At 63.3% G+C, this 51,244-nt stretch carries 49 protein-coding genes; 31 read left to right on the plus strand and 18 right to left on the minus strand.

Annotation, left to right across the window (positions count from 1 at the left end):
• Positions 1–253 precede the first annotated feature (253 nt).
• Positions 254–1,030, minus strand: coding sequence for an enoyl-CoA hydratase (locus tag AB6804_RS26615; RefSeq protein ID WP_370888988.1), 777 nt, complete (start codon positions 1,028–1,030; stop codon positions 254–256).
• A gap of 133 nt (positions 1,031–1,163) precedes the next feature.
• Here AB6804_RS26615 and paaN point away from each other — a divergent pair, with 133 nt between their 5' ends.
• The 4 genes from paaN to paaK all read left to right on the plus strand — a co-directional run bounded on the left by paaN (position 1,164) and on the right by paaK (position 5,608).
• A complete protein-coding gene (gene paaN, locus AB6804_RS26620) occupies positions 1,164–2,873 on the plus strand; it encodes a phenylacetic acid degradation protein PaaN (protein ID WP_370888989.1) in 1,710 nt (569 codons plus the stop codon).
• Between the two features lie 127 nt (positions 2,874–3,000).
• Positions 3,001–3,792: a 2-(1,2-epoxy-1,2-dihydrophenyl)acetyl-CoA isomerase PaaG gene (gene paaG, locus AB6804_RS26625; protein ID WP_370888990.1), complete on the plus strand. Its 792-nt coding sequence runs from the start codon at positions 3,001–3,003 to the stop codon at positions 3,790–3,792.
• A 58-nt stretch (positions 3,793–3,850) separates the two neighbouring features.
• Positions 3,851–4,237 carry a hydroxyphenylacetyl-CoA thioesterase PaaI gene (paaI, locus tag AB6804_RS26630; protein WP_229754127.1) on the plus strand — a complete coding sequence of 129 codons (387 nt, stop codon included), beginning with the start codon at positions 3,851–3,853 and terminating at the stop codon, positions 4,235–4,237.
• 66 nt (positions 4,238–4,303) lie between these two features.
• Positions 4,304–5,608 carry a phenylacetate--CoA ligase PaaK gene (gene paaK, locus AB6804_RS26635; protein ID WP_370888991.1) on the plus strand — a complete coding sequence of 435 codons (1,305 nt, stop codon included), beginning with the start codon at positions 4,304–4,306 and terminating at the stop codon, positions 5,606–5,608.
• Between the two features lie 9 nt (positions 5,609–5,617).
• On the opposite strand, the gene AB6804_RS26640 is transcribed toward paaK, so the two are convergent.
• Entirely contained in the window at positions 5,618–6,868 is a 1,251-nt protein-coding gene (locus AB6804_RS26640) for a murein transglycosylase A (protein ID WP_370888992.1), read from the minus strand.
• A 111-nt stretch (positions 6,869–6,979) separates the two neighbouring features.
• Positions 6,980–7,354: a Co2+/Mg2+ efflux protein ApaG gene (gene apaG, locus AB6804_RS26645; protein ID WP_370889025.1), complete on the minus strand. Its 375-nt coding sequence runs from the start codon at positions 7,352–7,354 to the stop codon at positions 6,980–6,982.
• A gap of 286 nt (positions 7,355–7,640) precedes the next feature.
• On the opposite strand from apaG, the gene rpe reads away from it, so the two are divergent.
• From rpe to AB6804_RS26685, 8 genes are all read left to right on the plus strand, one after another.
• A complete protein-coding gene (gene rpe / locus AB6804_RS26650) occupies positions 7,641–8,330 on the plus strand; it encodes a ribulose-phosphate 3-epimerase (RefSeq protein ID WP_370888993.1) in 690 nt (229 codons plus the stop codon).
• Positions 8,327–9,067, plus strand: coding sequence for a phosphoglycolate phosphatase (gene gph / locus AB6804_RS26655; RefSeq protein ID WP_370888994.1), 741 nt, complete (start codon positions 8,327–8,329; stop codon positions 9,065–9,067). The genes rpe and gph overlap by 4 nt, the downstream gene beginning before the upstream one ends.
• 397 nt (positions 9,068–9,464) lie before the next feature.
• Positions 9,465–10,961 (plus strand): anthranilate synthase component I, encoded by a 1,497-nt coding sequence (gene trpE / locus AB6804_RS26660; protein WP_370888995.1) that lies wholly within the window; start codon positions 9,465–9,467, stop codon positions 10,959–10,961.
• Between the two features lie 12 nt (positions 10,962–10,973).
• The gene (locus AB6804_RS26665) at positions 10,974–11,564 is read left to right on the plus strand and encodes an aminodeoxychorismate/anthranilate synthase component II (RefSeq protein ID WP_370888996.1); all 591 of its coding nucleotides are present in this window, start codon (positions 10,974–10,976) and stop codon (positions 11,562–11,564) included.
• Complete coding sequence (trpD, locus tag AB6804_RS26670; protein ID WP_370888997.1) at positions 11,561–12,592, plus strand: anthranilate phosphoribosyltransferase; 1,032 nt, start codon at positions 11,561–11,563, stop codon at positions 12,590–12,592. Before AB6804_RS26665 ends, trpD begins: the two co-directional genes overlap by 4 nt.
• Positions 12,593–12,604: 12 nt before the next feature.
• Complete coding sequence (gene trpC / locus AB6804_RS26675) at positions 12,605–13,390, plus strand: indole-3-glycerol phosphate synthase TrpC (protein WP_244793947.1); 786 nt, start codon at positions 12,605–12,607, stop codon at positions 13,388–13,390.
• An 11-nt stretch (positions 13,391–13,401) separates the two neighbouring features.
• On the plus strand, positions 13,402–14,055 hold the full coding sequence (locus AB6804_RS26680; protein ID WP_370888998.1) for a CYTH domain-containing protein: 654 nt from the start codon (positions 13,402–13,404) through the stop codon (positions 14,053–14,055).
• Complete coding sequence (locus AB6804_RS26685) at positions 14,052–14,825, plus strand: uracil-DNA glycosylase (protein WP_370888999.1); 774 nt, start codon at positions 14,052–14,054, stop codon at positions 14,823–14,825. Before AB6804_RS26680 ends, AB6804_RS26685 begins: the two co-directional genes overlap by 4 nt.
• Positions 14,826–14,898: 73 nt before the next feature.
• On the opposite strand, the gene AB6804_RS26690 is transcribed toward AB6804_RS26685, so the two are convergent.
• The 4 genes from AB6804_RS26690 to AB6804_RS26705 all read right to left on the minus strand — a co-directional run bounded on the left by AB6804_RS26690 (position 14,899) and on the right by AB6804_RS26705 (position 19,522).
• The gene (locus tag AB6804_RS26690) at positions 14,899–15,495 is read right to left on the minus strand and encodes an FMN-dependent NADH-azoreductase (RefSeq protein ID WP_035970309.1); all 597 of its coding nucleotides are present in this window, start codon (positions 15,493–15,495) and stop codon (positions 14,899–14,901) included.
• 129 nt (positions 15,496–15,624) lie between these two features.
• Positions 15,625–17,424: a M61 family metallopeptidase gene (locus tag AB6804_RS26695; protein ID WP_370889026.1), complete on the minus strand. Its 1,800-nt coding sequence runs from the start codon at positions 17,422–17,424 to the stop codon at positions 15,625–15,627.
• Positions 17,425–17,554: 130 nt separating this feature from the next.
• On the minus strand, positions 17,555–18,286 hold the full coding sequence (locus tag AB6804_RS26700) for a DsbC family protein (protein ID WP_370889000.1): 732 nt from the start codon (positions 18,284–18,286) through the stop codon (positions 17,555–17,557).
• Positions 18,287–18,349: 63 nt separating this feature from the next.
• Positions 18,350–19,522, minus strand: a complete 1,173-nt coding sequence (locus AB6804_RS26705) for a UbiH/UbiF family hydroxylase (RefSeq protein ID WP_370889001.1) — start codon at positions 19,520–19,522, stop codon at positions 18,350–18,352.
• A gap of 200 nt (positions 19,523–19,722) precedes the next feature.
• Between AB6804_RS26705 and ychF the strand changes: the two genes are divergently transcribed.
• From ychF to ettA, 3 genes are all read left to right on the plus strand, one after another.
• Positions 19,723–20,817 (plus strand): redox-regulated ATPase YchF, encoded by a 1,095-nt coding sequence (ychF, locus tag AB6804_RS26710; protein ID WP_035970320.1) that lies wholly within the window; start codon positions 19,723–19,725, stop codon positions 20,815–20,817.
• Between the two features lie 271 nt (positions 20,818–21,088).
• A complete protein-coding gene (locus tag AB6804_RS26715; protein ID WP_370889027.1) occupies positions 21,089–21,391 on the plus strand; it encodes a DUF3761 domain-containing protein in 303 nt (100 codons plus the stop codon).
• Between the two features lie 170 nt (positions 21,392–21,561).
• On the plus strand, positions 21,562–23,229 hold the full coding sequence (gene ettA, locus AB6804_RS26720; RefSeq protein WP_244793943.1) for an energy-dependent translational throttle protein EttA: 1,668 nt from the start codon (positions 21,562–21,564) through the stop codon (positions 23,227–23,229).
• Here the strand turns inward: ettA and AB6804_RS26725 are convergent.
• Positions 23,208–23,423: a hypothetical protein gene (locus AB6804_RS26725; protein WP_370889028.1), complete on the minus strand. Its 216-nt coding sequence runs from the start codon at positions 23,421–23,423 to the stop codon at positions 23,208–23,210. The genes ettA and AB6804_RS26725 overlap by 22 nt on opposite strands.
• Between AB6804_RS26725 and AB6804_RS26730 the strand changes: the two genes are divergently transcribed.
• Positions 23,371–24,498, plus strand: a complete 1,128-nt coding sequence (locus AB6804_RS26730; protein WP_370889002.1) for a DUF748 domain-containing protein — start codon at positions 23,371–23,373, stop codon at positions 24,496–24,498. The two genes, AB6804_RS26725 and AB6804_RS26730, sit on opposite strands and share 53 nt — an antisense overlap.
• 22 nt (positions 24,499–24,520) lie before the next feature.
• On the opposite strand, the gene AB6804_RS26735 is transcribed toward AB6804_RS26730, so the two are convergent.
• From AB6804_RS26735 to AB6804_RS26745, 3 genes are read right to left on the minus strand one after another with little or no spacing between them, the layout of a single operon-like run.
• Positions 24,521–25,144 (minus strand): HAD family hydrolase, encoded by a 624-nt coding sequence (locus AB6804_RS26735; RefSeq protein ID WP_370889003.1) that lies wholly within the window; start codon positions 25,142–25,144, stop codon positions 24,521–24,523.
• A 25-nt stretch (positions 25,145–25,169) separates the two neighbouring features.
• The gene (locus AB6804_RS26740; RefSeq protein ID WP_370889004.1) at positions 25,170–26,999 is read right to left on the minus strand and encodes a M24 family metallopeptidase; all 1,830 of its coding nucleotides are present in this window, start codon (positions 26,997–26,999) and stop codon (positions 25,170–25,172) included.
• A gap of 47 nt (positions 27,000–27,046) precedes the next feature.
• Positions 27,047–27,319, minus strand: a complete 273-nt coding sequence (locus tag AB6804_RS26745; protein WP_370889005.1) for a hypothetical protein — start codon at positions 27,317–27,319, stop codon at positions 27,047–27,049.
• A 304-nt stretch (positions 27,320–27,623) separates the two neighbouring features.
• Between AB6804_RS26745 and AB6804_RS26750 the strand changes: the two genes are divergently transcribed.
• The 7 genes from AB6804_RS26750 to AB6804_RS26780 all read left to right on the plus strand — a co-directional run bounded on the left by AB6804_RS26750 (position 27,624) and on the right by AB6804_RS26780 (position 33,803).
• Positions 27,624–28,436, plus strand: coding sequence for a galactosyltransferase-related protein (locus tag AB6804_RS26750; RefSeq protein ID WP_370889006.1), 813 nt, complete (start codon positions 27,624–27,626; stop codon positions 28,434–28,436).
• Positions 28,437–28,606: 170 nt separating this feature from the next.
• Positions 28,607–29,902 carry a glutamyl-tRNA reductase gene (gene hemA, locus AB6804_RS26755; protein WP_370889007.1) on the plus strand — a complete coding sequence of 432 codons (1,296 nt, stop codon included), beginning with the start codon at positions 28,607–28,609 and terminating at the stop codon, positions 29,900–29,902.
• 96 nt (positions 29,903–29,998) lie between these two features.
• Complete coding sequence (gene prfA, locus AB6804_RS26760; RefSeq protein WP_370889008.1) at positions 29,999–31,081, plus strand: peptide chain release factor 1; 1,083 nt, start codon at positions 29,999–30,001, stop codon at positions 31,079–31,081.
• The gene (prmC, locus tag AB6804_RS26765) at positions 31,078–31,905 is read left to right on the plus strand and encodes a peptide chain release factor N(5)-glutamine methyltransferase (protein ID WP_370889009.1); all 828 of its coding nucleotides are present in this window, start codon (positions 31,078–31,080) and stop codon (positions 31,903–31,905) included. The genes prfA and prmC overlap by 4 nt, the downstream gene beginning before the upstream one ends.
• Positions 31,906–31,985: 80 nt before the next feature.
• Positions 31,986–32,297 (plus strand): Grx4 family monothiol glutaredoxin, encoded by a 312-nt coding sequence (gene grxD, locus AB6804_RS26770; RefSeq protein WP_035970186.1) that lies wholly within the window; start codon positions 31,986–31,988, stop codon positions 32,295–32,297.
• Positions 32,298–32,319: 22 nt separating this feature from the next.
• Positions 32,320–32,919 (plus strand): UbiX family flavin prenyltransferase, encoded by a 600-nt coding sequence (locus AB6804_RS26775; RefSeq protein WP_370889010.1) that lies wholly within the window; start codon positions 32,320–32,322, stop codon positions 32,917–32,919.
• A gap of 98 nt (positions 32,920–33,017) precedes the next feature.
• Entirely contained in the window at positions 33,018–33,803 is a 786-nt protein-coding gene (locus AB6804_RS26780; RefSeq protein ID WP_370889011.1) for a class III extradiol ring-cleavage dioxygenase, read from the plus strand.
• 67 nt (positions 33,804–33,870) lie between these two features.
• Here the strand turns inward: AB6804_RS26780 and AB6804_RS26785 are convergent, their stop codons facing one another.
• Entirely contained in the window at positions 33,871–35,463 is a 1,593-nt protein-coding gene (locus AB6804_RS26785) for an APC family permease (protein WP_370889012.1), read from the minus strand.
• Between the two features lie 451 nt (positions 35,464–35,914).
• Here AB6804_RS26785 and AB6804_RS26790 point away from each other — a divergent pair, with 451 nt between their 5' ends.
• Complete coding sequence (locus AB6804_RS26790; protein WP_016346375.1) at positions 35,915–36,118, plus strand: cold-shock protein; 204 nt, start codon at positions 35,915–35,917, stop codon at positions 36,116–36,118.
• A 78-nt stretch (positions 36,119–36,196) separates the two neighbouring features.
• On the opposite strand, the gene AB6804_RS26795 is transcribed toward AB6804_RS26790, so the two are convergent.
• Positions 36,197–37,447 (minus strand): Hsp70 family protein, encoded by a 1,251-nt coding sequence (locus AB6804_RS26795; protein ID WP_370889013.1) that lies wholly within the window; start codon positions 37,445–37,447, stop codon positions 36,197–36,199.
• A 185-nt stretch (positions 37,448–37,632) separates the two neighbouring features.
• Here AB6804_RS26795 and AB6804_RS26800 point away from each other — a divergent pair, with 185 nt between their 5' ends.
• On the plus strand, positions 37,633–39,120 hold the full coding sequence (locus tag AB6804_RS26800; protein WP_370889014.1) for an MFS transporter: 1,488 nt from the start codon (positions 37,633–37,635) through the stop codon (positions 39,118–39,120).
• A gap of 13 nt (positions 39,121–39,133) precedes the next feature.
• Here the strand turns inward: AB6804_RS26800 and AB6804_RS26805 are convergent, their stop codons facing one another.
• Together AB6804_RS26805 and AB6804_RS26810 are read right to left on the minus strand one after the other, a co-directional pair.
• Positions 39,134–39,730, minus strand: a complete 597-nt coding sequence (locus AB6804_RS26805) for a nitroreductase family protein (RefSeq protein WP_370889015.1) — start codon at positions 39,728–39,730, stop codon at positions 39,134–39,136.
• Between the two features lie 91 nt (positions 39,731–39,821).
• Positions 39,822–41,105: an MFS transporter gene (locus tag AB6804_RS26810; RefSeq protein WP_370889016.1), complete on the minus strand. Its 1,284-nt coding sequence runs from the start codon at positions 41,103–41,105 to the stop codon at positions 39,822–39,824.
• Between the two features lie 118 nt (positions 41,106–41,223).
• Between AB6804_RS26810 and AB6804_RS26815 the strand changes: the two genes are divergently transcribed.
• Both AB6804_RS26815 and AB6804_RS26820 read left to right on the plus strand, forming a co-directional pair.
• Entirely contained in the window at positions 41,224–41,883 is a 660-nt protein-coding gene (locus AB6804_RS26815; protein ID WP_370889017.1) for a TetR/AcrR family transcriptional regulator, read from the plus strand.
• Complete coding sequence (locus AB6804_RS26820; RefSeq protein WP_370889018.1) at positions 41,880–42,434, plus strand: DUF1415 domain-containing protein; 555 nt, start codon at positions 41,880–41,882, stop codon at positions 42,432–42,434. The genes AB6804_RS26815 and AB6804_RS26820 overlap by 4 nt, the downstream gene beginning before the upstream one ends.
• A gap of 4 nt (positions 42,435–42,438) precedes the next feature.
• Here the strand turns inward: AB6804_RS26820 and AB6804_RS26825 are convergent, their stop codons facing one another.
• On the minus strand, positions 42,439–43,305 hold the full coding sequence (locus AB6804_RS26825) for an SAM-dependent methyltransferase (RefSeq protein WP_370889019.1): 867 nt from the start codon (positions 43,303–43,305) through the stop codon (positions 42,439–42,441).
• A 384-nt stretch (positions 43,306–43,689) separates the two neighbouring features.
• On the opposite strand from AB6804_RS26825, the gene AB6804_RS26830 reads away from it, so the two are divergent.
• On the plus strand, positions 43,690–44,010 hold the full coding sequence (locus AB6804_RS26830) for a DNA-binding protein (RefSeq protein ID WP_370889020.1): 321 nt from the start codon (positions 43,690–43,692) through the stop codon (positions 44,008–44,010).
• Between the two features lie 48 nt (positions 44,011–44,058).
• Here the strand turns inward: AB6804_RS26830 and AB6804_RS26835 are convergent, their stop codons facing one another.
• Entirely contained in the window at positions 44,059–44,757 is a 699-nt protein-coding gene (locus AB6804_RS26835; protein ID WP_370889021.1) for a FadR/GntR family transcriptional regulator, read from the minus strand.
• Between the two features lie 263 nt (positions 44,758–45,020).
• Between AB6804_RS26835 and AB6804_RS26840 the strand changes: the two genes are divergently transcribed.
• The 3 genes from AB6804_RS26840 to AB6804_RS26850 all read left to right on the plus strand — a co-directional run bounded on the left by AB6804_RS26840 (position 45,021) and on the right by AB6804_RS26850 (position 49,113).
• Positions 45,021–46,151, plus strand: a complete 1,131-nt coding sequence (locus AB6804_RS26840) for a mannitol dehydrogenase family protein (RefSeq protein WP_370889022.1) — start codon at positions 45,021–45,023, stop codon at positions 46,149–46,151.
• Between the two features lie 130 nt (positions 46,152–46,281).
• Positions 46,282–47,562 carry an MFS transporter gene (locus AB6804_RS26845; protein ID WP_035970198.1) on the plus strand — a complete coding sequence of 427 codons (1,281 nt, stop codon included), beginning with the start codon at positions 46,282–46,284 and terminating at the stop codon, positions 47,560–47,562.
• A gap of 9 nt (positions 47,563–47,571) precedes the next feature.
• Positions 47,572–49,113, plus strand: coding sequence for a UxaA family hydrolase (locus AB6804_RS26850; RefSeq protein WP_370889023.1), 1,542 nt, complete (start codon positions 47,572–47,574; stop codon positions 49,111–49,113).
• 315 nt (positions 49,114–49,428) lie between these two features.
• On the opposite strand, the gene AB6804_RS26855 is transcribed toward AB6804_RS26850, so the two are convergent.
• Positions 49,429–51,063: an NAD(P)/FAD-dependent oxidoreductase gene (locus AB6804_RS26855; RefSeq protein ID WP_370889024.1), complete on the minus strand. Its 1,635-nt coding sequence runs from the start codon at positions 51,061–51,063 to the stop codon at positions 49,429–49,431.
• Positions 51,064–51,244 lie beyond the last annotated feature (181 nt).

A 51,244-nucleotide genomic window follows, 5' to 3' on the forward strand; every position in this document is an offset into this window, starting at 1 on the left:
GAACATTTCCGCTAAGACCGTCTTGCTTCGTCTTGCGTCGCTGCATCAGCAGCAGAGAAACGAGATTATGAACATCGCTTCGAAGTCTGTCAACAAGTTTTTGAACCGCTTTACTTGCTGACTGCGCTTGAGAGAATGTATTACCGCCCATCTCCAGCACCCCTCCGAACCGCTTACTCCTGCTTCCTTCGCGTTCAGTGAATCGCGAAGGAACGGAATTCTAGTTAGCCCGAACGCAATATGCAAGGGTTTTCTATCGGTGTTTGAAAACCGGCTTTCGCTTCTCCACAAACGCCGTCATGCCTTCTTTCTGATCTTCCGTTCCGAACAGCGAATGGAATAGACGCCGCTCAAAATGGACGCCTTCCGCCAGCGTCGTTTCGTATGCGCGATTGACTGCCTCTTTCGCCATCATGACTGCGGGCAGCGAGAAGCCGGCGATGATCGTCCCCGCCTCCACCGCCTCGTCGAGCAAACGATCGGCGGCAACGATACGCGACACCAGTCCGGCGCGCTCTGCTTCTGCCGCATCCATCATGCGGGCGGTCAGACACATGTCCATCGCCTTCGCCTTCGATACCGCGCGAGGCAAGCGTTGCGTGCCGCCCGCGCCCGGAATCACGCCGAGTTTGATTTCCGGCTGTCCGAACTTCGCGGTGTCGGCGGCAATGACGATGTCGCACATCATTGCCAGCTCGCAGCCGCCGCCAAGCGCGAAACCCGCCACCGCTGCGATGACCGGCTTGCGGATCGAGCGGATGGTCTCCCAGTTGCGCGTGATGTAGTCGTTCTTGTAGACGTCCATATAGGAGTAGCCGGCCATCATGCCGATGTCCGCGCCCGCAGCGAATGCCTTCTCACTGCCGGTCAGCACGATCGCGCCGATATTCTCGTCAGCGTCGAAGGCTTTCAGCGCCGATCCGAGCTCATCCATCAGCGCGTCGTTGAGCGCGTTCAGCGCCTTCGGGCGATTCAGCGTGATCAGTCCGACTCGTCCGCGTGTGTCTACCAGCACGTTCTCGTAAGTCATTCGCTTCTCCTGGCGATCCTCTGGTAAGTCCTAATGAAGGACCTTCTTGTACATCATCTCGATAATGCTACCATCACCAACCAACCGGTCGGTTAATTAATCGACCAGCCGCTCATCAATCCCTCTTCCGACCATGACACATTTCCTGTTCACGAAGCATGAAGCAATGCTAGACAAAGCGCTCTCCGCCATCGAAACGCGAGGCTACTGGAGCCCGTTTGCCGAAATGCCGAGTCCCAAAGTGTACGGGGAAACGGCCAGCGAGGACGGCGAAGCGGCATTCAAGGCGCATCTGGGCAAGACCTTCGATCTCGATCAACCATCGACGGGCGAAACAGTTGGCGCGGAGCGGTCGCCGTTCGCGGTTGCGCTCGACATCAAGTATCCGAAGGCCGATCCCGACACCCTCATCCAAGCGTCGCTTCAGGCTCAGAAGCAGTGGCGCGCCGCCGGTCCGCAAGCATGGGTGGGGGTCAGCCTCGAGATTCTTTCACGGCTGAATCGCGCCAGCTTCGAGATCGGCTACAGCGTGATGCACACGACCGGCCAGGCGTTCATGATGGCCTTTCAAGCTGGCGGTCCGCACGCGCAAGACCGCGCGCTGGAGGCAGTCGTCTACGCGTGGGACCAACTGCGCCGCATTCCGGCCGAAGCGCATTGGGAAAAGCCGCAAGGCAAGAACCCGCCGCTCGCGATGCAGAAGCGCTATAGCATCGTCCCGCGCGGCGCCGGTCTCGTGCTGGGCTGCTGCACGTTCCCGACGTGGAACGGTTATCCCGGCCTTTTCGCCGACCTCGCCACGGGCAACACCGTCATCGTAAAGCCGCATCCCGGCGCGATCTTGCCGCTGGCGATCACCGTACGCATCGCTCGCGACGTCCTGCGCGAAGCCGGCTTCGATCCGAACGTCGTCACGCTGCTCGCCACCGAGCCGAATGACGGCCCGCTCGTCCAGCAACTCGCCGTGCGTCCCGAAATCAAGCTCATCGATTTCACCGGCAGCACGCAGAACGGCACCTGGCTCGAGCGCAACGCGCACCAGGCGCAGGTCTTCACAGAGAAAGCGGGCGTGAATCAGATCGTCATCGATTCCGTCGACGACCTGAAAGCCGCCGCGCGCAACATCGCGTTCTCGCTCGCGCTGTACTCCGGCCAGATGTGTACCGCGCCGCAAAACATCTATGTGCCACGCGACGGCATCCGCACTGCCGACGCGCAACTCAGCTTCGACGAAGTCGCGAAGGCACTCGCCGGCGCCGTAGAAAAGCTGACTTCCGATGCCGCGCGCGCCGTCGAACTGACCGGCGCGATCCAGAATCAAGGCATCGTGGCGCGAATCGCTGAAGCACGCGCGCTCGGAGACGTGCTGCTCGATAGCCGGACGCTCACGCATCCCGCCTTCCCGGAAGCGCAAGTTCACACGCCACTGCTGCTCAAGCTCGACGCACGCGATCACGAAACCACGTTCACGAGAGAATGGTTCGGACCTATAGCGTTCGTGATTGCCACCGATTCCACCACGCAATCGCTCGACCTCGCCGGCTCCATCGCGCAGGAGCACGGCGCGCTCACACTGTCGGTCTACAGCACGGACGACGCCGTGATCGACGCTGCCCATGAAGCCGCGATACGCGGTGGCGTCGCGCTCTCGATCAATCTGACGGGCGGCGTCTTCGTCAATCAATCCGCAGCGTTCTCCGACTTCCACGGCACCGGCGCAAACCCGGCCGCAAATGCCGCTCTCGCCGATGCCGCCTTCGTCGCAAACCGCTTCCGGGTCGTTCAGAGTCGAGTGCATGTTGCGCCCAAGGCAGCGCCTGCGGAAGCCGGCCAAACGGCATAAGCAAAACGACGGAAAGGCGAAGTCGTGCAATCGGCTTATGCCTTTCGGCCGAATGGAAAGCATCGGGCCGCGCGCCTAGTATCCGCATGTGACGAACTCAAACGCGACCCGTGTCAGAGGAGATGCCATGTCCGAGCAGTCCGTTCTGTTTCAAATCGATAGCGATACGCGCGTCGCGACTATCACGCTGAATCGTCCTGACAAGCTGAACAGCTTTACACGCGAGATGCACGGCCAATTGAGCCAGGCGCTCGACCGGGCCGAGGCGGAGAACGCGCGCGCGATCGTCCTGACCGGCGCGGGGCGCGCGTTTTGCGCCGGGCAGGACCTTGCCGATCTCGAATTCACGCCGGGTTCGATGTCCGACCTCGGCGAACTGATCGACGCTCACTTCAATCCGCTCGTGCGCCGCCTTCAAGCGATGCCGCTGCCTGTCATCGCTGCGGTCAACGGCACGGCTGCAGGCGCGGGCGCGAACCTGGCGATGGCCTGCGATCTCGTCCTCGCGGCACGTTCGGCGAGCTTCATCCAGGCGTTCGTGAAGATCGGCCTCGTGCCGGATTCGGGCGGAACGTGGCTCTTGCCGCGCCGCGTCGGTGAAGCGCGTGCGCTGGGGCTTGCGCTGACCGGCGAAAAGCTCGGCGCGGAGAAGGCCGAAGCGTGGGGCATCGTGTGGCGCGTCGTGGACGATGCGGAACTGCAGCGCGCCGCCGCGCAACTGGCCGCACAACTCGCCCAGCAGCCCGCGCGCGCAATTGCCGCGATCAAGCAGGCCATGCGTGCGAGCGCGACCAACTCATTCGACGCGCAACTCGACCTCGAACGCGACGTGCAGCGCGAACTCGGCGCATCGCCCGACTACATCGAAGGCGTCGCCGCATTCAAGGAAAAGCGCGCCCCGCGCTTCGAAGGCCTTTGAATCCATCAGGGAGACTTGCGTGACGCCTCAACAACTCGCCGAAGCCACGGCAAAAGCCATGTATGAAGCGGATGCCTGCTCGCGCGCGCTGGGCATCGAGCTAGTCGAAGTGCGGCCCGGCTATGCGCGGCTTCAGATGAACGTGCGCCCGGACTTTCTCAATGGCCACGCAATTTGCCACGGCGGCCTGATGTTTACGCTTGCGGATTCGGCATTCGCTTTCGCGTGCAACTCCTATAACGTCAGCACGGTGGCGGCGGGATGTTCGATCGAATTCCTGCGCCCCGTGCACGGCGGCGATCGCCTGACCGCTGAGGCGGTGGAGCAGACATTGAGCGGGCGCACCGGCATCTACGATATCCGCGTCACGAATCGCGAAGGCGAAGCCGTCGCGATGTTTCGCGGCAAGTCGGCCCAGATCAAGGGCACCGTGATTCCCACTTGACCGAACCGATCGATCAGCCGGCCGCGGCAACGACCGCGCCGCATAGCGAGCATGAAGGAGACATCGATGACTACACCGTTGCCGCTCGAAGCGATCGAGAAGGCGAGCCGCGACGAACTCGTCGCGCTTCAGTTGCAGCGTCTGAAATGGACGCTCAGACACGCCTATGACAATTCGCCTGTGTATCGCCGCAAGTTCGATGAAGCGGGCGTGCATCCCGACGACGTGCAATCGCTTGCGGACCTCGCGCGCTTTCCCTTCACGACGAAAAAGGACCTGCGCGACAACTATCCGTTCGGCATGTTCGCCGTGCCGCAAGAGCGCGTCGCGCGCATCCACGCTTCGTCCGGCACGACGGGCAAGCCTACCGTCGTCGGCTATACGGCGAAGGACATCGACACCTGGGCGGATCTCGTCGCCCGTTCGATTCGCGCGGCGGGCGCGCGTCGCGGCGACAAGGTGCACGTGAGCTACGGCTACGGCCTTTTCACCGGCGGGCTCGGTGCGCACTATGGCGCCGAGCGCGCGGGGCTGACCGTGATTCCTTTCGGCGGCGGTCAGACCGAGAAGCAAGTTCAACTGATTCAGGACTTCCGGCCCGACATCATCATGGTGACGCCGAGCTATATGCTCTCCATCGCTGACGAGCTGGAGCGGCAAGGCATCGAGCCGGCGAGCTGTTCGCTGCGCATCGGCATCTTCGGCGCGGAGCCGTGGACGAACGACATGCGCCATGCAATCGAGCAGCGCATGGGCATCGATGCCGTCGACATCTACGGTCTATCCGAAGTGATGGGGCCGGGCGTGGCGTCCGAGTGCGCCGAAACGAAGGACGGCCCGACGATCTGGGAGGATCACTTCTATCCCGAGATCATCGATCCCGACACCGGCGAAGTGCTGCCGGACGGCGAATTCGGCGAGCTGGTGTTCACGTCGCTCACGAAGGAAGCGCTGCCGGTCATCCGCTATCGCACGCGAGATCTCACGCGACTCCTGCCGGGCACCGCGCGGACGATGCGCCGCATGGAAAAGATCACCGGCCGCTCGGACGACATGATGATCGTGCGCGGGGTCAACGTCTTCCCGACGCAGATCGAGGAACTCTTGCTGAAGCGGCCGGTGCTCGCGCCGCATTATCAGATCGTGCTGACGAAGGACGGCCCGCTCGACGTATTCACACTCAATTGCGAGCCATGTCCCGAATCGGCGCCCGACGTCGCGGCGCTGGACAGCGCAAGGACTGCGCTTGCCTACGACATCAAGGCGCTGATCGGCGTGAGCGCCGTGGTGAACGTGCTGCCGGTGAACGGTATCGAACGTTCTGTCGGCAAAGCACGGCGCGTGGTGGACAAGCGCGGCCAGAAGCCTTAAGCCACACGATCACGAGTTAGGCATCAGCAGCCACATCCGGCCGCCCTGCTTCATGCGTCCCGCGAGGTCGCCGGCATCGTCGCCGAGGCCCCAGAAATAATCGGCGCGCACGCCGCCCTTGATCGCAGAGCCGGTATCCTGAGCGAACACCAGCCGGTTCATCGGCTGGTTGCTGAGCGGACGCGTCGTCTGAAGGAACACGGGCGTGCCGAGCGGAATCGCGGAAGGATCGACCGCGATCGAACGTTCGGGCGTCAGCGGCACGCCGAGCGCGCCGACGGGACCGTCGCCAAGACTCGTCGTCAGCGCCGTGGCGGCAGGCATCTCGCGGAAAAACACGAAGCGCGGATTGACGTCGAGCAGCGCATCGACGCGCGCCGGGTTGGCCTTCGCCCACGCCTTGATGCCTTGCATCGTCGCTTGCGCGGGCGTCAGTTCGCCGCGATCGAGCAACTCCTTGCCGATCGACCGATACGGCTGATTGTTGGTCCCGCCGAAACCCACACGCATCACGCTGCCGTCTTCCATGACGACGCGCCCCGAGCCCTGCACCTGCAGGAAGAAAGCTTCGATTGGATCGTCGACCCAGACCAGTTCGTTGCCGTTCAGCACGCCGGAGCGTTCGAGCTGGGCGCGCGCAGGCAACGCGGCGCCGGGCTTATAACGATACGGCCATCGGTACAACGCATACTGATACGCACCGCGCCTCATGCGCGAACCGCGCAGCAGCGGTTCGTAGTAGCCGGTCACGAGGCCGTCGAGCGTGCCGTCAGTATTGGCTAGCTGGAACGGCGTGAAATACGTCTCGAAGAAACTGCGCGCCTCCGACATGTCCAGGTCGTCCAGCCGCTGGGCCGCCGCGCACGCCTTCTGCCAGTTCGCCTGACGCGCGAGCCGGCTGCAGTTCTGACGCAGCGCGGCGGTTGCGCCAATCAGCGAATCGTCGTTCCAGCCGGGAACCTGCTGCCAACTCACCGCCGTAAGCCGCGATGACGCGCGCTGCCCGGTCGTGATCGGCGTGCCGCCGGCCGTGCTCGGCCCCGGCTTCACATAACCGCCGCCGCCGCCGCCGCACGAGGCGAGCAGGACAGCCGCTGCCATCGACGCGGCCCAGGCCGCTCCACGTGCCGCGCTTCGCACGATACTGCGCATACAATGCTCGTTCTTGATGGGAACCGCCATGTCTGATCTGTTCGACGAATATCCAATGCTGATTTTTGCGCTCGAGGCGCTCGTGGCGCTCGGCTTGCTGATTTTCATCGTCGCGTGGACGGCATCGGGCAAGAAGAAACACCAGAACCGCGCGAACGACGCGGCCAAGCGCCGTTAAGCTCCGCTGCCCGCTGCCCGCTGCCCGCTGCCATCGTTCCTTCAATGCAGCGTGCGCGGCATATGCAGCGCGAATTCGGCGATCGGCGCCTCGAAGCGCTCGCCGTCCTCCGCGACGCAGAAGTATTCGCCGCGCATCGTGCCGACCGGCGTGCCGATCACCGCCCAACTCGTATATTCGAATCGCTCGCCGGGCGGCAGGAGCGGCTGCTGACCGACTACGCCAAGCCCCTTCACTTCCTGCACGTGGTTGTCGCTGTCGGTGATGATCCAGTGACGCGCGATGAGCTGAGCCGCGACCTCGCCGGTATTGCGGATCGTCAGCGTGTAGGCAAAGGCGTATTGGCGGCTGTCCGGATCGGACTGTTCGGGCAGATATCGCGTCTCGACGGACACGCTGAATTCGTACTGGCTCATCATCGTTCCAAGTTCAATTCGTCGCTTCGCTGCCGGTAGACAGCGAGCGGGTGTGCCGCTATTGGTCACGCATTCTGCTTGATGCAGCCCGTGCCCGCAACACGGAATCCGGAGCGCTGGGTGCATCGGACAGCGTTCATCTGGCCATTCGGCTGACTTACGCCGGGAAAATCGCGAGTTAGAATCACGGCTTCGGACCCGGGGCCGCACGCTGGCCGGCCTTCGCGCCTGCTGGCCCGCGAGCCATCAGGCTTTCATGCATTCTGGCCTCACATCAGATACGCTCATGGCGCAATTTCACATCGCTCCCAGCATCCTTTCCGCCGATTTTTCCCGGCTCGGCGAGGAAGTCCGCAACGTCGTCGCCGCCGGAGCCGACTGGATCCACTTCGACGTGATGGACAACCATTACGTGCCGAACCTCACCATCGGCCCGATGGTGTGCGAGGCCATCCGTCCGCACGTGGACGTGCCCATCGACGTGCATCTGATGGTGCGGCCCGTCGATCGCATCGTGCCCGATTTCGCGAAAGCGGGCGCCAATGTAATCAGCTTTCATCCGGAGGGTTCGGAACACATCGACCGTACGCTGTCGCTGATCCGCGATCACGGCTGCAAGGCGGGCCTCGTGTTCAACCCGGCGACGCCGCTGAATTATCTCGATCACGTGATGGACCGGCTCGATCTCATCCTGATCATGTCGGTCAATCCGGGTTTCGGCGGGCAGTCGTTCATCCCCGAGGCGCTCCACAAACTGCGCGAAGCACGTGCGCGCATCGACGCTTACCGCGAACGTACGGGCCGCCACATCCATCTGGAAATCGACGGCGGCGTGAAAGTGGACAACATCGCGGAAATCGCGGCGGCCGGCGCGGACACATTCGTCGCGGGCTCGGCCATCTTCGGCAAGCCTGACTATAAGCAGGTGATCGACGCGATGCGTGTGGAACTGGCGAACTCGGGAGCGCAGCAATGAGCGATAGCGCGGCGGCGTTGCCCGCCTTTTCGAACCGGCCGATTCGCGCGGCCATCATCGACCTGGACGGCACCATGGTCGATACCGCCGACGACTTCGTCGCCGCCCTCAACGGCATGCTCGCGCGCATCGGCGTCGAACCGCCCGTCACCCGCGATGAAGTCGTGGGTTACATCGGCAAAGGCTCGGAAAACCTGATCCGCAGCGTGCTGGCCGCCCGTCTGCCGCACCCGCAAGCCACCGCGCAATTCGACGACGCCCTCGCCACCTATCAAAGCGAATACGCCAAGATCAACGGCAAGCATTCGACGCTCTTCCCCGAAGTCAAGGAAGGCCTCGAAGCGATGCGCGAACTCGGCATCGCGCTCGCGTGCGTGACTAACAAGCCACATCGGTTCGCGGTGGAACTGCTGTCGCACTTTGGCGTGGCGCAGTATTTCAAGGTCGTTCTCGGCGGCGATTCCGTCGCGCTGAAGAAGCCCGATCCGCTGCCGATGCTCACCGCTTGCGAACGCCTGGACGTTCTGCCGCGCGAAACCGTCGCGGTCGGCGATTCGGAGAACGATGCGCTCGCGGGCCGCGCAGCCGGCATGGCGACGCTTACCGTGCCCTATGGCTATAACCACGGGAAAGCAGTGCAATCGGTGAAATCCGATGGTATAGTTTCCACGCTGCGCACCGCAGCCATGGCGATCGCCGCGACACTGGCGCCGCCCGACACCACTCTGACTGAATAGTCCATCTTTCATGTTTCTCAACAGAAAACGGAGTCTGAGCAGCATCGACCGGGGAGCCTGGCCCTGGCGTCGCTGGTCGCGCTAACCTCACCCGAGGTACGCTGAAGCCATGTCGCGTCTTACTGCACTCGCTTCAGCATCCGTTTTTTGTTTCGCTGCGCATTCCCGCGCCGTTTCCGTTGATTCGTCCATCGAGCCGTTTCCTGGCATGCGTTGGCATGCGTCACATCCGACGCAGGCCGCGCGCTGCCGCGAAAGGTCCGATCGTCGTCTGAACCGCATCCGCGCGGCTCGGACGCATATGCCGACAACGCGAGAAACAAGCCTACCGCAGCGCCCCAGTTCTTCCCGACGCCGCATCCCCATATGAAGGCGCGCGTCGATCAAGGATCGCAACATGACCGAACTCGAATTCCAATCGCTGGCGAATGAAGGCTACAACCGCATTCCGCTGATCGCCGAAGCGCTCGCCGACCTCGAAACCCCGTTGTCGCTCTACTTGAAGCTGGCGCAGCCGGAACGCAACGGCGCGAACTCGTTCCTGCTCGAATCGGTGGTGGGCGGCGAGCGCTTCGGACGTTATTCGTTCATCGGCCTGCCGGCGCGCACGATGGTGCGCGTGCAGAACGGCGTGTCCGAAGTCGTCACCGACGGCGCCGTGACGGAAACCGACGAAGGCGATCCCCTCGCGTTCATCGAGCGCTTTCAGAAGCGCTTCAAAGTGGCGCTGCGTCCGGGCTTGCCGCGTTTCTGCGGCGGTCTGGCCGGCTACTTCGGCTATGACGCGGTGCGCTACATCGAGAAGAAGCTGGCGAACACGGCGCCGCGCGACGATCTTGGCCTGCCCGACATCCAGTTGCTGCTGACGGAGGAAGTCGCGGTCATCGACAACCTCGCGGGCAAGCTCTATCTCATCGTCTACGCCGATCCGACGAAGCCCGAAGCCTACGCAAAGGCGAAACATCGCCTGCGCGAACTGCGCAGCCGGCTGCGCGCGACGGTGCAGCCGCCGGTGACATCCGCGAGCGTGCGCACGGAAACCTATCGCGAGTTCGCGAAAGAGGATTATCTGAACGCGGTGCGGCGCGCGAAGGAATACATCGCGGCGGGCGAACTGATGCAGGTGCAGGTCGGCCAGCGTCTCATCAAGCCGTTCCGCGACAATCCGCTCTCGCTGTATCGCGCGCTGCGGTCGCTGAATCCGTCACCGTACATGTACTACTACAACTTCGGCGGCGATGTGCACGTGGTCGGCGCGTCGCCCGAAATTCTCGTGCGTCAGGAAAAGCGCGCCGAGGACCGCATCGTGACGATACGCCCGCTCGCCGGCACCCGCCCGCGCGGCAACACGCCCGAGCGCGACGCCGAACTCGCCACTGAATTGCTGAACGATCCGAAGGAAGTCGCCGAACACGTCATGCTGATCGACCTCGCGCGCAACGACGTGGGCCGCATCGCGGAAACGGGTTCGGTCGCCGTGACGGACAAGATGATCATCGAGAAATATTCGCACGTTCAGCACATCGTGAGTTCGGTCGAAGGGAAGCTGAAGCCCGGCGTGAGCAACTTCGACGTGCTGCGCGCGACCTTCCCTGCCGGCACGCTGTCCGGCGCGCCGAAGGTGCGCGCGATGGAACTGATCGACGAGCTCGAGCCCGTCAAGCGCGGACTGTATGGTGGCGCGGTCGGGTATCTGTCGTTCAGCGGCGAGATGGATCTCGCCATTGCGATCCGCACCGGCCTCATCAACAAGGGCAATCTGTATGTGCAGGCGGCTGCGGGCGTCGTCGCCGATTCGGTCCCCGAGTCCGAATGGCAAGAGACGGAAAACAAGGCGCGCGCCGTGTTGCGCGCCGCCGAGCAAGTGCAAGACGGCCTCGACAGCGACTTCTGAGGAGACAAGACCATGCTGCTGATGATCGACAACTACGACTCGTTCACCTATAACCTGGTCCAGTACTTCGGCGAACTCGGCGAGGATGTGCGCACCTATCGCAACGACGAAATCACGCTCGACGACATCGCTAAGCACGAACCCGATCGCATTTGCCTGTCGCCGGGGCCGAGCAATCCGCAGCACGCGGGCATCACGCTCGACGTCCTGCGCGAATTCTCCGGAAAGCTGCCGATTCTCGGCGTGTGCCTCGGCCATCAGGCGATCGGCGAGGCATTCGGCGGGCGCGTCGTGCGCGCGCAAACCATCATGCACGGCAAGGTGAGCCAGATCGAAACCGACTGCAAGGGCGTGTTCTCCGATCTTCCCAAACACTTCAACGTGACGCGCTATCACTCGCTCGCGATCGAACGCGAGTCTTTGCCCGACTGTCTGGAAGTGTCAGCGTGGACGCCGGACGGCGAGATCATGGGTGTTCGTCACAAGGAACTGGAAGTGGAAGGCGTACAGTTCCATCCCGAATCGATTCTCTCGGAGCACGGTCACGCCCTGCTCGAAAACTTCGTGAAGAACACCACCGCAGGCAAGGGCGCAAAACGATGACCATCACTGCACAGGAAGCGCTGCAACGCACGATCGAACATCGCGAGATCTTTCACGACGAAATGCTGCATCTGATGCGCACGATCATGCGCGGCGAGATGTCGCCCGTGATGGCTGCCGCGATCATCACCGGCTTGCGCGTGAAGAAGGAAACCATCGGCGAAATCGCGGCGGCGGCGACCGTCATGCGCGAGTTCGCGAATCATGTCGAAGTCGACGACAACTCCAATTTCGTCGATATCGTCGGCACCGGCGGCGACGGCTCGCATACCTTCAACATCAGCACCGCGTCGATGTTCGTCACGGCTGCAGCTGGCGCGAAGGTCGCGAAGCACGGCAATCGCGGGGTATCGAGCAAGTCGGGCAGCGCGGACGTGCTCGAAGCGCTCGGCGTCAATATCGATCTGACGCCCGAACAGGTGGCGGCATCGATTCACGAAACGGGCATGGGCTTCATGTTCGCGCCGAATCATCATCCCGCGATGAAGAACATCGCGCCCGTGCGGCGCGAACTCGGCGTGCGCACCATCTTCAACATTCTCGGGCCGCTGACGAATCCTGCCGGCGCGCCGAATCAGCTCCAGGGCGTGTTCCATGAGGACCTCGTCGGCATCCAGGTTCGCGTGATGCAGCGGCTCGGCGCGAAACACGTGCTCGTCGTGTACGGCAAGGACGGCATGGACGAAGTGTCGCTCGGCGCGGCGACGAAGGTCGGCGAGCTGAAGCACGGGGAAGTGACCGAGTACGAGATTCACCCCGAGGACTTCGGCCTGCAGATGGTGTCGAACCGCACGCTGAAAGTGCAGGACGCGCAGGAATCGAAGGCGATGCTCCTCGGCGCGCTGAACAACAAGGCGGGCGTCGCACGCGAGATCGTCACGATGAACGCGGGCGCGGCGCTGTATGCGGCCAATGTCGTCGATTCGATCGCCGACGGCATGGCCGCCGCGCGCGAGGCGATTACGAGCGGCGCGGCGCGCGAGAAAGTCGAGACGCTCGTGAAGTTCACGCAGCAGTTCAAAAGTTAAACGGAAGCTGACATGAGTGACATTCTGGATCGCATCATCGGGGTCAAGCGCGAGGAAATCCGCGCCGCCGAACAAAGCGCGCCGCTCGAAGAGTTGAAGCTCGAAGCGAGCGCACGCGACTTGCGCGATTTCGTCGGCGCGTTGCGCGCGAAGCATGCGGCGAATCAGGCCGCGGTCATTGCCGAAGTGAAGAAGGCGAGTCCGTCGAAGGGTGTGTTGCGCGAGCATTTCGTGCCGGCCGATATCGCCCGTTCGTATGAGCAAGGCGGCGCCGCGTGTCTGTCCGTGCTCACCGACGTGCAGTTCTTCAAGGGCAGCGTCGCGTATCTCGAGGAAGCGCGCGCCGCGTGCAGCCTGCCGGTGCTGCGCAAGGACTTCATCATCGATCCGTATCAGGTCATCGAAGCGCGCGCGATGGGCGCAGACTGCATTTTGCTGATCGCCGCCGCGCTCGAGCTTTCGCAGATGCAGGACCTGGAAGCCTACGCGCACTCGCTCGGCCTCGCGGTGCTGGTCGAAGTGCACGACGCCGACGAGTTGCGCAACGCGCTCACGCTCAAGACGCCGCTCATCGGCATCAACAACCGCAATCTGCGCACGTTCCAGACAACCATCGACACGACCATCGGCATGCTCGAATCGGTGCCGGACGATCGTATCGTCGTGACGGAATCGGGCATCCTGTCGCGCGCCGATGTCGAGCGGCTGCGCGCGATGCGCGTGCATACCTTCCTCGTCGGCGAAGCGTTCATGCGCGCCGACGATCCGGGCGCGGAACTCGCCCGCATGTTCTTCTAACGGGGCGGCTAGTGGGTATCGAACGGGAAATCAAACTGGCGCTGTCGCCGTCGTCCCACGACGACGTCGCGCGTTTCTTCGACGAGCGCACCGGCGCGGGCAAGCCGATGAAGCTCGGCAACGTCTACTTCGACACGCCGTCGCTGACGCTCGCGAAAGCGAAGTCCGCGCTGCGTCTGCGCCGCACGCCGGAACAATGGCTGCAAACCTACAAGACGCTCGGGGAAGCCAAGGCCGGAATGCATAGCCGGCACGAATGGGAACTGCCGGTCAAAGGCGAGGCGCTCGAAATCGATGCGCTCCTCGCCGCCTGCGACGACAACGCCGCCCGCGCTGCGCTGCAAGCCGCCGCGCCGAATCTCATCGCGCTCTTTCGCACCGATTTCACGCGCATCGTGTGGGATGTCGAGCGCGAGGGATCGCAGATCGAAGTCGCGCTCGATTCGGGTGAAATCACCGCGGACGTCGATGGCGAACCGCGTCGTTCGGAAATCAGCGAACTGGAAATCGAGCTGAAATCGGGCGATGCAAGCGCGCTCGAAACGCTCGCCGCCGAACTGCGCGGGGCGTTTCCGGAACTGGATCCCGAAGACGTCAGCAAGGCGCAGCGCGGGTATCGGCTGCGCGAGCGGCCCGAGAGCAACCTCAACGACGCGGAAGCATGAATCGTCAGCCCTCTCTTTTTGCAGAAGCCGAAAGCGTGGCCGAGGCGTCCGGCGCATCGAGCTTCGCCACGCTCGAAAGTCAGTTCGACGCCCTGCCCGCCGACTGGCGGCGTCATCTGAAGGCGTTCATCGAGAGCCCGCGCTATGCGGCGTTATGCGAATTCGTCAATGCGGAACGCGCCGCCGGCAAGACCGTCTATCCCGCCGATGTCTTCCGCGCGCTGCGCTTGACGCGGCCCGAAGACGTCAAGGTGATCATCCTCGGCCAGGACCCGTATCACGGCGAGGACAAGGGCGCGCCGCAGGCTCACGGCCTCGCGTTCTCGGTGCCCGCGCCGGTGCGCCCGCCGCCGTCGCTGCGCAACATCTTCAAGGAGATTCACGCGAGTCTCGGGTTCGCCGCGCCGTCGCACGGCTGTCTCGATGCGTGGGCCACGCAAGGCGTGCTCTTGCTGAACACATCGCTGACGGTCGAGCGCGACAAGGCCGGCAGTCACGCGAAACGCGGCTGGGAGCAATGCACCGATACGCTCATCCACGAGATGGCCGTTCGGCACGACGGTCTCGTGTTTATGCTGTGGGGCGCGCACGCTCAGGCGAAGCGCGGCTTGATCGAGGGAACGGCGAAGGCGCATTGCGTGCTCGAAGCGCCGCATCCGTCGCCGCTGTCGGCGCATCGCGGCTTTCTGGGATGCGGCCATTTCGTGCGGGCGAACGAGTATCTCGTGCAGCACGGACGGAAGCCGATCGACTGGCAATTGCCGGAGTAAGCGCATCGACGTGAAAAACCCGCTGCGGTCGCGAGACCCAGCGGGTTTTTTCATGCACCGGCGTATCGCCGGCTTACAGCGCCGCGATTGCTTCGCGCGCTTGCGCCAACGCCGCGCCAGCCGCATCCGCGCCCATGTTCAGGCCTTCCGCGTAGATGAAGTTCACGTCGGTCATGCCGAGGAAGCCGAGGAACGATTGCAGATACGGCGTCTGCGAGTCGTGCGGCGTGCCGACATACTTACCGCCGCGCGCCGACACCACGAACACCTTCTTGCCCTTTACGAGCCCTTCCGGACCATTCGCGGTGTAGCGGAACGTGATGCCCGCACGCGCGACCTGGTCGAAATACGCCTTCAGTTGCGACGAAATGCCGAAGTTGTACAGCGGCGCAGCGATCACGACAATATCCGCTGCTTGCAACTCCGCGATCAGCGCGTCGCTCTTCGCGGCGATCGCCGCCTGCTCGGCACTGCGCTGGTCGGCGGGCGTGAAGAACGCGCCGAGCGTCGCATCGTCGAGGTGCGGCAGGTTGTCCGCGAGCAGATTGCGGACGACGACCTTCGCGCCCGGATTGCTTTGTTGCAGCTTTGCGGTTAGTTCGTCGGCGAGCAGCGTCGACTGAGCGCCTTGCGAACGAGCAGCGGAGTTGATTTGCAGAATCGTCGTCATGATGTCTTCCTTCCTGTATGGGTTCGGGCACCGGAAGCGCCCGCGTCAGGAAGCATTCTCAGTTTTTCGACATCCGCGAAAAAGCCGCGCGACCGCGAAGGATCGTTGCACCGGTAGAACAATCCGCGTTCAGCCCCGGAGCCAGCGCTCGCGCCATTGCTTCGAAGGACCGCGCCCGTCCATCGCGGTCAGCACGTAACGCGAGATCTCCGGCGCGTCGAGCCGCAACTCCGTGCGACGCAGTTCATCGCGTCTGAACGCATGGATTTCGACCTTCGCGCCCGGCAGATAACGCGACAGCAGCGCATCCAGATTCGATCCTGTGACGCGCAAGCCATCGATCGCCACGAGCACGTCGCCCGCCGACAGCCCGGCTTTTTGCGCCGCGCCGCCATCGTGGACGACCGCGACCGTGCAGTCCGCCCCGCCCCGCACACGCGCGCCGAGCGACGGCTTGATGGCCGTGCCGTTGGTCGCCATGTCGGGCGCAAGCGCGATGCCGAACGGCTCCAGCAGCGCATCGAGCGGCAGATCGCGAGTGCCGCGCACGCCGTCGCGAAACAGCGTGCGCAAATCGGCGCCGGTCGCTTCGGCGAAGAGCGCTTCGACGTCTTCCTCGCCGATGCCGCGCGGCTTGCCGTGGTAGAAATCGCGGCCATAGCGCTGCCAGAGCAGGCGCATCACGTCGTCGAGCGATTTCCGGTTGCCGGTCTGCGCGCGAATCGAGAGATCGAATGCGAGCCCGATCAGCGATCCCTTCTGGTAATAGCTGACGATCGCGTTCGGCGCGTTTTCGTCGGCGCGGTAGTACTTGACCCACGCATCGAACGAACTTTGCGCGACGGATTGCTTCAATCGCCCGCTGCTGCGCATCACGCCGCCGATGGTCTTGCCGAGCAGCGAGAAGTAGTCGCTTGCGCTGATGAGCCCGCTGCGCACGAGCATCAGATCGTCGTAATAGGACGTGAAACCTTCGAAGAGCCACAGCAGCGACGTGTAGTTCTCCTGCGACAGGTCGTACGGCGCGAACGCCGCCGGCTTGATGCGCTTCACGTTCCACGTATGGAAGTATTCGTGGCTGCACAAACCGAGATACGTGCGATACCCGTCGCTCATTTCCGGGCGGCCTTGCACCGGCAGATCGCCGCGATTGCAGATCAGCGCCGTCGATGCGCGATGCTCCAGGCCGCCGTAACCGTCAGCGACGGCGACCGTCATGAACACGTAGCGGTCCATCGGCGCTTTCTTCGTGCGCGGTTCGAACAGCGCGATTTGCGCTTCGCAGACGCGCTTCAGATCGACGGCGAGCCGCTGCATGTCCAGTCCGATGACGCGTCCCGAGATCACGATGTCATGCTTCACGCCATGCGCCGTGAATCCGCCGAGCGCGAATTCGCCCAGCGTGACGGGGTGATCGACGAGTTCGTCGTAGTTCGCCGCCTCGTAGCTGCCGAAGCCGTACCGCTTCGTTCCGCGCGATTCCCCGAGCGCCGTCGCAACGCGCCAGTTGCGATGCGCGCCGCCGGCGGGCGGCTGGATATCCACGATACAAGGCGCAGCCGACTGCCCTTCCACCGCGAGAAACACGCTCGTGCCGTTGAAGAAGCCGATGGTGTCGTCCAGATGCGCCGCGCGCACGGACATGTCCCACGCATAGACCTCGTAGCGCAGCGTAATCGGGCCGTCGTGCGGCGCGGCCTGCCACGCGTGTTTGTCGATCTTCTCGATCGCGATGCGCCGGCCCGCTGCGTTGAACGCCTGCAGCGTCACGATGTTGCGCGCGAATTCGCGGATCATGTAGCTGCCGGGAATCCACACCGGCAGCAGGAAGCGCTGACCAGCCGGGTCCGGCTCCGCAACGGTGAGCGTCACTTCGAAAATGTGCGCGGCCGGGTTCTTCGGAACGATGCTGTAGCGCACCGGTTGCATCGGGGAATTCATCGCGTAGTCCTTGTTCTTTTTTTAGGCTGCAATTCGCGCGTGCGCAGTGGCACGCAATGGCAGGCCGAAAAACCAAAGGAGGCGCACGCGCGCCTCCTTCCCGTCGATTACACCGGCTTCAGCGTACCGCCGACATTGCCTTTTCCAGCTGGTCCGCAGGCACCGCGCCCGGCAGACGGCGGCCATCGGCGAGGAACACGGTCGGCGTGCCGGTCACGTTCATCGAGCGGCCGAGTTTGAGATTCTTGTCGATCGCGGTGGTGTCACAGGCGGCGGCGGTCGCCGGCGCCTTGTGGTCGAGCATCCAGCCTTCCCAGCTCATCGCGCGATCCTTCGCGCACCAGATCGACTTCGACTTGGCCGTGGAATCCGGCGACAGCACCGGGTACAGGAACGTGTAGACGGTCACGTTATCGATCGATTTCAGCGTCGACTCGAGTTGCTTGCAGTATGGACAGTTCGGGTCCGAGAACACGGCGATCTTGCGGCTGCCGTTGCCCTTCACGACCTTCACCGCGTTTTCGAACGGCAGCTTCGCGAAATCGATCTTGTTGGTTTCAGCGAGCCGCGCTTCGGTCAGGTTCTTGCTGTTGCGGGTATCGACTAGATCGCCGAGCAGCACGTAGTTGCCGCCTGCATCGCTATAAATGATCTGCGAACCGAGGTTGACTTCGTACAGCCCTGCAATGGGCGTTTTGTCGATGCTCTTGATGGTCGCATCGCCCATGCGCGATTCGAGCGTCGATTTGAGCTTGTCGGTGGTCTGATCGGCCTGCGCCGAACAGCCGAGGCCGAGCGTCACGGCCAGCGTCGTGACCGTGGCGAGACTCAGGCGAAGAGTGGTTTTCATGCCGTTTTCCGTAGATGCGGGGCGACGCCGCCAGGCGCGCCCCGCGGTATGTGAGTTGACCGCTTACCCGAGCGCCGCCGACACGAGCCAGCGCTTGGCAAGCGGCTGCGCCCCGACGAACGCCATACCTGTGTTGCGGATCGCGCGGGCCAGTGTGCCGGGCGCGGAGAAGAGCCGCTGCATGCCGTCCGTCACGATCATCAGCTTCTGGATGTCTTCGCGGCGCGCGCGTTCATAGCGGCGCAGCAGAATCGGATCGCCGAGATCGCGGAACGCTTCCTTGTTCACGATGACATCCGCGAGCGCGGCGACATCGCGCAGGCCGAGGTTCATGCCCTGGCCGCAAAGCGGATGAATCAGATGCGCGGCATCCCCGACGAGCGCGACGCGCGGCGCAACCAGCCGGTCGACCGTCTGCAGCCCGAGCGGAAAGCCCTGCGCGGGCGTCACGCATTCGAGCGCGCCGAGCGTGCGTTGCGATGCTTCCTCGACCTTCACGGCAAGCTGCGCCGGATCCAGCGCGACGAGTTCGTCCGCATGCTGCGTGCGCGCCGACCAGACGAGCGACACGTGATCGCCCGGCAGCGGCAACAGCGCGATGATTTCGGTATCGCGGAACCATTGATACGCAGTTTCACCGTGCGGCCGTTCCGCCTTGAAGTTGGCGACGACGCCCGTTTGCCGGTAGTCGCGGCGCTCCATCTTCGCGCCCATCTGCGCCCGCACCCATGAATGCGCGCCGTCCGCGCCGACGATCAGATCCGTCTGCAACGTCTCGCCGCTTGAAAGCGTGACGAAAGCCGCGTCTTCTTCGACGGTCATGCCTTGCGCGCGCGCTTCGAACCACGAAAGACTTGGCTGGAAGCGCAAGGCGGCGTCGAGCGCCTGCTCGATCAACGTCGATTCGACGATCCACGCGAGCTGCGGCACCGATGCCTGGAATGCGGAGAAATGCAGCTCCGCGTGGGCATCGCCGAACACACGCATATCGAAGACCGGACCGAGCCGCGAGCGATCCAGCGCCTGCCAGACACGCAGCCGCTCCAGCAAGGTCTGCGAACTGGACGACAGCGCGTAGATGCGCGAATCGAAGATGGCGCCGGGCGGCAAGCCCGCTGCTTGCGGCGCGAGCAGCGCGGTGCGCAGGCCGGACTGGGCGAGCGCGAGTGCAGCCGTCTTGCCGACGAGCCCGCCGCCGACGACGACCGCGTGAAAGGTCAAGGGATGCGAAGTCATGTGGGGCATTATAGCCGCGAGGGTTGCGGGGGTTTTGGCGCTTGCCGGGCGCGGAAACGTTGATGCCGCGCGGCGTTACAATACCGGTTTGCCCGGCTGCGGATGCGGCCCCGGCGCTGGCGCGCAATGCTGGCCGCCTCGCGAGCATCGTTTGACGAATGCGCGCGACGAAGCGCCGTCTCACCAGTTCGAAGGATTCCATGAGCCTCCAATGCGGCATCGTCGGCTTGCCTAACGTCGGCAAGTCCACTCTTTTCAATGCGTTGACCAAGGCGGGTATTGCCGCCGAGAACTATCCGTTCTGCACCATCGAGCCGAATGTCGGCGTCGTCGAAGTGCCGGACGCGCGTCTTACGGCGCTGGCCGAAATCGTGAAACCGGAGCGCATTCTTCCGGCGGTCGTCGAGTTCGTCGATATCGCAGGGCTGGTCGCCGGCGCGAGCAAGGGCGAAGGCCTCGGCAATCAGTTTCTGGCGAACATCCGCGAGACGGATGCCATCACGCACGTCGTGCGCTGCTTCGAAGACGAGAACGTCATTCACGTCGCGGGCAAGATCGATCCGATCGCGGATATCGAAGTCATCAATACCGAACTGGCGCTGGCCGATCTGGCGACGGTCGAGAAGGCGCTTACGCGTTACTCGAAGGCGGCGAAGTCGGGCAACGACAAGGAAGCGGCGAAGCTCGTCGCGGTGCTCGAAAAGGTGCGCGCGCAGCTCGATCAGGCGAAGCCGGTACGCGGCCTCGGTCTGAACGACGACGAACAGGCGCTCATCAAGCCGTTCTGCCTGATCACCTCGAAGCCGACGATGTACGTCGCGAACGTGAAGGAAGACGGCTTCGAGAACAATCCGTATCTGGACGCGGTGCGCAAGCATGCGGAGGCGGAAAATGCGCCGGTGGTCGCGGTGTGCGCGGCGATCGAGGCCGAAATCGCCGATCTCGACGACGCCGACAAGCAGGACTTCCTCGCCGACATGGGCATGACCGAGCCGGGGCTGAATCGCGTAATTCGCGCGGGTTTCAAGCTGCTTGGCCTGCAAACGTACTTCACGGCGGGCGTGAAGGAAGTGCGCGCGTGGACCATTCATGTGGGCGATACGGCGCCGCAGGCTGCCGGCGCGATCCATACGGACTTCGAACGCGGCTTCATTCGCGCGCAGACGATTGCCTTCGATGACTTCGTCGCGTACAAGGGCGAACAAGGCGCGAAGGAAGCCGGGAAGATGCGGGCGGAAGGAAAGGAATATGTGGTGCAGGACGGGGATGTGATGAATTTCTTGTTCAACGTCTAAGCGGCGCGACAAGACAAGTCAAAGACTGTCAAAGCATTTTGCTCGCGGAGCGGAGTCCCTGATAAAGGGACTCCGCTCTTTTGTTTGGATGGCTCGGATGCAGATTGGCGCAGCCGATTCGATACGTCTTCTTCATTGCTCGTTTTTCCGCGACCGATTCGTGCTTTTCAGCGGTCCTGCAATGATTGAAGCAGTGGACCTATGAGATTGCCCGCCTGATCCAGTCGCCGGAGCTTTGGAAGTGATCGAGAAAATGAACAGATGCACGCCGATGAGCGCGTGGCACGCCACCGCGATCGCCACCGTTATCGCGACGAGCGTCCTTTTCGCTCCAGCCGCCGTGGCCTATCAAGGCAATCACTACCGGTACGAGCAGCAGCCCGACGAATCCGGCCTCGACAACCACGGCCACTACACGAACCGCGACGGCAACACTATCCACTCCCCCGCTCACTCGCGCTCCGGCACCGTCCCCCAGGGCGCCAGCGCGCAATGCCGCGACGGCACCTACAGCTTCAGCCGCCACCACAGCGGCACGTGCTCGCGACACGGCGGCGTCGCCGCATGGCAATAGCGCGGGCGATAACCCGGCGCAAGCCCGAAGTACAATGACACGCAACCCCGCTGCGCCCCGAAAGCGCGGCGGGCACGCGCATCATCGCGCGCAGACGAATTCATCGAACGCCGGCTCACGCGCCGCCCGCGCACGGCGTTCGCATCTTCAAACGATCACAGACAATCCACATGGCCCAATACGTCTTCACCATGAACCGCGTCGGCAAGATCGTGCCGCCGAAGCGTCAGATTCTGAAAGACATCTCGCTCTCCTTCTTCCCCGGCGCGAAAATCGGCCTGCTCGGGCTGAACGGTTCCGGCAAGTCGACGCTCATCCGCATCATGGCGGGCGTCGATAAGGACATCGAAGGCGAAGCGCAGCCGATGCCCAACCTCAACATCGGCTATCTGCCGCAGGAGCCGCAGCTCGATCCGCAGCAAACCGTGCGTCAGGCCGTCGAAGAAGGTCTCGGCGATGTCTTCCAGGCGCAAAAGAAGCTCGACGAAATCTACGCCGCCTACGCCGAACCCGACGCCGACTTCGACAAGCTCGCCGCCGACCAGGCGAAATACGAAGCCATCCTCGCGACGAGCGACGGCGGCAGCCCCGAGCAACAACTCGAAGTCGCCGCCGACGCGCTGCGCCTGCCCGCGTGGGACGCGAAAATCGAACATCTGTCGGGCGGCGAAAAGCGCCGTGTCGCGCTCTGCAAGCTGCTGCTGCAAAAGCCCGACATGCTGCTGCTCGACGAACCGACCAACCACCTCGACGCCGAATCCGTCGAATGGCTCGAACAGTTCCTGACGCGCTATCCGGGCACCGTCGTCGCCGTCACGCACGATCGCTACTTCCTCGACAACGCCGCCGAGTGGATTCTCGAACTCGACCGCGGCCACGGCATTCCGTGGAAGGGCAACTATTCGAGCTGGCTCGACCAGAAGGAAGACCGCCTCAAGCAGGAAGAAGCGAGCGAATCCGCGCGTCAGAAAGCCATCAAGAAAGAACTCGAATGGGTGCGCCAGAATCCGAAGGGACGTCAGGCGAAATCGAAGGCGCGTATCGCACGCTTCGAGGAACTCAACAGTCAGGAATATCAGAAGCGCAACGAAACGCAGGAAATCTTCATTCCGGTCGGCGATCGGCTCGGCAATGAGGTCATCGAGTTCAAGAACGTCAGCAAGGCGTATGGCGATCGGCTGCTGATCGACAACCTCAGCATGAAGATTCCGGCCGGCGCGATCGTCGGCATCATCGGGCCGAACGGCGCGGGCAAGTCCACGCTCTTTCGTATGCTGACCGGCAAGGAGCAGCCGGATTCGGGCGAGATCATCCAGGGCCCGACGGTCAAGCTCGCCTATGTCGATCAAAGCCGCGACGCGCTCGCCGCCGACAAAACCGTCTTCGAGGAAATCTCCGGCGGCGCCGATGTGCTCACGGTCGGCAAGTACGAAACGCCGTCGCGCGCCTACATCGGCCGGTTCAACTTCAAGGGCAGCGACCAGCAGAAACTCGTCGGGAATCTGTCGGGCGGCGAGCGCGGGCGTCTGCATCTCGCGAAGACGCTGATCGCCGGCGGCAACGTGCTGCTGCTCGACGAACCGTCGAACGATCTCGACGTCGAAACGCTGCGGGCGCTCGAAGACGCACTGCTCGAATTCGCCGGCTCGGTGATGGTCATTTCGCACGATCGCTGGTTCCTCGACCGGATCGCCACGCACATCCTCGCGTTCGAAGGCGAATCGCACGTCGAATTCTTCGACGGTAATTACCAGGAATACGAGGCCGACAAGCGCAAGCGCCTCGGCGAAGAAGGTGCGAAACCCAAACGCCTGCGTTACAAGCCGATCACGCGCTGACCGGCGCCGGAAGCGCGCTCAATGCGGGCGCGCGCACCGACATCATCAACAAAAATGGCGACTGTCTCGGGCACGTCGCCATTTTTGTTTGCGCGGCGGTTTTTCGCCGAATCAACGAGCTTGCACGGGGAGACGCAACACATGGCGGCATCGGACGCGCGGCGGGGAGCGCGGTGGGCAGTGGGGGTCGTCATCGCGATCGTCGTCGTGGCGATCGGCGGATGGTTCTTCGTCGCGCATCAGATGAAGGAACGCATCCGCGAGACGCTCGGGCCGAACGGTTCCGTCGACGAGATCGATGTCGGCTTCGGCCAAGTGACGCTTTCGCGGGTGCGGCTGCGCGGGCCGCGCGACTGGTCCGCCGGCGACGCGTTGCGTGCGGAGCGCATTGTGCTCGACGTCGATATGCGCGCGGCGCTGTCGAATCGCGTGCATCTGCGCAATGTGAGCGTCGACAACTACTATTTGTCGATCGTGCGCGCCGCCGATGGCCGCGTGCTGATCCTCCCCGGTCTCAAGGAAACCGCGCGCGTCGCAAACGCGAAGCCCGACGACAAGGCGATGCAGCGCGCGCAGGAAGAAAAGCTGATCGACCGCGTGTCGTTCGAACGCGGCGCGATGGAGTTCTTCGATGCATCGGTGCAGCAGCAACAGCCGTATCGCGTGCTGATCAGCGACGCACGCGCGACGATCGAGCATCTGCATCTGCCGGCGCTCACTGAGCGCACGTCGCTTTCGATGACCGGCTCCATCAAAGGTCCATCGCATACGGGCACGGTTTCGTGGGGCGGCTGGATGGTCATCGCGAGCAAGGATTCGCAGACGCGCGCGACCCTGCGCAGCGTCGACATTTCGACGCTCGATCCTTACCTGCTGAAGAAAGCCGGCGCGAAGGCCGCGGTGACGGGCGGCACCATCGACATGACACTCGACGCGAGCGTGCGCGACTACCGCATTCATGCGCCGGGAGTGCTCACGCTGAATCACCTGCAAATCAGCGACGGCGCGGGTCCGCTCGACACCTTTCTGTCGATACCGACGAAAGCCGCGATCGCCGCGCTGAAGGATCGCAAGGACGAGATCAAGCTCGAATTCACGCTCGACGGCGATCTGCGCGATCCGAAGTTCTCGCTGTCGGAGAGTCTGTCGAAGAAACTGGCGGCCGGGTTTGCGAAGGCGCTCGGCGTGAGCGCGGAAGGCGTCGCGAAGGGCGCGGGCGATACGGTGCGGGGAATCGGCAACGCGCTGAAGAATCTGCTGGGGCAGTAGCGCGTCGCCGCTGGCGTGCGTGCTAGACCGGCACGTTCAGCGCGCGCAGCTTCGTTTCCGTGTCGAGCGCGCCGGTGTAGTGAACGCCGTGCCAGCCAAGAGCGGTCGCGGCTTGGGCGTTTTTGAGGTTATCGTCGATGAAGACGAGTTCATGCGGCGCCACGCCCGGCAGGTGCTTCTCGATCTCGGCGCGCATCAACGCGAAAATCTGCGGATCGGGCTTGATGACGCCGACGCGCCCCGACACCACGATTTCCCGGAAACGCCGCAGCACGTCGAAGCGCTCCCACGCGTAGGGGAAGGTCTCCGCTGACCAGTTCGTCAACCCGAAGAGCGGCACGCCTGCTGCGTCCAGACGGTCGACCAGCGCAACGCCCTCCTCGAGCACGCCGGCCACCATCTCATGCCAGCGCGCGTAGAACGCGCGAATCAGCGCTTCGTGCTCCGGATACAGGGCGACGAGTTCCGCGGTGCCTTCCTCCGTGCTCTGCCCGCCGTCTTGCTGAACGACCCAATCCATCTTGCAGACGTTGTCGAGAAACCAGCGGCGCTCGGTCTCGTGCGGAATCAGTTGCCGGTAGAGATACTCCCGGTCCCAGTCGATCAGCACGCCGCCGAAATCGAATACGACTGCTTTGATGGTCATTGTTCGCCGCTCCTTTCGGGGTCTGTCAGATCGCCTGCGTCCGCTTTTCCAGCCAAGCCTTCGCCGCGCCCTCCACATGCGGCGACACGCGCCGGCGCACCGTCTCGTGATACGCGTTGAGCCACGCGCGCTCCTCGCCATTCAGCAGCGAAAGGTCGATGCAGCGCGTATCGATCGGGCACAGCGTCAGCGTTTCGAACGACAGGAAATCGCCAAACTCAGTTTTGCCGGCGCTTTGATTCATCACCAGATTCTCGATGCGGATGCCCCACTTGCCCGGCCGATAAATCCCCGGCTCGATCGAGGTGATCATGCCCTCTTCCATCGCCGTCCACGGCTCCGCGGGAGCGTAGTGCGAAATGACCTGCGGGCCTTCGTGCACGTTCAGGAAATAGCCGACGCCGTGACCCGTGCCGTGACCGTAATCCGCGCCCGCTTCCCATATCGGCGCACGCGCGATCGAATCGAGCATCGGCGAGCGGATGCCGCGCGGGAAACGCGCGCGCGAGAGCGCCATCGTTCCCTTCAGCACGATCGTGAAATCGCGCTTGTGCTCCGCGGTGATCTCGCCGACCGGCACCACGCGCGTTATGTCCGTCGTGCCGCTCAGATATTGACCGCCGGAATCGATCAGCAGCAACCCGTTGCCTTCGATCACCGAATGCGACGCTTCGGTCGCGCGGTAATGCGGCATCGCGCCGTTCGCGTTGAACCCGGCGATCGTCGCGAAGCTCAGGCTTACGAAGCCCGGCCGGCGCGCCCGCGCCGCCGTGAGCTTTTCGTCGATGGTCAGCTCCGTGATGCGCTCGCGGCCCAGCGCGTCTTCGAACCACGCGAAGAATTCGGCGAGCGCGGCGCCGTCCTGTTCCATCGTTGCGCGGATGTGCTCCGCCTCGGCGGGCGTCTTGCGCGACTTCTCGAATGTCGACGGATTCACCGTCTCGACGATCTTGACGCCCGACGCCACGCTCTCCAGCGAGCCATGCGTGATGCGGCGCGGATCGATCAGCAGCGTCGCGCCGGCCGGCAGCGCCCCGAGCGCCTGACGCGCGCCGGCATAAGGCGCGACGCGCACGCCGTCGCGCAAAAGCGTCTCCTTCGGCGCGTCCGGCACCTTGCCATCGGCGACGAAAATCGTGGCGTCATCCATTCCGACGAGCGCGTGCGCGACGAACACCGGGTTGTAGCTGACATCGCCGCCGCGCAGGTTGAAGAGCCAGGCGAGGTCGTCGAGCGTGGAGACGAAGTGCCATTGCGCGCCCTTCGCACGCATCGCCTCGCGGATTCTGGCCAGCTTGTCGGCGCGCGCGACGCTTGCGTGCGGCGCGGCGTGCTCGTAAACGGGCGCATCGGGCAAGCCGGGGCGATCGGGCCAGACCGCGTTCAGCACGTCGACATCCGTGCGCAACGTGATTCCGCGTGCGGTCAGCGCATCGCCCAAAGCGCGCGCCGCCGCGACGCCGAGCACCGCGCCATCGACCACAACGACGCCGCCCGCCGGCACGTTCTCCGCCAGCCATTCGACGTGCGGCGCGGTCTGCTGTCCGCCCATCATCTTCATCAGCACGATGCCGGTGCCGGCGAGTTGCGCCTCCGCTTGCGTCCAGTAGCGGCTATCGACCCAGACGCCCGCGAAATCCTGCGTCACGACGAGCGTGCCGACGGAACCGGTAAAGCCCGACAACCACTGACGCGCCTGCCAGCGCTCCGGCAGATATTCGGACAAGTGCGGATCGGCGGACGGGACGAGCACCGCGTCGAACCGGTCCGCGGCCAGGCGGCGGCGCAATGTCTCCACGCGCTGCGCGAAGGTGGCTGCGTCGGGAGTGGCGGAGTGTGCAACGCGATCGTTCATGGATGATCTGCCTTGAATGCCGAAGAGGGATGCGATGGTGGAGGTTTTCAGCGCCGCGCAGCGAGTGCGACGGTCGCGGTCACGACGACGAGCGCGAAGAGCGTGCAAGCGAACCATTCGAGGGAATCGCCATCGTGATAAACACCGGCGACATTGCCGAACATGCGCGCAATGACGGCGGCGATCGCGCCCGCGACGATAGCGGTCCAGACGCGTCCCGCCGCGCCCTGCCCGACACGGCCGGCGCGCCGCAGCGGATGCAGCCACCAGCCCGCCGCGCCGATTACCGCGCCCAGAAAAATCATGCCGATCCAGCTCATCGGGCGCCGCTCCATTGGCTTCGATTAGGAAACGGCGCGGGGCGCCGCGTTCAAACGAAGAAGTTTAGGGGGCCGGGTTTGCGATGGCAAGCGGTCCAAAACCGAGTTAACCGGCGCGAACTATCTGAAAGACTTCTGGGAATATCCTAAAAGGACCGCGATAGAACGCCCGAGTGCTAAACTCGACTGCATTATCTGGCCAAGCAATTGGGCTGCTTCTTATCCATTCGCGGCCGACAAGATCGCCTTAAAGATTGCCTGCGAGCACTTATCTTCGATCGACGTTTTCCGAAAGCAGCATACGATGAGCGAAAACAGGCTGTTATCCCTCGGCGGTCTTGAACTGATCGTGACCTACCGTGGCGCCACGCAGGAGCGGCGCGACAACCTTCGCGGCGTGCTACGCCATTTGAGCGTGACCTATACGGACTACACGGTTTATCTCATCGAGGCCGACGCGACACCGACGTTCCACTGGTCCGGCCTCGGCGACGAGAAGATCCGCCATGTATTCATCCATGACGACGGCCCGTTTTCCAAAGCAAGACTTTGCAGTCTCGGCGCGCGCTTATGCACGGGTAAGGTTATTTGCTTTCACGATGCCGATATGATTGCGAACCCCTATTATCTGACGCGTTGCGTCACGGCACTCGAAAATGGAACGGGCAGCGATGCACTGTGCCCGTTTCTACGTGTGATTAACGTTGCGAAAGCGCTTCGCAAAGAGTTCATTACATCCGGAAACTACGCGTTATTCGAACCTTATCTGGAAACGAAATTACCGGACGAAATGGAATTGCTGTATCAAAATACGGCAGGCGCAATCGTGCTTTTCAAGCGCGCCGATTATATGCGCGTCGGCGGTTATGATCCGCGCTTCGTCGGCTGGGGCGGTGAAGACGACGACCTTCTGACGCGGGCCACCCGGCTCGGCGTGCGCTGGCATTCCGTACCCGACCAGCGCGCCGCGCTTTTCCATCTCCACCATGACGCCGCTTCGCGCCGCGACGCTATCGCCGGCGCCGAGCGCAATCGCGAAGCCGCCGCCGAAACCCGCGCGATGCCCCTGCCCGAACTCGAAGCCCGCGCGGCCCAACTCGCTCAGTATTTCGCCTGAGCGCACGCTGCGGTCGATTGTCGCGCCGGATGAAAGCAGCTTCGCCTGCAAACGCCGCTCGGCGGCGCGCGATCGCTCCCCGAATGCCGCGTATAAATGAACGGATTCGTAAAACGCTATAATATTGGGCTATCTGAAAGGCCAACGGCTTAGGCCGAACGCATAATTACATGCAGCTCCTCACGATCGGAATCAATCACCACACTGCGCCTGTCGCCTTGCGCGAACGCGTGGCGTTTCCGCTCGAACAGATCAAGCCGGCCCTCTCCGCACTGAAAGACGTCTGGCTCGGCCCGAAGGTCAAGGCGCCGCCGGAAGCGGCGATCCTGTCGACCTGCAATCGCACCGAACTTTACTGCGCCACCGACGACATCGCCGCACGCGAAGCCGCCGTCCACTGGCTCTCGCAGTACCACAATCTGCCCGTTTCCGAACTCGCCCCGCACGTCTATGCGCTGCCGCAATCGGAAGCCGTGCGCCATGCTTTCCGCGTCGCGTCCGGGCTGGATTCGATGGTCCTCGGCGAAACGCAGATCGTCGGCCAGATGAAGGACGCGGTTCGCACCGCGTCGGAAGCCGGCGCGCTCGGCACGTATCTCAACCAGTTGTTCCAGCGCACCTTCGCCGTCGCGAAAGAAGTGCGCTCGACGACGGAAATCGGCGCGCAGTCAGTGTCGATGGCCGCCGCCGCCGTGCGCCTCGCGCAACGCATCTTCGAAAACGTGTCGAGCCAGCGCGTGCTGTTCATCGGCGCGGGCGAAATGATCGAACTCTGCGCGACGCACTTCGCCGCGCAAAGTCCGCGCGAACTGGTCATCGCGAATCGCACGGCCGAGCGCGGCGAAAAGCTCGCCGAACGCTTCAACGGCCGCGCCATTCCGCTGTCCGACCTCCCCGCGCGCATGCACGAGTTCGACATCATCGTGTCGTGCACCGCGTCGACGCTGCCGATCATCGGTCTTGGCGCGGTCGAGCGCGCTGTGAAGGCGCGCCGGCATCGTCCGATCTTCATGGTCGATCTCGCCGTGCCGCGCGACATCGAGCCGGAAGTCGGCAATCTGCAGGACGTGTTTCTCTATACCGTCGATGACCTCGGCGCGATCGTCCGCGAAGGCAACGCGTCGCGACAGGCCGCCGTCGCGCAGGCCGAGGCGATCATCGAAACGCGCGTCGCGAACTTCATGCAATGGCTCGATGCGCGCAGCATCGTGCCGGTCATCCGCCACATGCACACGCAGGCGGACGCCTTGCGCCGCGCGGAAGTCGAACGTGCGCGCAAGCTGCTTGCGCGCGGCGACGATCCCGCCGCCGTGCTCGAAGCGCTGTCGCAATCGCTCACGAACAAGCTCATTCATGGCCCGACGCACGCGCTCAACCGCGCGAGCCGTGAAGAGCGCGACCAGCTCATCGACCTGATGAGCGGCTTCTACCGCCACGGCTCGTCGTCCGAATCGTCGGACCGTTAGCGGCGTCCTCTTTGCTATTCTCAAATGCTCCGCGCGGCCCTGCGCGGCGCTTCCCGATTGCAGTCTTTCCTGGAGCGCAGGCTCCATCCCCGTCCGATGAAAACGAGCATGCAAAGCAAGCTCGACCAGCTTGCAAGACGGCAGGTCGATCTCAATGAACTGCTGAGCCGCGAAGACGTGACGTCCGATATGGACCAGTATCGCAAGCTCACGCGCGAACACGCGGAAATCAGTCCCATCGTCGATCAATACGCGCTCTGGCGACAGGCGCTTAACGACGAAGCCACCGCTCAGGAACTGCTCGCCGATCCGTCGATGCGCGATTTCGCCGAAGAGGAAATCGGCGAGGCGCGCGAGCGCATGGCGAAGATCGAAGGCGACTTGCAGACGATGCTGCTGCCGAAAGATCCGAACGACGACCGCAACATCTTCATCGAAATCCGCGCGGGCACGGGCGGCGACGAATCCGCGCTGTTCGCGGGCGACTTGCTGCGCATGTATCTGCGTTACGCGGAACGCAACCGCTGGACCGCCGAAACGATGTCCGAAAGCGTGTCCGACCTCGGCGGCTATAAAGAAGTGATCGTGCGGCTCGCGGGTCAGGGCGCGTTCTCGCGGCTCAAGTTCGAATCGGGCGGGCATCGCGTGCAGCGGGTGCCGGCGACCGAAACGCAAGGGCGCATCCACACCTCGGCGTGCACCGTCGCCGTGATGCCGGAAGCCGATGAAATCAGCGAAGTGGTGATCAATCCGGCGGATTTGCGCATCGACACGTTCCGCGCATCGGGCGCGGGCGGACAGCACATCAACAAGACGGACTCGGCCGTGCGCGTGACGCACTTGCCGACGGGCATCGTCGTCGAATGTCAGGACGACCGCTCGCAGCACAAGAACAAGGATCGCGCGCTGAAGGTGCTCGCCGCGCGCATCAAGGACAAGCAGTATCACGAGCAGCACGCGAAGGAAGCCGCGACGCGCAAGAGCCTGATCGGTTCGGGCGATCGCTCCGAACGCATTCGCACCTACAACTTCCCGCAAGGGCGCATGACGGATCACCGTATCAACCTGACGCTCTACAAGCTCGAATACATCATGGACGGCGATCTCGACGAACTGATCGGCGCGCTGGTTTCCGAGCATCAGGCGGAACTGCTTGCGGCGCTCGGGGATGCCGAGTGACGACGGTCGCGCAATTGCAGCGCGCTTCGTTGCTCCCCGCGCTGGAAACGCGCGTGCTGTTGACGCACGTGCTCGGCTGGCGTCGCACTGAACTGATCACGCGCGACGACGAACCGCTCGATCCACACGCGGTGCAGCGTTTCGAGGCGCTGGCGCAGCGGCGCTTGAATGGCGAGCCGATCGCGCAACTGATCGGCAAGCGCGAGTTCTTCGGTCTGGAGTTCGAAGTGTCGCCGGACGTACTGATTCCGCGCCCGGAAACCGAACTGCTGGTGGAAACGGCGCTGGACGCCATCGCCGGCACGCCGAACGCCCGTGTGCTCGATCTCGGCACAGGAACCGGCGCAATCGCGATTTCGATCGCCCACGCCCGGCCCGATGCGCGCGTCTGGGCCGTCGACCGCTCGCCCGCCGCGCTCGACGTCGCGCGGCGCAATGCGCGCGCTCTGCTCGATCCGGCGCGCACGGTGACGTTCATCGAGAGCGACTGGACTGCCAAGCTCGATCCGTCGCTGCGCTTCGAGGCCATTGTCAGCAATCCGCCGTATATCGCCAGCGACGATCCGCATCTGACGCAAGGCGACTTGCGCTTCGAGCCGCGCGGTGCGCTCACCGATGACGCCGACGGCCTCTCGGCGATACGCGTGATCGTCGAAACCGCGCCGTTGCTGCTCGCGCCCAACGGCGTGCTATGGATCGAGCACGGCTACGATCAGGCCGGCGCCGTGCGCCGCCTGCTCACGGCCCGGGGCTTTACCGATGTCCGCTCGATTCGCGATCTGGCGGGCATCGAGCGCACGAGCGGCGGTACCTTCATCGCCTGAGTCCGGCGCAGAACCGCGCGGGCGAAATCCGCTATCATTTCGAGACCTGAGTCCAACCGACATTACATCGCAGGAACGCCATGGATACGCAAGAACGCATCAAGCAGATCGTTGATCAAAACCCGGTCGTCCTTTTCATGAAAGGCACGGCGCAGTTCCCGATGTGCGGCTTTTCCGGCCGCGCCATTCAAGTGCTGAAGGCGTGCGGCGTCGATCAGATCATGACGGTCAACGTCCTCGAAGACGAAGGCATCCGTCAGGGCATCAAGGAATTCTCCAACTGGCCGACGATTCCGCAGCTCTATGTGAAGGGCGAGTTCATCGGCGGATCGGACATCATGATGGAGATGTATCAGTCGGGCGAACTCCAGCAGCTTTTCGCCGCTGCCTGAGCCGCTTGCAAGTCATCAGAACGTGAATGCGCCCGCTGCCGTGAAGCGACGGCTCATCGTCGCGATCACCGGCGCAACGGGCGCCATCTACGGCGTGCGTCTGCTCGAGACGCTGCGCCGCTTGCCCGGGGTCGAGACACATTTGGTCGTCTCCGCCGCGGGCTGGCTGAACATTCAGCACGAACTCGAACTCGATAAAACCGCCGTCCACGCCCTCGCGGATGTCGTTCACAACGTGCGCGACGTCGGCGCGGGCATCGCGTCCGGGTCATTTGCGACGGACGGCATGATCGTCGCGCCGTGTTCGATGCGCACGCTCGCGAGCGTCGCGCACGGTCTCTCCGATAACCTCATTACCCGCGCCGCCGATGTCGTTCTCAAGGAGCGTCGCCGGCTGGTGCTGCTCGTGCGCGAAACGCCGTTCAACCTCGCGCATCTCCGCAATATGACGGCGGTGACCGAAATGGGCGGCGTCATCTTTCCGCCGCTGCCGGCGTTCTATCACAAGCCCGCGACCATCGACGAACTGGTCAATCACACCGTCGCGCGCGTGATTGATCTATTTGGCGTGTCGGAGCCGGTAGCCGCCGCGTGGCAGGGACTGCGCGGCGAAGTCGACTGATTGAATACAGCGCGGACACAATCCGTTGCCCGCACTGCCGTTTATCGACGTTTCGGAAAGTCTTACATTGGATAGCATCCACTTCTGGAATTGCTGCCATGAGCCGACTGCCTACTCTCTTCATCTCCCACGGCGCACCGACGCTGCCGATCGACCCGTCGATGCCGTCCGCCGGTTTCGCCTCGCTCGCCGCGACGCTTCCGCGTCCGCGCGCCATTCTGATGCTGTCCGCGCACTGGAACACCGCCGAGCCGGTTGCGAGCGTCGCGGAGCGCCCCGACACGATCCACGATTTCTACGGGTTCCCGCGCGCGCTCTACGAACTGCGCTATCCCGCGCCGGGCGCACCGGATATCGCGAGACGCGCCGCCGCGCTGCTCGGCGAGCATGGAATCGCCAGTTCGACGACCGTTCACGGGCTGGACCACGGCGCGTGGGTGCCGCTGCTGCTGATGTTCCCCGACGCCGACGTGCCCGTCGCGCAATTGTCGATTCAGCCGCGCCTCGACGCCGCGCATCACTTCAACGTCGGGCGGGCGCTGCGCGAGCTGCGCGACGACGGCGTGATGATCGTCGGTTCCGGGCAGATCACGCACAACCTGCGCATGGCGGATTTCGGCGCGCGCCCGGAAGATGCGGACCCGCGCGTCGTCGAATTCACCGACTGGTTCGAATCGCAGCTCGCCGCCCGCGATATCGACGCCCTGCTCGACTATCGCGCCCGCGCGCCGCACGCCGCGCTGATGCACCCGACGGACGAGCACCTGCTGCCGGTCTTCGGCGCGCTCGGCGCGGCATCGGATGATTATCGGCTCGGGGTTCAATCGCTCGGCACCTTCCAGCGCGCGCTCGCGATGACGAACTACGTCTTTTCGGACGCCTGATCCGGCTCGCAAAACAAAGAAGCCCGCCTGATCGCTCAGACGGGCTTCGTTTCATCGCAGCGGGAAGTTACGCGCCGACTTCGTGAAGAATGTCCTCGCGGCTTTCACGCTCAGCCAGGTAATCCGTGCGATACCCGGTGTGCACGCCCCAGTAATAGAAGATCAGCGAAAGCACGGCCACGCCGGCCATGTCCCAGCCGTACGGCAGAAGCCCGCTGCCGCCGAACTCCTTGCTGCCGACGAGCGACATCACCGCCATGCAAGGCAAATAGCCGATCAGCCACCACGCGGCCTTCAGATCGCGGCCCCAGCCGGCAAAGCCCGTCTTGCTCTGAAAGTAGAAATACACCGGCAGCGCGACGACCATCAGCAGAATGATCTCGCCCGTCAGCGGCCACTTGGCCCAATACAGCACGAGCGACGCGCACACGAACGCGAACGGCGCGATCAGGCCCATCAGCGGCAGCGTGAGCGGGCGGTCGAGATCCGGTGCCGAACGGCGCAGCGCCATCAGGCTGATCGGGCCAGTCAGATAGGAAATGACCGTGGCGACCGAAATCACTGCCGCGAGCGTGCCCCAGCCGCGGAAGAAGAACATGAAGATGAACGAGACGATCAGGTTGAACCACATCGCCTGACGCGGCACGCCGTAGAACGGATGAACGTTGCCGAACATCTTCGGCATCGTGTTGTTGCGCTCCATCGCGTAAATCATGCGGGTGGTCGTCGCCATGTAGGTCGTGCCGGTGCCGCTCGGGCTGACGAAGGCATCGATGTAAAGCAGGACGGCCAGCCAGTTCAGGTTCAGCGCGATCGCCAGTTCCGCGAACGGCGATGCGAAGTGGAAGTGCTTCCAGCCGAGCGCGACGTCGCTCGGATTTACCGCGCCGATATACGCGACTTGCAGCAGCACGTAGATCACGAGCGCGATCAGAATCGATCCGACCACCGCGAACGGGACGCTGCGCGCCGGATTACGCGCTTCACCGGCGAGGTTGACCGGGCTTTGAAAGCCGTTGAAGCTGAACACGATGCCGCTCGTCGCGACGGCCGTCAGTACGGCAGGCCAGCCGTACGGCGCGAAGTTCGACACCGTGCCGAAGTTTTCGGAGTGGAAGCCCGAGAAGATCAGGCCGGCGATAGTCGCGCCCGGAATCAGGAACTTGAAGACCGTGATTGCGGTGTTCGCGCGTGCGAAGACCTTCACGCCCCAGTAATTGAGCATGAAGTAGATGATGACGAGCAACGCGGACAGTGCGAGGCCACTCGTGGTCAGCGTGTCGTTGACGAACAGGCCGTGCGTCCATTCGTACGGCCACGTGCTCATGTACTGGATGGAAGCCTCCGCTTCGATCGGGATGACCGAAACGATCGCGATCCAGTTCGCCCACGCCGCGATGAAACCGACCAGCGCGCCATGCGAGTAGCGCGCGTAGCGCACCATGCCGCCCGATTCCGGGAACATCGCGCCCAGTTCCGCGTACGTCAGCGCGATGGCCAGAATGACGACCGCGCCGATCACCCAGGCGCAAATGGCAGCGGGGCCGGCGATCTGCGAGGCTTTCCAGGCTCCGAACAACCATCCGGAACCGATGATGGATCCAAGACCGGTCAGCATCAGCGCCAACGGTCCAATATTTCTTTGAATCGAACTCTTCACTATCCTCTCCAATGTCTCGCGTCGCGCGCGAGTCGAACACGGCTAAGCGGCCGCATCCGCCGGGGTGCCGGCAATTGTTCCGGCGATCCAGCGACGCTGGTGCAACCCTTCTCAACGAAGGCGCGTAGTGTAACGGTTGCACCTTTCTAATGCAGTGCAAACTGCCGGAAAGCACGCTTTTTGTAGACCATCTGACGAAAGTCCGGCGAAGAACGGGGCACGTTTGCGGGGGCGCAGACTGTCTCAAAAAACCCCCTCAGAGTTGTCGGATATTATTTGACCGCGAAATGGTTTAGCCGTATAAACCTTCTTGCAGGATTTCAAGTGGCGAGTGAAGTGGTTCTTTCGTAGTTCGCCATTACGGTACTCCGGTTGGTCCCATTGCCCCTTCCTTGATTTTCATGCACCCCTGGCTTCGGCCTTACTCATCAAATTTTTTGGAATAAGTAATATGGAAACCGGTACCGTCAAGTGGTTCAATGACGCAAAGGGCTTTGGCTTCATCACCCCGGATGGCGGCGGCGAAGACCTGTTCGCGCACTTCTCGGAAATCCGCATCGAAGGCTTCAAGACGCTTCAGGAAAACCAGAAGGTTACCTATGAAGTGAAGACTGGCCCGAAGGGCAAGCAAGCTGCGAACATCAAGCCGGCCTAAGCCTGCTGAGTTCAAAAAAAACCCCGCGTATGCGGGGTTTTTTTCATTGGGGCGCCGGTTTTGCGCTGCGCTGAACCTTCAGGCGAATACGCGCTGCGCATAAATGCCGAGGCCCTTCGCGACACTTGCCAGCCGGTCGCCGAACACGGGCTGCGCACCCGGGAACGCCGCCGACAGTGCGTCGGACAGAAATCGCAGGCCGGTGGTGCCGCCGGTGAAGTAGATCGCGCCGACGTCCGCCGCGCCGACGCCCGCACGCTTGACCGTCTCTAGCGCCGTTTCGACGATCCGCCGCGTCTCGTCGTGCCCGGCATCGATCAGTTGCTGCTCGTCGAACGGCACGCGCAGCGCCTCCTCGATTTCCTCCATGTCGATCTCGGTCACGCCGCCCGCCGATACGTCGATCTTCGCTTCCTCCGCGTGCGCGGTGAGCGCGTGCCCGAGCCGCCGGTCGACGACGCGCATCAGCCGGTCGTGATGACGCGGCTCGACGTAGAGATGGCGCATCAGCTGCAATTCGCCGACGCGCTTCGGCGCATAGACCGTGTTGATCAGATGCCAGGTCGCGAGGTCGAAGTACACGCGGTTCGGCACTTCGCGGCCCTGCGGGTCGAGCGCCTGATAACCGAGCTGGCGCAGAATGGTCGCCAGTTCCACGCGCCGGTCGAAATCCGTGCCGGCGACGTGAACGCCGTGATGCGCGAGCACATCGCTCTTGCGCTCCAGTTGGCGCGCACGCTCGGGGCCGACGCGCACGAGCGAAAAGTCCGACGTGCCGCCGCCGATATCGGCAACCAGCACCAGCCCTTCCTGCGCGAGACTTGCCTCGTAGTCGAACGCAGCCGCGATCGGTTCATACTGGAAGTGGATTTCGCGGAACCCGACGGCGTGTGCGCACGCTTCAAGCTGCTGCTGCGCCATGCGGTCGGCGCGCGGATCGTCGTCGACGAAGAACACCGGGCGGCCCAGCACGGCGCGCGTCAGCGGCTCGGCGGCCACCGCCTGCGCCTTCTGCTTCAAATGCTGGAGGAACAGCGTGATGACGTCGGTGTACTTGATGCCGGAGCCGTCGCCCAGATCGGTGACGTTGTCGGCGAGCGGCGAACCGAGAATGCTCTTCATCGAGCGCATCAGACGGCCGTCGAACCCGTCGATATACGCCTCGAGCGCCGCGCGGCCGTACGACTGGTTGTCCTCGTCCGTATTGAAGAAGACGGCGGTTGGCAGCGTGGTCGCGTCGCCCTCGACGGGCGCGAGTCGCATCTGCAGCCCGTCCGGCAGGGCAACGGCGGAATTCGACGTGCCGAAATCGATCGCGCAGTAGGTCATGGAGGTCGCGGCGGCGTCAGCCTGCAACACCGCATATCAAAAAATATGGACGGCGTTTTTAACACGTCCAGAGAAGCGTATCAATCGCGATCAGGATAAATATCAACCAGTGCGATTCGTCTCACAAGAGCGGAATGCACCTTGCTCGCCGCCGTGCAGTTTCGACTACGGGACGCCCGCACTTCATGAACGAGACCACCGCACCGCAAGAGAACCGTTCGGCCGATGCCTCCGGCGACCAGCCCGGCATTATCGAGACCGATCTTCCCGGACGGCTCGACCGCCTGCCGTGGGGCCGCTTTCATACGTTGATCGTTCTTGCGCTCGGCGTCACGTGGCTGCTCGATGGCCTCGAAGTGACGCTGGCGGGCGCGGTGGCAAGCGCACTCAAAACCAGCCACGTACTGCACTTCTCGAACGCGGATGTCGGCATTGCCGGGAGCGCGTATATCGCGGGAGCGGTGCTCGGCGCGCTCGGCTTCGGCTGGCTCACCGACCGCCTCGGACGCCGCAAGCTCTTTTTTATCACGCTTTTCCTCTATGTCGCCGCGACCGCCGCGACGGCGTTCTCGTGGAATCTCGCCTCGTTCGTGCTGTTTCGCTTTCTGACCGGCGCGGGCATCGGCGGAGAATATACGGCCATCAACTCGACGATCCAGGAATTCACGCCCGCCCGGCTGCGCGGCTGGACCGATCTCGCGATCAACGGGACCTTCTGGGTGGGCGCGGGCGTCGGTGCGGCGGGATCGATCGTACTGCTGGATCCCGCGATGCTCCCGCCCGACTGGGGCTGGCGCGCATGCTTTCTGATCGGCGCGCTGCTGGGCCTGACGGTGCTGTTCATGCGGATGTGGGTGCCGGAAAGCCCGCGCTGGCTCATCACGCATAACCGCGCAGACGAAGCGCGGCGCATCGTCGAAGCAATCGAAGCGCAGTTTCACGAGCGAGGCGTCGAGATCGCGCGTGCGCCCGGCAAGCTGCTGCGGCTGCACGCGCGCGACCACACACCGCTCGCTGAAGTCGCGCATACGCTATTCGACGCGCATCGGCGGCGCTCGCTCGTCGGACTGACCTTGATGACCGCGCAGGCGTTCTTCTACAACGCGATTTTTTTCACCTACGCGCTCGTACTGACGGACTTCTATCACGTGCCGGGCGATCACGTCGGCTGGTATTTGCTGCCGTTCGCCGCCGGCAACTTTCTCGGCCCGGTGCTGCTCGGCCGATTGTTCGACGTGCTGGGCCGGCGCCGCATGATCGCATTCACGTATGCCGTCTCCGGCGTGCTGCTGACGTTGAGCGGCTGGATGTTCACGCAAGGGCTGCTGACGGTCACGACCCAGACGATCGCCTGGATGGTGATTTTCTTTTTCGCATCGGCGGCGGCGAGTTCGGCGTATCTGACCGTGAGCGAAACCTTCCCGCTCGAAATCCGCGCGCTCGCGATCGCCGTCTTCTATGCGTTCGGCACGGCGCTCGGCGGGATCATCGGGCCGACGCTATTCGGGCGTCTGATCGACACGCATGAACGAGGCGCGGTGTTCGCCGGCTATTTGATCGGCTCGGCGCTGATGCTCGCGGCGGCGATCGTCGCGGGCATCTGGGGCGTGGCGGCAGAGCGCAAATCGCTCGAAGACGTGGCGCGTCCGCTTTCCGCCGCCGACGATCACTGACGCCGGCGCGCGTTCAGTCGAACGCCTTGCCCCATGCGCCGTCGAACGCAGTGTCGCCGATCGCACGACGCGCGCGCGGCGCGGCTTCACGCTCGCGCAGCGCGTCGTCGAGCTGGCTCACGTCGCCGTGATGGCCGATTGCAATCATCGCGATGAGTTGCGCGTCTTCGGGAATCGAAAACGCCGCGCGGAACGCGTCGCGGTCGAAGCCGCCCATCTGATGCGTCGCGAGTGACATCGCGTGCGCCTGCAGGACGAGCGCCATCGACGCCGCGCCCGTGTCGTAAGTCGCGGTGCGGTTCGGCTCGCCTTTGGGCGTGAGGGTTGACGCCGCGACGCAGATCAGGACCGGCACGTTGGCGTTCCACGTCTGATTGGACGGCGCGAGCGTATCGAATGCGCGCTGGAACGCGGCTGCATCGCGATGACGATCGAAGACGATGAACCGCCACGGCTGAAGATTGTTCGACGACGGCGCCCAGCGCGCCGCCTCCAGCAGCCGATGCAACTGCGCGCGTTCGACGGGCTCGTCGGCATACGCCCGCGGGCTCCAGCGGCCGGCGATCAGTTCGTGGATGTCGACATCGGTCGGAGCGGGTTTCGCACTCATGGCGTGAGTCCTCGTTCGTTGGAAGACGTGCGGCGCGCTTCGATGAAAGGCGCGCCGCTCCGACGACAAGCATAGATCAAGGATGCGCGCGTCAGGTTGCCGCCACGCCGACCGGCCGTCCCGCCCGGTTGATGCGCAGCACCGCGACGGCTGCGACGAGGCACAGGCCGCCCGAGATCATCGTCGCGACGGTGTAGCTGCCGAGGCTCGAACGCAGCATGCCGCCGCCGAGCGCCGCGAACGCCGCGCCCAACTGATGCCCCGCGACGATCCAGCCGAAGACGATTGGCGCGGATTCCTTGCCGTAGACATCGGTGGCGAGGCGCACGGTCGGCGGCACGGTGGCGATCCAGTCGAGCCCGTAAAACACCGCGAAGAGCGGCAGGCCGAAGAAATCGATGCCGAACGCGTACGGCAGATAGATCAGCGACAAGCCGCGCAAGCCGTAGTACCAGAAGAGCAGAAAGCGCGCATTGAAGCGGTCGGAGAGCCAGCCGGAAAGCGTCGTGCCGAAGAGATCGAAGATGCCCATCGCGGCGAGAAGCGTCGCGCCCTGCACTTGCGTCATGCCGTAGTCGGAGCACATGGCGATCAGGTGCGTGCCGACATAGCCGTTCGTGCTTGCGCCGCATACGAAAAAGCTGAAGAAGAGCAGCCAGAAATCACGCGTCCGGCTCGCCGATGACAACGCGCCGAACGCCACCTTGATCGGATTCCTGGGCGCGGTAGCGGGACCGGCCGGCGCTTCCGCCGTTTCGCCGACGGGGCGCAGCGCGAGGTCGGCGGGACGCTCGGGCAGCAGCCACGCGACGAGCGGCAGCACGAGCGCGGTCGCTGCCGCCACGACGAAGACGACGGGCCGCCAGCCGTGATGTTCGGACAGCGACGCCAGGAACGGCAGAAACACGAGCTGGCCGGTTGCCGAGCTTGCGGTGAGGATACCCATCGCGAGACCGCGATGCGTCGTGAACCAGCGATTCACCACGGTCGCCGACAGCGTGAGCGCCGCGACGCCCGTCGCGCCGCCGACCATCACGCCCCATACGATGATCATCTGCCAGGGCGCGGTCATCATCGACGAAATGCCGACGCCCGCAGCCAGCGTCGCGAGCGCGGCGAGTAGCGTCGGACGGACGCCGAAGCGCTGCATCGCGGCGGCGGCGAACGGGCCGGTCAGCCCGTATAGCGCGAGATTGATCGAAATGGCGAGCGAGATCGTGCCGCGCGACCAGCCGAACTGCTTTTCGAGCGGGAGCATCATGACGCTCGGCGTCGCGCGCGTGCCAGCCGCCGCGAGCAGAACCAGAAAAACGACGCCTACCGCGACCCACCCGTAATGCATCCGGCCGTTCAGCCGCCTCGCAACCCAATTCATCGCCGCTCCGATTTGTTATGTTTCGTTAATATTCGTGACCGCTCTGTCACATCAGAGTTGCGAGCTTAGTTACCGATCGGTAACATGTCAAGGCCGATGCACATTTCGAGGAACTGCTTTGACACGATCATCCGCCGATCAGCCCAAGTCCGCGGCTCGCCGCCAGGTTCGCACCGACGGCGCGACCGCGCAGGAACAACTGCTCGACGCGGCGCAGGAGTTGTTTTACCGCGAAGGCATTCGCGCGGTCGGCGTGGATGCGGTCGTCGAGCGCGCGGGCGTCAACAAGATGAGTCTTTATCGGCGCTTCGCGTCGAAGGACGAACTCGTGGTCGCGTACCTGGAGCGCATGGACGACGGCTTTCGCAGGCGCTTCGAAGCGAGCATGGCGAAGCATCCCGGCGAGCCCGCGAAACAACTCGTTCAGGCGTTCGAAGATTTGGTGAAACGCGCGTCGGCGCCGGATTATCGCGGGTGCCCGTTCGTCAACATCGCGTGCGAATTCGGCGATCCGACGCATCCGGCGCGGCAACTCGTCGATCGGAACAAAGGTTATGTAATGTCACGCTTCCTGGAAATTTCGCAGGCGGCGGGGGCGGACAATCCGCAGGAACTGGCAGAATCGCTGGCGCTGCTGGTCGACGGCGTCTACGCGACGAGTCAAACTTACGGTCCCGGATCGGGGCCACTGTGCGCTGCCCCACGCATTGCGCGCACGCTGATCGATGCGGCGTGCGGTTCGAATCGCATCGAGCAAGGTAATCAGGAAAACTCATGATGGATGCAAGAAGCCGCGACGAGGTTATCGCGGCCACCGAACATTGGCTGACGCGCGCGGTGATCGGCCTCAACCTCTGCCCGTTCGCCAAAAGCGTGCATGTGAAGGGACAGATTCGCTATGTCGTGAGCGAAGCGAGAACCGTGGAAGACACAGTGGTGGAACTCGCGGACGAATTGCGTCTTTTGCGTGACAGCGATCCCGAAGCCATCGATACGACGCTTTTCGTCACTCCGCACTCGTTCGCGGACTTTAACGAGTACAACGACGCGTTATTTTTTGCCGACCGCCTGCTGAACGACATGGGGCTGGCGGGCGAATTGCAAATCGCGAGTTTCCATCCGCACTATCAGTTCGAAGGCACGCAGCCAGACGATATCGACAACTATACGAATCGTGCGCCGTATCCGATCTTTCATCTGCTGCGCGAGGCGAGCATCGATCGCGCGGCCGCCGCCTTTCCCGACGCGGCCCACATCTACGAGCGCAACATCGAAACGTTGCGCCGCCTCGGCCACGCCGGCTTCAAGGCGTGGATGGACAAACGCTGAACGGCTACGCGAAGAAGCGCTCGCGCAGTTCCTCGAGGCCGAGCGTTTCCAGCACTTCCGATAGCCGCTGCGCCGGACGGCCGCCCGGCAAGTCCTTGAACTGCGCGATGATGAGTTCGTTCTTCATCGAATGCTCCCAGCCGACCAGTTCCGTCACGCTGACCTGATAACCGTGCGATTCGAGTTGCAGGCATCGCAAAACGTTCGTGATCTGGCTGCCGAACTCGCGCGTGTGCAACGGATGCCGCCACATCTCGGTCAGCACGTTCTTCGACAGCGAGTGTCCCTTGTTCTTGCGCAGCACCGAAGCCACTTCCGCCTGACAGCACGGCACCACGACGATGTACTTTGCTTTCTTCTGCAGAGCGAAGTGGATGGCGTCGTCGGTTGCGGTGTTGCACGCGTGCAATGCGGTGACGATATCGACCGTTTCGGGCAACAAATCCGAGCCGGTCGATTCGGCCACCGACAGGTTGAGGAACGACATGCCGTCGAATCCCAGCCGTGCCGCCAATTCCTCCGACTTTTTGACCAGCTCTTCTCGCGTCTCTATGCCATAGATGTGTGACCGATCGCGCAGAGACTTGAAGAAGAGATCGTAGAGAATGAACCCGAGGTATGACTTCCCCGCACCGTGATCGACGAGCGATACGGAGCCTTGATGCTGATGCACATCGGATAGAAGTGGTTCGATGAACTGAAACAGGTGATAAACCTGCTTCAGCTTGCGGCGGCTGTCCTGGTTCATCTTGCCGTCGCGCGTAAGGATGTGCAATTCCTTCAGCAGTTCGATCGATTGACCGGGACGAATTTCGTGCTTGTCGGAAGGTTCGGACGTGCCGGGAACCGACGCGGGGGACTTCTTGGCCATCGTGATCAGTGACTGGTTGATGAAAAGCGGAGCATGTTCGCGCTGAATGTGCGCTAACCGCTGGTTCTGGCGTCTGAAAAGAGGAAGTTTACCGAAAAGCGCAGAGACGCTCCTTGTTCCGGCCATCGAATTATCGGCCTATGCGTCACAACCAGCGCATGGAACGGATCGTGCATCGTCTGACAATGAGACCATTGCGACAGACGGCACACACGTGTGGTCACTGGCTGCCACGCGCCGATGCAGCACGCAGAAACACATAGTCACTAACGAGCCGCGTCTCGACACGCCAGCGTCGTCACCGCGTCCGGTTCTGTTACGTAACACACTAACGCACAGCGCGGCGATGCGACTCGCCGGCGCCATGATCAAGAGAGGACGGCGATGGATGCGATCCCGGACAAGAAAGCAGAGAAACAGTTTCAGGAGATGCTCGCGGCACTGGTCCAGATGCCCGCGTGGAGCGAAAAGCAGCAACTCGAACTCGAGATGGCGCGAGAGATCTCCGTGGAGATGTTGCGAATCGCCGAGTCGATGCGCGATGGCTCCACCGACATCGAGACGTGTCTCACGATGCTCAAGTACGCCAAAGTAATGGACTTCGTGCTGACGACGCTCGCATCGCGCCGGGAGATCGCGCCGCAAACTCTGCGCGTGATCTTCAAGCTCGCGGGCCTGAAGGTGGATGAAGCCTATCCGGGCTGACACGCCCGGAGGTCCGACGCCGGCCCGTCTTCCGAGGACGCGCCGGCTTCAGCCTTTGCGCCGCGTCATCAGCCGCGCGGCGGAATTGCGCATGTGCCGCTGCATCGCCGCCTGAGCCTGCACGGCGTCGCGGGCTTCCAGCGCTTCCAGAATGTCGCGATGCTCCGTCAGCGCCGCCGCCCAGGTCTCTTCTCCCTCGAAATGTCCCCGCAAAGTCGACGACAGCGGACTGTGACGCTCGTCGTAGAGCGCGCCCACGGTGCGCACCAGCACCTCGTTACCGGACATCTGCGCGATGCCGACGTGAAACGCGCGATCGGCGCTCATCGGTATCTGACCGCTTTCGACTTCGCGCGCCATCGTTTCGTAGACCGCTCGCAGCGCCTTCAGCGCCTTCGGCTTGGCGAACGGCGCGACGCTCGCCGCAATCGCGCCTTCGATCACACTCCGCGCATTCATGATCTCGATGGGACTTTCGCCCAGTTCCGCCTCGGTGCTGGGTGGCCTGGCCGTCGGCGTCGCGGAGATATAGACGCCCGAACCCATGCGAATCTCGACGCGCCCTTCCAGTTCGAGCGCGACGAGCGCCTCCCGCACCGATGGCCGCGACACCCCGAGCGTCTGCGCGAGTTCCCGCTCGGATGGCAGCCGCCCGTTCGGCGCGAAGTCTCTCTGACCGATCATTCCGCGCAGCTTGTCGGCGATCTGGAGGTAGAGACGGCGCGTTTCGGCTGGTTTCACACTCACGGGCAGACTCCTGAAGGCTCGGGGAAAACGTGGATTGTAATCAGGCGAAGGGTTGACGCACCGTGCGGCGGGCGTTCCCACCGTTTTTTACTGCACAAGTGGCTTGACCAATTTCAATGCAAGCCACTAGTATGCAATCTGGTAAGGCCACGCGGTCTAATTTTTTTGTATCGCGTTGGAACCGTTTCCAAACAGAAACGCCCCCGTACAACCTTCGCCGCCGTCTGCACACGATGCACGGAGCGGCCCCGAGCGACGCATTCATGAGCAATCCGATCCTTCAGTTCGGCACGAGCCGTTTCTTGCAAGCGCACGTGGATTTCTTCGTCACTGAAGCGGCGCGGCGCAGTCCGGCCAGCGCGCTCGGCAAGATCACCGTCGTGCAGACGACGTCGAGCGCGGATAGTCGCGCGCGCACCGACGCGCTGAAGGCGACGGGCCGCTATCCGGTGCGCATTCGAGGACGCCGCCGCGACGAAACCATCGACGTGACGGTCGAATGCGATTCGATCACCGAAGCTTTGCACGCCAACGACGATTGGCCGCTGCTGATGCAACGGATTCAGCGCGATGTAAAAGTGATCGTCTCGAACACCGCCGACGCAGGCTACGCGCTCTTCGACGAAGACACCGCCGATCTGCTCGACGGCCAGCGTACGCCGCGCGGCTTCGCCGCCAAGCTCGCGGTTCTGCTGCACGCGCGGTTTAGCGCCGGCGCCGCGCCGATCACGCTGCTGCCGTGCGAACTGATTTCGCGCAACGGCGACACGCTGCGCGATCTCGTCGCCGGCATCGCTCGTAAATGGCAGATGGACGACGCGTTCATTCGCTATCTGACGACCGACTGCATCTGGGTCAATTCGCTCGTCGACCGCATCGTGTCGGAGCCGATTCTGCCGGTCGGCGCGATTGCAGAGCCCTACGCGCTGTGGGCCATCGAGCGCCAGGCCGGCATGGTGCTGCCGTGCGAGCACGACGACATCGTCGTGACCGGCGATCTCGCGCACTATGAGCGCCTCAAACTCCTGCTGCTGAACCTCGGCCACACGATGCTCGCCGAAATCTGGCGCAGACGCGACGGCGCCGCGGATATGACCGTCCTCGAGGCGATGCGCGATCCGGCCTTCCGCGAGCCGCTCGAAGCCGTCTGGCGCGACGAAGTGCTGCCGGTGTTCACGGCGCTCGGCCAGCACGATGTCGCGACCGAATATCTGGCGAACGTGCGCGATCGCTTCGAGAATCCGTTCCTCGTGCACCGACTTTCGGACATTGCGCGCAATCACGCGGAAAAGAAGGTGCGGCGCTTTCAGCCTGTCATCGATCTTGCTCGTGAATTGAAACTCGATATCGAACAGAAACGGCTGAGCGACGCGCTGAACGTGGACGCCAGCTGAACCGCCGCGCGAATCCGCCCGAGAAAGCGGAACGCGCCCGACAGATTCCTTTTTCCAATCACGGCCCCACCGCGCCAAAAGCGCGCAAGGGCCATATGAACGAAGTGCCGCTTCACTGAGGAGACGAACGATGCGGAAGATGCGTTGGGTGGTGATATTTCTGGCCTTTTTGGCCATTGCGATTAATTACATCGACCGGGCGAATCTGGCGGTCGCTGCGCCGCAGATCGAGAAGGCGCTCAACATCGGCCCGGCGGAAATGGGCTTCATCCTGAGCGGCTTCTTCTGGAGCTACGCGCTGATGCAGATGCCGTTCGGCTGGTTCGTCGATCGCGTCGGCGCGCGCATCGCGTTGCCGCTGGCGGTCGGCTGGTGGTCCGTGTTCACGGCGCTGACCGCCGTCGCGACGAGCGTAACCGGCATGTTCGGCTGCCGCCTGATGCTCGGCATTGGCGAAGCGGGCGCGTATCCGTCCTGCGCGAAACTAGTGTCGCAATGGTTCACCAAGGCCCAGCGCGCGTTCGCCACGAGTATTTTCGATAGCGGCTCGCGCGTCGGCTCCGCACTGTCGATTCCGGTCGTCGCGCTGATCATCAGCTCGTTCGGCTGGGAAGCGTCGTTCGTCATCACCGGCGCAATCGGCTTCGTGTGGATTCTTGGCTGGTTCCTGATTTATCGCAACAAGTCGAAGGGCGATCTGACCGGCGAAGTCGATGTCGATCCGGTACCCGTCGCGCCGAAGAACAAGGTGTCGTGGGGCTCGCTGTTCAAGTACCGCACGCTGTGGGGCATGATGCTCGGCTTCTTCTGCCTCAACTTCGTGATTTACTTCTTCATCACGTGGTTCCCGAGCTATCTCGTTCAGGCACACGGCTTCTCGCTGAAATCGCTCGGCACGCTCGGCACGATTCCGGCGCTTATGTCGATTCCCGGCGGCTGGCTCGGCGGCTGGGTGTCGGACTCGCTCTTCAAGCGCGGCTGGAGCCTCACTGCCGCACGCAAGACCTGCATGGTCGGCGGTATGCTGCTCTCGTCGGTCATCACACTCTGCGCGTTCACTGAGAACACCTACCTGATGCTCGCGTTCTTCGGCATCGCCTACGGTTCGCTGGCTTTCGCGGCCGCAAGCATCTGGTCGCTGCCGAGCGACGTCGCCCCGACGCCGGATCACGTTGCCTCCATCGGCGGCATTCAGAACTTCGCGTCGAACCTGGCGGGCATCGTCATCACGACGTTCACCGGCGTCATGCTGTCGATCACCAAGGGTTCGTTTGTCATTCCGCTGTGCGTGGCGGGCGGCTTCTGCTTTTTGGGCGCATTCAGCTATCTTGTGATTGTCGGCAAGATCGAGCCGCTCAACAAAGCCGAGCAGGACTCGCTGTCCGACAAGCGCGCACCGTCCACGATCTAAGAAACCATCATGTCCACCACATCCACCGACCATGCGGTCATCCGGCTGCACCCCAACGACGACGTCGTGATCGCGACGCGGCAACTCGTCTCCGGCGCGCGCATCGCGTCGGAGGATCTGGTTGTCGCGGGGCTGATCCCGCCGGGCCACAAGATTGCGACGCGGGCGATAGCCGCGGGCGAGCCCGTCAAGCGCTACAACCAGATCATTGGTGTGGCGCGGGAGCCGATCGCACGCGGCCAGCACGTGCATACGCAGAATCTGTCGATGGCCGATTTCGCGCGGGAGCACGAATTCGGCGTCGACAAGCATCCGACGCCTGCCGTCGACGCGCCCGCGACGTTCATGGGCATCCGGCGCGACGATGGCCGCGTGGCGACGCGCAATTTCATCGGCGTGCTGACGAGCGTGAACTGCTCGGCGACCGTCGCGCGAGCGATCGCGGACCACTTCCGGCGCGACGTGCATCCGGAAGAACTCGCGGAATTTCCGAACGTCGACGGCGTGATCGCGCTGACGCATGGTCTCGGATGCGGCATCGACATGCAGGGCGAAGGGCTGGGTATTCTGCGGCGCACGCTGGCCGGGTATGCGGTGCATCCGAATTTTCATTCGGTGCTCTTCGTCGGACTGGGATGCGAGACGAATCAGATTGCCGGCGTGCTCGAATCCAGCGGTCTCAAGGACGGCGAACGGCTGCGCAGCTTCACGATTCAGGACAGCGGCGGAACCAGGAAGACGATCGAACGCGGCATCGCGATAGTCAAGGAGATGCTCGCGGACGCGAATCGTGTGCAGCGTGAACCGGTGCCGGCATCGCACCTGATCGTCGGATTGCAGTGCGGCGGATCGGATGGCTATTCGGGCATTTCGGCGAACCCCGCGTTGGGCGCAGCCGTCGACAAGCTCGTGAGTCATGGCGGCACGGCCATTCTTTCGGAGACGCCGGAAGTATACGGCGCGGAACATCTGCTGACGCGGCGCGCAGTCAGCCGCGAAGTCGGCGAAAAACTGCTCGCGCGCATCAAGTGGTGGGAGGAGTACTGCGCCCGCAACGGCGCGGCAATGGACAACAATCCGTCGGCGGGCAACAAGGTCGGCGGACTCACCACCATTCTCGAGAAGTCGCTGGGCGCGGTCGCCAAGGGCGGCACGACGAATCTGGTCGAGGTCTATGAATACGCGGAACGCATCCACGCGAAGGGCTTCGTCTTCATGGATTCGCCTGGCTACGACCCGATGTCCGCAACGGGGCAGGTGGCGTCGGGTGCGAACCTTATCTGCTTCACGACCGGACGCGGCTCGGCTTATGGCTGCGCGCCCTCCCCTTCACTCAAGCTGGCGACGAACACCGCGTTGTGGGAGCGTCAGGAAGAGGACATGGACATCAACTGCGGCGGTGTGATCGACGGCACCGCGACTATCGACGAACTCGGCGAGCAGATTTTCCAGATGATGCTGGATTGCGCGTCGGGCGTTGCGTCGAAGAGCGAGTTGAATGGCTACGGGCAGAGCGAGTTCGTGCCGTGGCAAGTGGGCGTGGTGACCTGATTGAACGGTTCGCTGCGTTGAAGGGATGTCGGCGTCGCATCGGATCGCTTGTTAAGGCGAGCGATGCGGCGGCTATGTCCTTTCGATTTGCTGGCTAAAGCGCGCGGTTCGTTCCTCCGCTTTCCGCAATGGCCCGCCAGAGATCTGCGTACGTTTGATCGCGCAGCGACACCGGGGCGTTGAGCGGCGCCGGAGAAAGCATCAGTCGCCGGCTCTAATCCCGTTCTGGACGCTTCGAACATGCCTCTGCGACCTGTTCGAAGCACTCTTCCGGCAGTGCGGTGGCGCCCCAAACTCCTCGAACGGCGTACTGCCTCAGACGGTCGCCGAATCTTCCGCCATCATCTTCAGCGCGACGGCTTCGGCAACTTCGATGCCGTCGATCGCCGCCGAATAAATCCCGCCAGCGTAGCCCGCACCCTCACCCGCCGGATACAGCCCATCGACATTGACGCTTTGATAGTCATCCTTGCGCCGCACGCGTATCGGCGATGATGTTCGCGTTTCGACGCCCGTCAGCACCGCGTCGTGCATCGCAAAGCCAGGAATCTTCTTGTCGAGTTCCGGCAACGCCTCGCGGATCGCTTCGATCACGTAGTCGGGCAGTGCGGTGCTGAGGTCGGTCGGCGTGACGCCCGGCTTGTACGACGGCACGACGGAACCCAGCGACGCCGATGCACGCCCCGCGATGAAGTCGCCGACGAGTTGTCCTGGCGCGCTGTAATCACCGCCGCCAAGCTCGAACGCGCGCTCTTCCCACTTTCTTTGGAACGCGATGCCGGCCAGCGGGCCGCCGGGGAAGTCCTCCGGTGTGATGCCAACGACGATGCCCGCGTTCGCATTGCGCTCGGCCCGCGAATACTGGCTCATGCCATTCGTGACGACGCGCCCTGGCTCCGACGCAGCAGCCACGACCGTTCCGCCCGGGCACATGCAGAAGCTGTAGACCGCCCGTCCGTTACTGCTGTGGTGGACCACCTTGTAGTCTGCGGCGCCAAGGCGTTCGTGACCGGCAAATTTGCCGAAACGCGCCCTGTCGATCACGCCCTGCGGATGCTCGATGCGAAAACCTAGCGAGAATGGCTTGGCTTCCATGTAGACGCCGCGGCTGTGCAGCATCTCGAAGGTATCGCGTGCGCTGTGTCCGACGGCCAGCACGACATGATCGCAGCGCAGAACTTCGCCGGTCGACAGACGCAGGCCGCGCACCTTTCCACTGTCGATATCGATATCTTCGACGCGCTGCTGGAATCGCACTTCGCCGCCAAGCTGGTGAATGGTCGCGCGCATCTTCTCGACCATGCTCACAAGCCGGAACGTGCCAATGTGCGGCCGGCTCAGATAGAGGATATCGTCCGGCGCGCCGGCTTTGACGAACTCGTCGAGCACCTTCCGGCCGTAATGCTTTGGGTCCTTGATCTGGCTGTAAAGCTTGCCGTCCGAGAATGTGCCTGCCCCGCCCTCGCCGAACTGCACATTCGACTCGGGATTGAGCTCGTTGCGTCGCCAAAGGCCCCATGTATCCTTTGTCCGTTCGCGGACAGCCTTTCCGCGCTCGAGGATGATCGGCCGAAAGCCCATCTGCGCCAGAATCAGCCCCGCGAAGAGTCCGCACGGCCCCATTCCTATGACGACGGGACGAAGCATGTTCGAGCGTTCAGGTGCTTTCGCCACGAAGCGGTAAGCCATGTCCGGCGTAACGCCGCAATGCGGATGCGGATGGCGACTCAAGCGCTGCAGAGCGGACGCCTCGTCTTGCAACGTGACATCGATGATGTACGTGAGCTTGATATCGCTCCGCTTGCGGGCATCGTGCGCGCGACGGAAGACGTGGAAACTGACGAGTTCATCGGCCGAGACACCGATTTCTGCAAGACGCGCCACGACGGCCGGCTCGATGGCCGACTCAGGATGATCGAGCGGGAGCTTGATTTCGCTTAAACGTAGCATGAGGACTCGATGGCAACGGCCGTTCGGATTACGAAGGGGAATTTTAGCGCGCAGTCATCACGCACTGATATCGCGGAAGTCTGCGAAAGATGCGTGACTGAAATGCAAAAACCCCACCTTTGTGGGGTGGGGTTTTTGTTTGCAGCATGAGGAGCCTGACGATTACCTACTTTCACACGGG

The sequence above is a fragment of the Caballeronia sp. RCC_10 genome, assembly GCF_041360715.1.
GTDB classification, from domain to species: Bacteria; Pseudomonadota; Gammaproteobacteria; order Burkholderiales; family Burkholderiaceae; genus Caballeronia; species Caballeronia grimmiae.

Coding starts and splice junctions, on each gene's coding strand:
- AB6804_RS26615 (WP_370888988.1), bottom strand. CDS start 1,030: ATGACTTACGAGAACGTGCTGGTAGACACACGCGGACGAGTCGGACTG.
- paaN (WP_370888989.1), top strand. CDS start 1,164: ATGACACATTTCCTGTTCACGAAGCATGAAGCAATGCTAGACAAAGCG.
- paaG (WP_370888990.1), top strand. CDS start 3,001: ATGTCCGAGCAGTCCGTTCTGTTTCAAATCGATAGCGATACGCGCGTC.
- paaI (WP_229754127.1), top strand. CDS start 3,851: ATGTATGAAGCGGATGCCTGCTCGCGCGCGCTGGGCATCGAGCTAGTC.
- paaK (WP_370888991.1), top strand. CDS start 4,304: ATGACTACACCGTTGCCGCTCGAAGCGATCGAGAAGGCGAGCCGCGAC.
- AB6804_RS26640 (WP_370888992.1), bottom strand. CDS start 6,868: ATGAAAATCAGCAAGCCGAGCGCCACGAGCGCCTCGAGCGCAAAAATC.
- apaG (WP_370889025.1), bottom strand. CDS start 7,354: ATGAGCCAGTACGAATTCAGCGTGTCCGTCGAGACGCGATATCTGCCC.
- rpe (WP_370888993.1), top strand. CDS start 7,641: ATGGCGCAATTTCACATCGCTCCCAGCATCCTTTCCGCCGATTTTTCC.
- gph (WP_370888994.1), top strand. CDS start 8,327: ATGAGCGATAGCGCGGCGGCGTTGCCCGCCTTTTCGAACCGGCCGATT.
- trpE (WP_370888995.1), top strand. CDS start 9,465: ATGACCGAACTCGAATTCCAATCGCTGGCGAATGAAGGCTACAACCGC.
- AB6804_RS26665 (WP_370888996.1), top strand. CDS start 10,974: ATGCTGCTGATGATCGACAACTACGACTCGTTCACCTATAACCTGGTC.
- trpD (WP_370888997.1), top strand. CDS start 11,561: ATGACCATCACTGCACAGGAAGCGCTGCAACGCACGATCGAACATCGC.
- trpC (WP_244793947.1), top strand. CDS start 12,605: ATGAGTGACATTCTGGATCGCATCATCGGGGTCAAGCGCGAGGAAATC.
- AB6804_RS26685 (WP_370888999.1), top strand. CDS start 14,052: ATGAATCGTCAGCCCTCTCTTTTTGCAGAAGCCGAAAGCGTGGCCGAG.
- AB6804_RS26690 (WP_035970309.1), bottom strand. CDS start 15,495: ATGACGACGATTCTGCAAATCAACTCCGCTGCTCGTTCGCAAGGCGCT.
- AB6804_RS26695 (WP_370889026.1), bottom strand. CDS start 17,424: ATGCAACCGGTGCGCTACAGCATCGTTCCGAAGAACCCGGCCGCGCAC.
- AB6804_RS26700 (WP_370889000.1), bottom strand. CDS start 18,286: ATGAAAACCACTCTTCGCCTGAGTCTCGCCACGGTCACGACGCTGGCC.
- AB6804_RS26705 (WP_370889001.1), bottom strand. CDS start 19,522: ATGACTTCGCATCCCTTGACCTTTCACGCGGTCGTCGTCGGCGGCGGG.
- ychF (WP_035970320.1), top strand. CDS start 19,723: ATGAGCCTCCAATGCGGCATCGTCGGCTTGCCTAACGTCGGCAAGTCC.
- AB6804_RS26715 (WP_370889027.1), top strand. CDS start 21,089: ATGAGCGCGTGGCACGCCACCGCGATCGCCACCGTTATCGCGACGAGC.
- ettA (WP_244793943.1), top strand. CDS start 21,562: ATGGCCCAATACGTCTTCACCATGAACCGCGTCGGCAAGATCGTGCCG.
- AB6804_RS26730 (WP_370889002.1), top strand. CDS start 23,371: ATGGCGGCATCGGACGCGCGGCGGGGAGCGCGGTGGGCAGTGGGGGTC.
- AB6804_RS26725 (WP_370889028.1), bottom strand. CDS start 23,423: ATGACGACCCCCACTGCCCACCGCGCTCCCCGCCGCGCGTCCGATGCC.
- AB6804_RS26735 (WP_370889003.1), bottom strand. CDS start 25,144: ATGACCATCAAAGCAGTCGTATTCGATTTCGGCGGCGTGCTGATCGAC.
- AB6804_RS26740 (WP_370889004.1), bottom strand. CDS start 26,999: ATGAACGATCGCGTTGCACACTCCGCCACTCCCGACGCAGCCACCTTC.
- AB6804_RS26745 (WP_370889005.1), bottom strand. CDS start 27,319: ATGAGCTGGATCGGCATGATTTTTCTGGGCGCGGTAATCGGCGCGGCG.
- AB6804_RS26750 (WP_370889006.1), top strand. CDS start 27,624: ATGAGCGAAAACAGGCTGTTATCCCTCGGCGGTCTTGAACTGATCGTG.
- hemA (WP_370889007.1), top strand. CDS start 28,607: ATGCAGCTCCTCACGATCGGAATCAATCACCACACTGCGCCTGTCGCC.
- prfA (WP_370889008.1), top strand. CDS start 29,999: ATGAAAACGAGCATGCAAAGCAAGCTCGACCAGCTTGCAAGACGGCAG.
- grxD (WP_035970186.1), top strand. CDS start 31,986: ATGGATACGCAAGAACGCATCAAGCAGATCGTTGATCAAAACCCGGTC.
- AB6804_RS26780 (WP_370889011.1), top strand. CDS start 33,018: ATGAGCCGACTGCCTACTCTCTTCATCTCCCACGGCGCACCGACGCTG.
- AB6804_RS26790 (WP_016346375.1), top strand. CDS start 35,915: ATGGAAACCGGTACCGTCAAGTGGTTCAATGACGCAAAGGGCTTTGGC.
- AB6804_RS26795 (WP_370889013.1), bottom strand. CDS start 37,447: ATGACCTACTGCGCGATCGATTTCGGCACGTCGAATTCCGCCGTTGCC.
- AB6804_RS26800 (WP_370889014.1), top strand. CDS start 37,633: ATGAACGAGACCACCGCACCGCAAGAGAACCGTTCGGCCGATGCCTCC.
- AB6804_RS26805 (WP_370889015.1), bottom strand. CDS start 39,730: ATGAGTGCGAAACCCGCTCCGACCGATGTCGACATCCACGAACTGATC.
- AB6804_RS26810 (WP_370889016.1), bottom strand. CDS start 41,105: ATGAATTGGGTTGCGAGGCGGCTGAACGGCCGGATGCATTACGGGTGG.
- AB6804_RS26820 (WP_370889018.1), top strand. CDS start 41,880: ATGATGGATGCAAGAAGCCGCGACGAGGTTATCGCGGCCACCGAACAT.
- AB6804_RS26825 (WP_370889019.1), bottom strand. CDS start 43,305: ATGGCCAAGAAGTCCCCCGCGTCGGTTCCCGGCACGTCCGAACCTTCC.
- AB6804_RS26830 (WP_370889020.1), top strand. CDS start 43,690: ATGGATGCGATCCCGGACAAGAAAGCAGAGAAACAGTTTCAGGAGATG.
- AB6804_RS26840 (WP_370889022.1), top strand. CDS start 45,021: ATGAGCAATCCGATCCTTCAGTTCGGCACGAGCCGTTTCTTGCAAGCG.
- AB6804_RS26845 (WP_035970198.1), top strand. CDS start 46,282: ATGCGGAAGATGCGTTGGGTGGTGATATTTCTGGCCTTTTTGGCCATT.
- AB6804_RS26850 (WP_370889023.1), top strand. CDS start 47,572: ATGTCCACCACATCCACCGACCATGCGGTCATCCGGCTGCACCCCAAC.
- AB6804_RS26855 (WP_370889024.1), bottom strand. CDS start 51,063: ATGCTACGTTTAAGCGAAATCAAGCTCCCGCTCGATCATCCTGAGTCG.